Origin of the sequence: Tepidibacillus decaturensis, from assembly GCF_001561915.1 — a bacterium.
Lineage (GTDB): Bacteria > Bacillota > Bacilli > Tepidibacillales > Tepidibacillaceae > Tepidibacillus_B > Tepidibacillus_B infernus.
Genome location: NZ_LSKU01000001.1, coordinates 93,829 through 139,532 on the forward strand (window position 1 = coordinate 93,829; position 45,704 = coordinate 139,532).

Annotated in this window: 39 protein-coding genes, 4 pseudogenes and 1 riboswitch; of the genes and pseudogenes, 38 read left to right on the top strand and 5 right to left on the bottom strand. The window is 36.4% G+C overall.

All coding sequences use genetic code 11. The features are described from left to right. The first annotated feature begins 184 nt into the window (after window positions 1-184). The 22 genes and pseudogenes from U473_RS00425 (at window position 185) to U473_RS00520 (ending at window position 21,964) form a co-directional block, all read left to right on the top strand. Window positions 185-439 (top strand): late competence development ComFB family protein, encoded by a 255-nt coding sequence (locus tag U473_RS00425; RefSeq protein ID WP_201024112.1) that lies wholly within the window; start codon window positions 185-187, stop codon window positions 437-439. A 222-nt stretch (window positions 440-661) separates the two neighbouring features. Next, window positions 662-749, top strand: a riboswitch (cyclic di-GMP riboswitch). 368 nt (window positions 750-1,117) lie between these two features. Next, window positions 1,118-1,228 (top strand): annotated as a pseudogene (locus U473_RS15570) (chemotaxis protein CheW); the annotation flags it as partial. 18 nt (window positions 1,229-1,246) lie between these two features. Then, window positions 1,247-3,103 (top strand): HD domain-containing phosphohydrolase, encoded by a 1,857-nt coding sequence (locus U473_RS00435; RefSeq protein WP_068722377.1) that lies wholly within the window; start codon window positions 1,247-1,249, stop codon window positions 3,101-3,103. 200 nt (window positions 3,104-3,303) lie between these two features. After that, window positions 3,304-3,723 (top strand): response regulator, encoded by a 420-nt coding sequence (locus U473_RS14025; protein ID WP_082732283.1) that lies wholly within the window; start codon window positions 3,304-3,306, stop codon window positions 3,721-3,723. Beyond that, window positions 3,630-4,142 (top strand): GGDEF domain-containing protein, encoded by a 513-nt coding sequence (locus U473_RS14440; protein WP_201024113.1) that lies wholly within the window; start codon window positions 3,630-3,632, stop codon window positions 4,140-4,142. Before U473_RS14025 ends, U473_RS14440 begins: the two co-directional genes overlap by 94 nt. Further along, entirely contained in the window at window positions 4,069-4,230 is a 162-nt protein-coding gene (locus U473_RS15575; RefSeq protein ID WP_407701917.1) for a GGDEF domain-containing protein, read from the top strand. The genes U473_RS14440 and U473_RS15575 overlap by 74 nt, the downstream gene beginning before the upstream one ends. Window positions 4,231-4,329: 99 nt before the next feature. Beyond that, a complete protein-coding gene (locus tag U473_RS00445; protein ID WP_201024117.1) occupies window positions 4,330-4,521 on the top strand; it encodes a hypothetical protein in 192 nt (63 codons plus the stop codon). 243 nt (window positions 4,522-4,764) lie between these two features. Beyond that, window positions 4,765-5,355 (top strand): helix-turn-helix domain-containing protein, encoded by a 591-nt coding sequence (locus U473_RS00450; protein ID WP_068722379.1) that lies wholly within the window; start codon window positions 4,765-4,767, stop codon window positions 5,353-5,355. Window positions 5,356-5,370: 15 nt separating this feature from the next. Next, complete coding sequence (locus U473_RS00455) at window positions 5,371-6,927, top strand: class I SAM-dependent DNA methyltransferase (protein ID WP_068727311.1); 1,557 nt, start codon at window positions 5,371-5,373, stop codon at window positions 6,925-6,927. Next, complete coding sequence (locus U473_RS00460) at window positions 6,917-8,161, top strand: restriction endonuclease subunit S (RefSeq protein ID WP_068722381.1); 1,245 nt, start codon at window positions 6,917-6,919, stop codon at window positions 8,159-8,161. Before U473_RS00455 ends, U473_RS00460 begins: the two co-directional genes overlap by 11 nt. Continuing rightward, window positions 8,158-8,361 (top strand): hypothetical protein, encoded by a 204-nt coding sequence (locus U473_RS00465; RefSeq protein ID WP_068722383.1) that lies wholly within the window; start codon window positions 8,158-8,160, stop codon window positions 8,359-8,361. Before U473_RS00460 ends, U473_RS00465 begins: the two co-directional genes overlap by 4 nt. Before the next feature lie 25 nt (window positions 8,362-8,386). After that, complete coding sequence (locus U473_RS00470; RefSeq protein ID WP_068722385.1) at window positions 8,387-11,644, top strand: type I restriction endonuclease subunit R; 3,258 nt, start codon at window positions 8,387-8,389, stop codon at window positions 11,642-11,644. Between the two features lie 349 nt (window positions 11,645-11,993). Continuing rightward, entirely contained in the window at window positions 11,994-12,341 is a 348-nt protein-coding gene (locus U473_RS00475; RefSeq protein WP_068722387.1) for a cupin domain-containing protein, read from the top strand. Window positions 12,342-12,552: 211 nt separating this feature from the next. Then, window positions 12,553-13,359, top strand: coding sequence for a hypothetical protein (locus U473_RS00480; RefSeq protein WP_068722389.1), 807 nt, complete (start codon window positions 12,553-12,555; stop codon window positions 13,357-13,359). Window positions 13,360-13,477: 118 nt separating this feature from the next. Next, entirely contained in the window at window positions 13,478-14,020 is a 543-nt protein-coding gene (locus U473_RS00485; RefSeq protein ID WP_068722392.1) for a hypothetical protein, read from the top strand. Between the two features lie 167 nt (window positions 14,021-14,187). Then, window positions 14,188-15,036 (top strand): TIGR02391 family protein, encoded by an 849-nt coding sequence (locus tag U473_RS00490; protein WP_068722394.1) that lies wholly within the window; start codon window positions 14,188-14,190, stop codon window positions 15,034-15,036. 316 nt (window positions 15,037-15,352) lie between these two features. Then, window positions 15,353-15,598, top strand: a complete 246-nt coding sequence (locus U473_RS00495; RefSeq protein WP_068722396.1) for a type II toxin-antitoxin system prevent-host-death family antitoxin — start codon at window positions 15,353-15,355, stop codon at window positions 15,596-15,598. Between the two features lie 197 nt (window positions 15,599-15,795). Then, on the top strand, window positions 15,796-16,596 hold the full coding sequence (locus tag U473_RS00500; RefSeq protein WP_068722398.1) for a Fic family protein: 801 nt from the start codon (window positions 15,796-15,798) through the stop codon (window positions 16,594-16,596). Between the two features lie 12 nt (window positions 16,597-16,608). After that, the gene (locus U473_RS00505; protein WP_201024118.1) at window positions 16,609-16,851 is read left to right on the top strand and encodes a DUF6429 family protein; all 243 of its coding nucleotides are present in this window, start codon (window positions 16,609-16,611) and stop codon (window positions 16,849-16,851) included. Window positions 16,852-17,357: 506 nt separating this feature from the next. Further along, window positions 17,358-18,791, top strand: a complete 1,434-nt coding sequence (gene ascB / locus U473_RS00510) for a 6-phospho-beta-glucosidase (protein ID WP_068722401.1) — start codon at window positions 17,358-17,360, stop codon at window positions 18,789-18,791. Between the two features lie 222 nt (window positions 18,792-19,013). Next, window positions 19,014-19,850 carry a BglG family transcription antiterminator LicT gene (licT, locus tag U473_RS00515; RefSeq protein ID WP_068722402.1) on the top strand — a complete coding sequence of 279 codons (837 nt, stop codon included), beginning with the start codon at window positions 19,014-19,016 and terminating at the stop codon, window positions 19,848-19,850. Window positions 19,851-20,080: 230 nt separating this feature from the next. Beyond that, entirely contained in the window at window positions 20,081-21,964 is a 1,884-nt protein-coding gene (locus tag U473_RS00520; protein WP_068722404.1) for a PTS beta-glucoside transporter subunit IIBCA, read from the top strand. A gap of 58 nt (window positions 21,965-22,022) precedes the next feature. On the opposite strand, the gene U473_RS00525 is transcribed toward U473_RS00520, so the two are convergent. After that, window positions 22,023-22,352, bottom strand: coding sequence for a hypothetical protein (locus U473_RS00525; protein WP_153011964.1), 330 nt, complete (start codon window positions 22,350-22,352; stop codon window positions 22,023-22,025). Between the two features lie 157 nt (window positions 22,353-22,509). On the opposite strand from U473_RS00525, the gene U473_RS14855 reads away from it, so the two are divergent. The 9 genes from U473_RS14855 to U473_RS00570 all read left to right on the top strand — a co-directional run bounded on the left by U473_RS14855 (window position 22,510) and on the right by U473_RS00570 (window position 29,316). Continuing rightward, window positions 22,510-22,740 carry a hypothetical protein gene (locus tag U473_RS14855; RefSeq protein ID WP_068722408.1) on the top strand — a complete coding sequence of 77 codons (231 nt, stop codon included), beginning with the start codon at window positions 22,510-22,512 and terminating at the stop codon, window positions 22,738-22,740. 333 nt (window positions 22,741-23,073) lie between these two features. After that, a complete protein-coding gene (locus tag U473_RS00535; RefSeq protein ID WP_068722410.1) occupies window positions 23,074-23,634 on the top strand; it encodes a maltose acetyltransferase domain-containing protein in 561 nt (186 codons plus the stop codon). Window positions 23,635-23,712: 78 nt separating this feature from the next. After that, the gene (locus tag U473_RS00540; protein ID WP_068722412.1) at window positions 23,713-24,066 is read left to right on the top strand and encodes a class I SAM-dependent RNA methyltransferase; all 354 of its coding nucleotides are present in this window, start codon (window positions 23,713-23,715) and stop codon (window positions 24,064-24,066) included. Window positions 24,067-24,487: 421 nt separating this feature from the next. Then, on the top strand, window positions 24,488-24,559 hold the full coding sequence (locus U473_RS15580; RefSeq protein WP_407701938.1) for a putative holin-like toxin: 72 nt from the start codon (window positions 24,488-24,490) through the stop codon (window positions 24,557-24,559). Between the two features lie 370 nt (window positions 24,560-24,929). Continuing rightward, the gene (locus U473_RS00550) at window positions 24,930-25,607 is read left to right on the top strand and encodes a Fic family protein (RefSeq protein ID WP_235589045.1); all 678 of its coding nucleotides are present in this window, start codon (window positions 24,930-24,932) and stop codon (window positions 25,605-25,607) included. Window positions 25,608-26,000: 393 nt separating this feature from the next. Next, window positions 26,001-26,363 (top strand): hypothetical protein, encoded by a 363-nt coding sequence (locus U473_RS00555; protein ID WP_068722418.1) that lies wholly within the window; start codon window positions 26,001-26,003, stop codon window positions 26,361-26,363. Window positions 26,364-26,532: 169 nt separating this feature from the next. Further along, window positions 26,533-27,231, top strand: a complete 699-nt coding sequence (locus tag U473_RS00560) for a sensor histidine kinase (RefSeq protein WP_082732285.1) — start codon at window positions 26,533-26,535, stop codon at window positions 27,229-27,231. A 160-nt stretch (window positions 27,232-27,391) separates the two neighbouring features. Beyond that, entirely contained in the window at window positions 27,392-27,940 is a 549-nt protein-coding gene (locus U473_RS00565; protein ID WP_153011965.1) for a hypothetical protein, read from the top strand. 281 nt (window positions 27,941-28,221) lie between these two features. Further along, the gene (locus U473_RS00570) at window positions 28,222-29,316 is read left to right on the top strand and encodes a glycerol dehydrogenase (protein ID WP_068722422.1); all 1,095 of its coding nucleotides are present in this window, start codon (window positions 28,222-28,224) and stop codon (window positions 29,314-29,316) included. A 379-nt stretch (window positions 29,317-29,695) separates the two neighbouring features. Here U473_RS00570 and U473_RS00575 read toward each other — a convergent pair whose 3' ends face one another. Continuing rightward, window positions 29,696-30,760 carry a DmpA family aminopeptidase gene (locus U473_RS00575; RefSeq protein ID WP_235589046.1) on the bottom strand — a complete coding sequence of 355 codons (1,065 nt, stop codon included), beginning with the start codon at window positions 30,758-30,760 and terminating at the stop codon, window positions 29,696-29,698. Window positions 30,761-31,554: 794 nt separating this feature from the next. Between U473_RS00575 and U473_RS00580 the strand changes: the two genes are divergently transcribed. The 3 genes and pseudogenes from U473_RS00580 to U473_RS00590 all read left to right on the top strand — a co-directional run bounded on the left by U473_RS00580 (window position 31,555) and on the right by U473_RS00590 (window position 33,823). Further along, the gene (locus U473_RS00580) at window positions 31,555-33,003 is read left to right on the top strand and encodes an amino acid permease (protein ID WP_068722424.1); all 1,449 of its coding nucleotides are present in this window, start codon (window positions 31,555-31,557) and stop codon (window positions 33,001-33,003) included. A 25-nt stretch (window positions 33,004-33,028) separates the two neighbouring features. After that, window positions 33,029-33,439: pseudogene (locus tag U473_RS15070) on the top strand (hypothetical protein); the annotation flags it as partial. Beyond that, window positions 33,440-33,823: a hypothetical protein gene (locus U473_RS00590; protein ID WP_068722429.1), complete on the top strand. Its 384-nt coding sequence runs from the start codon at window positions 33,440-33,442 to the stop codon at window positions 33,821-33,823. It abuts the pseudogene before it with no gap. A 49-nt stretch (window positions 33,824-33,872) separates the two neighbouring features. Here the strand turns inward: U473_RS00590 and U473_RS00595 are convergent. The 3 genes and pseudogenes from U473_RS00595 to bglX all read right to left on the bottom strand — a co-directional run bounded on the left by U473_RS00595 (window position 33,873) and on the right by bglX (window position 40,495). Continuing rightward, window positions 33,873-34,837, bottom strand: a pseudogene (locus U473_RS00595) (LacI family DNA-binding transcriptional regulator). A 126-nt stretch (window positions 34,838-34,963) separates the two neighbouring features. After that, complete coding sequence (locus U473_RS00600) at window positions 34,964-38,311, bottom strand: GH36-type glycosyl hydrolase domain-containing protein (protein ID WP_068722431.1); 3,348 nt, start codon at window positions 38,309-38,311, stop codon at window positions 34,964-34,966. Window positions 38,312-38,329: 18 nt separating this feature from the next. Next, complete coding sequence (gene bglX, locus U473_RS00605; protein ID WP_068722433.1) at window positions 38,330-40,495, bottom strand: beta-glucosidase BglX; 2,166 nt, start codon at window positions 40,493-40,495, stop codon at window positions 38,330-38,332. A gap of 543 nt (window positions 40,496-41,038) precedes the next feature. Here bglX and U473_RS00610 point away from each other — a divergent pair. The 4 genes and pseudogenes from U473_RS00610 to U473_RS00625 all read left to right on the top strand — a co-directional run bounded on the left by U473_RS00610 (window position 41,039) and on the right by U473_RS00625 (window position 45,532). After that, window positions 41,039-42,295, top strand: a complete 1,257-nt coding sequence (locus tag U473_RS00610) for a sugar ABC transporter substrate-binding protein (RefSeq protein ID WP_181482185.1) — start codon at window positions 41,039-41,041, stop codon at window positions 42,293-42,295. A gap of 94 nt (window positions 42,296-42,389) precedes the next feature. Then, window positions 42,390-43,276, top strand: a pseudogene (locus U473_RS00615) (carbohydrate ABC transporter permease). Between the two features lie 23 nt (window positions 43,277-43,299). Beyond that, window positions 43,300-44,148 carry a carbohydrate ABC transporter permease gene (locus U473_RS00620; protein ID WP_068722435.1) on the top strand — a complete coding sequence of 283 codons (849 nt, stop codon included), beginning with the start codon at window positions 43,300-43,302 and terminating at the stop codon, window positions 44,146-44,148. 34 nt (window positions 44,149-44,182) lie between these two features. Further along, on the top strand, window positions 44,183-45,532 hold the full coding sequence (locus U473_RS00625; RefSeq protein ID WP_068722437.1) for a glucoamylase family protein: 1,350 nt from the start codon (window positions 44,183-44,185) through the stop codon (window positions 45,530-45,532). The last annotated feature ends 172 nt before the right edge of the window (window positions 45,533-45,704 follow it).

The following is a 45,704-nucleotide window of genomic DNA, read 5'->3' on the forward strand; positions in this document are numbered from 1 at the left end:
AAATAATAAAAGAATTGCCCTTTTTGGTATAATTAAGTTGCTAGACCAAACTTAAAATTTATCTTTTTCATGCGCTCAAGGCATGTGGAGAGTGTCTCACGACTAGTGTTAAAAAATGATTGAGCGTGTTTTTCAAATAATATTCTTATATGAAAGGGAGAGGGTTATGGAGGTATATAATTACATGGAAGAATTAGTTTATCGGTATATTGATGAAGTATTGAAAAAGTATAACAATGTGTGTAAATGTGAAAAATGCAGGCTAGATATGACTGCATACGCATTAAATAATTTACCACCGCAATATACTGTAACGGAAAAAGGTAAATTATTTACTAAAGTTAAGGAAATGGAATCTCAATATGGAGTAGACATTATTAGAGAAGTAACGAAAGCAATAGAAGTAGTGTCTGAAGAACCACGACATGAAACTCACTAGCGTTGCATGATTACATCATGAACTGGATAATGTGCAGAACCACAATTGGAATAAACAAATTATGCTCCTCTTTTTTCTTCTCTTAAAAAAATAATTTTGTTAACTAGAAATGAAAAATATCATGAAAAACAAAGAAATTTGTTGAAATTTGTTGACAAAAATATAGGTTAATATTAACATATAGTACAAATATAAGCATAATAATATCATGTTTATAAATAGATATATGAAGGGCAAACCTGCCGAAAGACGGGGACGCAAAGCCAAGGGCCTAAGGAGTAACATAATTTTATGGCAGCCAGTTGTATGAAAGCCTCTATGCAATTCGTGTACAGGGGCTTTTAGTGTATACAGATGATTTGAGTAAAGATTAAAGTGAAATTTAGCCTAGATGATGAAACATAGGATATTAACGGTGGATTCGGCGGAGCATAAGACCCAATGGAAGGATTGATTTGGCAATGAAAACGATTGAATACATAAATAGAACATATAGAACATTAGTTCCCTTGGTAATACCTGTATTAATTTCAAAAAAAAGGGAATTGAATCTTTATTATGCAAATGTAAAACATAAACTCAAATATAAGGAAGGCCTATTTTATCCAGCTGGAAAAATATGTAAATTTCAGCGGTGTAAAATAGGCCTTTTGATTTTTATTTAAAAAATCTGAACAATATATGCAAGGTATAATTAATCTGCGGGGAAACATCATCCCTGTAAACAACCTCAGAAATAGATTTAACCTAGTGATCGTAAATAAAAAGATTCGGACGCTAACCTTCTGAAAAGAAAGGGTGGACAGGATGAATGAAAAAATGATGCAGATAAAAACCTTGGAGGAACGGGAAAGAGTATTCAACGGCATTCAGAGTGCTATGTTCAACGAACATGATGCTATGATGCTTTTGATTGAGCCCCGAAGCGGTGAAATTGTTGATGCCAACCCTGCTGCCTGCGCTTTTTACGGCTATACCAGGGAAGAACTTTTAAACATGCATATCCAAGAGATCAACATGCTGCCGAAAGAAGAAGTGGAAAGACGGCGGCTTCAGGCGCTTCAGGGAAAACAGAGGTATTTTGTTTTTCCCCATCGTTTAAAGAGCGGGGAAATCAGGCTGGTTGACGTTTATTCCTGCCCCATAACCCATAGCGGTGAAACTTTGCTTTTTTCCATCATTTTTGATGTAACCGATCGGGAAAAGTACAAAGAAGAATTATACCGGGAAAAAGAATTGCATAAAACTATCCTTCTTTCCATCGGCGACGGGGTGGTCACCACCGACCAGACAGGTAGGATAACGGCCCTTAATCGGGTAGCGGAGAAAATAACTGGCTGGAGTGAGGAGGAAGTAAAAGGCAGTCGCTTTGCTGAGGTTTTTAAACTTATCAATGAAACCACCGGCGAAGAAGCAAAAGACCTGATAGAGAATGTATTGAAAACAGAGGAAATCATTGGCTGGGGCAACCATACTGCCCTGATCGCTAAAGATGGGCGTAGGATACCAATAGCAGACAGTGCTGCACCCATCAAAGACGAGAAAGGAGAAATCTTCGGAGTGGTCATGGTTTTTCGGGATGTCACGCAGGAGAAGGCTTGGCAGGAAAAAATCCTCAACTTAAGCTATCATGATTCACTGACCGGCCTCCATAACCGGAGGTTCATGGAAGAACAGATCAATGGGCTGGAAATGTCCCGAGAGATGCCTTTAGTGGTAATCATGGCTGATGTCAACGGGCTGAAACTGGTTAACGATGCCTTTGGTCACGAGGAAGGGGACAAGCTTTTAAAAAAGGCGGCAAAAATAATTAAAGAAAGCTGTCGGAAAGAAGACATCATCGCCCGCTGGGGCGGGGATGAATTTCTCATTCTTCTGCCAAATACTACAACTGAAATCGCAGAACAAATCATTGAGAGGATCAAAAATAGGGGTTTGCAAGTAAGTAGCGGAAAGACGCAACTAAGCATAGCCATGGGGTATGCAGTGAAGGCAAAAGCCTCGGAAAACCTTGAGCAAGTTATCAAAGAAGCCGAGGAATGGATGTACAGACGGAAATTAATGGAGGGTAAAAGCTACCGCAAGTCTTTGATCAACACCCTGCTTGCCACCCTATATGCCAAAAGCACGGAAACGGAGGAGCATTCCCAACGTCTGAAAAATGATTGCCTGATGATAGGAAGAAGAATGAACCTTTCCGCAAAAGAACTGGATGAACTGGCTCTTCTGACAGTGCTACATGACATTGGCAAAGTGGGTGTCAGGGGAAGTATCTTGCATAAGCCCGGGCCTTTGACAGCGGAAGAATGGGAAGAAATGAAAAAACATTCCGAAATCGGTTACCGCATCGCTCAAAATACCCCGGAACTGGCGACTATTGCCGAATACATTTTGTACCACCATGAACGCTGGGACGGCAAAGGCTATCCCCGGGGTTTAAAAAGGGAAGAGATACCTTTATTCTGCCGTATTTTGGCTGTGGCGGACGCTTATGACGCCATGACCAATGACAGGACATACCGAAAAGCGCTGAGCAAGGAGGAAGCAATTGCTGAAATAAGAAGGAATGCAGGGACGCAGTTTGATCCGCAAGTAGTAGAAATATTTTTGCGCATAATGGTACAAGAACATAATATGCAAAAGAGGCAAAGCAGAGAAAAATAAGGGATTTATTTTTATCTTTATTAAAAGAAGTGGTTGCCTCTGTTGCCGAAACCAGCGCGACCAGCCAAGTACTTTCTACTACTGTGGAAGAAGTTAGTGCCTAGGCGGAAATGGCAGAGAAGCTTAATTCACTGGTGGCGAAGTTTAAAGTATAATGTGCGCTTGATTTAAAGTAAAGGGATAATTTAAGGTGGTAAAAAATGAGTAACAATACACTCAAGAAAAAGAAAAAAATACTGCTGGTGGAAGACAGTCGCTTAACTGCCTTGGTCGTCGCTGAGTTTCTAAACAAAAACGGCTATGATGTGGAAATCGTCACGTCAGGGGAAAAAGCGGTGCAAAAGATAAGTGGCGGCTTTCTTCCAGACCTGGTTCTGATGGATATCGAATTGGCGGGGGAAATCTTCCGGATAAATACAGGGAGGCAATTGAAAAATCAGGTTCACCACTGCCCGGAACAAAATGCTATTTCTGTCGCGCAGACGAAGCCTTGGACAGAAACGAACCGCTTAACAGCGAAGTCGAATTGTCAGGTACAATCTGGGATACTTGGTGGATCCCGCTGGGAGAAGATATCTTTCTTCATTATGCTACTGATGTTACTAGGTACAAAAAAATAGAAGAGGAACTTCGCTTTTTATCTGTTACAGATACTCTGACGAATGTCTATAACCGCCGTTATTTTGTGCAAAAACTTGAAGAAGAAATAGAGCGTGCCAAACGGGCAGACAGTAAGTTTTCCCTGATCATGCTGGACATAGACCGCTTTAAGAGCATCAATGACCGTTTTGGCCATAACACAGGAGATTTAGTTCTTAAACGCATGGCAGAAACGATTAAGAATAGGATTCGCAGAATAGATACCTTGGCCCGCTGGGGCGGGGAGGAATTTGTGATACTGCTGCCGGAAACAACAGTAAATAAGGCGGCAGTTTTGGCGGAAGAACTGCGCAAGTTTAAGCCAAATGGATATTCCGGGCGTGGGCAGGGTAACGGCCAGTTTCGGAGTTGCCGGCTACTGTCCTGGAGATACGGTTGATACACTGGTAAAAAGGGCGGATGAACTGATGTATGAGGCAAAGGCTGCCGGCAGGAATTGTGTGCGGTATATGGATAAATGTTCATAGATGTTCCACTTCATTATACTGACATGACTGGTCAAAACGTCACGTCAGAATGATGAAGGACATCCGCAGAGAGGGCTATGCGGGAGGTTTAATCTTTGAATGGCTGGATTAGTACCTTTCAACAGAAAAAAAACAGATTTATTAAGCACCGGTTTTGCTGACTTCTACAACATGCTTGATGACTTTTTTACAGACGGTTGGCCTGTTAGAAGAAGTCTCGCAGGTGACACTTTTAAAGTTGACGTCCAAGAAGACGATAAAAACTATTTTGTAGTAGCAAGCAAAGCTTGAGGATGGCGTGCTTAACTTGATGATTCCGAAAAAAGAAAAACCAGATAACTCAGTAAAAATTGAAATCGAATAAAGAACTTATATGAAAACCACACCGTTGGCCCCTCCGGTGTGGTTTTTTTTACGCTCAAAATAAAGGAGACAAAAGTATTGGGAAAATATATTATTTACGCAGACAATAACTTACAGTATAATGTATTTATTGACTAAGACAATAAGATAGCATGAGTAGGTGTTTATAGATTGATAGGTTTAGAATACATACTTGGGCTTTACAACATGCAACATATAGAGCTAGCGGAGCACTTAGGGATTAAAAAACAGAATATACATTTATGGATCAAAGGAAAACAAAATATCCCGAAAAAGTATCTTCCCATACTTGAAGAGATCTTTCATGTTGATGCAGATTATTTTACAAAAGAGCTGGATGAAATAGAAAAGTTAGAGATTCAAAAAGAGAAATTAAAAAAAGATTTACAACCGATCATTCAAAAACATGAACATGTGCTAAGTAAAGGTGCTGAACAATTAGAAAAAGTACCTGTTTATGATAAAGAGGAAATCAACACGATTGAGAGAAGTATTGAAAAAGCTAGAATTATTCAGCGATTTAAAGAATCGTTAGAAGCAGCGGATCAACATCCATTTATGGATACCTATCGAATACTAATTGAACTCTTAGAACAAGCAGGAACAGAAATAATTTTACACAAAACCATACAAGGTCTCGCTCATTATCTAAATGTACTACCAGGAGATATTTCCACAGGGGAAGAACAAGAAGAATTTGAAGCAGCACTTTTTGAAGTGCTTGATGATCATAATTATTAAGGGGAGAGATGGATGATGGCAGAAACAACAGCAAATATTGGATTTGAGGAAACATTATGGAAAGCGGCCGATAAGCTGAGAGGCAGTATGGATGCGAGTGAATACAAACATGTCGTGCTAGGACTTATTTTCCTTAAATACATTTCAGATAAATTTGAAACGAAATATAATGAACTCGTTGCTGAAGGGGAAGGTTTTGAGGAAGAGTTAGACGAATACCTTTCAGAAAATATTTTCTGGGTACCGAAAGAAGCCAGATGGAATTACATCAGAGACAATGCAAAAAGTGAAAAAATCGGGCAGATGATCGATGATGCTATGATTCTCATTGAAAAAGAGAACAAGACATTAAAAAATGTACTTGAAAAGCGTTATGCCAGACCAGAAATAGATAAGAGAAGACTAGGTGAACTTATTGATTTAATTTCTACAATAAAGCTACATACAAAAGAAGAAAAGGACCTCTTAGGTAGAGTTTATGAATACTTCCTTGGTAAATTTGCAGACGCAGAAGGTAAAGGCGGTGGAGAATTCTATACACCTACTTCTGTTGTTAAAACTTTAGTTGAAATGATTGAACCATTTAAAGGTCGTATTTATGACCCTTGCTGTGGTTCTGGGGGTATGTTTGTTCAAAGCGAAAAATTTATTGAAGAACATCAAGGAAAGTTAACTGACCTAGCCATCTATGGACAAGAACTTAACGTTACTACATGGAAACTATGTAAAATGAACTTGGCCATTCGAGGATTAGAAGGCAATATTGGACCGGAACATGCAGATACGTTTCACAATGACCTTCATAAAAATGTGAAAGCCGATTATATTCTCGCCAATCCACCTTTTAATATCAGCGATTGGGGCGGAGAGAAATTAAAAGATGATGTCAGATGGGCTTATGGTATACCGCCAGCAGGGAATGCAAACTATGCATGGCTTCAACATATGATTTATCATTTATCACCCAATGGCATAGCAGGAATTGTTCTTGCAAATGGGGCATTAAGCTCCAATACTTCCAATGAAGGAGAAATCCGAAAAAATATACTGGAAGCGGATCTCGTAGATTGTATTGTGGCCATGCCGGATAAACTCTTCTATTCTACTGGAATTCCAGTATCTCTATGGATTCTCAATCGAAACAAAAAAGGCAATACAAAACATAGAAACAGAGAAAAAGAAATTCTCTTTATTGATGCAAGAAATCTTGGAGAAATGATCGATCGTAGACATAGAGAATTAAAAGAAGAAGATATTAGAAAAATTGCAGATACCTATCATCAATGGAGAAACTTGAATAATGGAGAATTGAGAATTGAGAATGGAGAGTCAAAAGAGTACGAAGATATAAAAGGCTTTTGTAAGTCGGTAAAGCTTGAAGAAGTTAGAGAACATGACTATGTTCTAACCCCAGGTAGATATGTAGGAATAGAAGAAGCAGAAGAGGATGGAGTTTCATTTGAAGAGAAGATGGAAAAACTGACTAGCGAACTCGGAGAGCTATTTGAAAAGTCACGCCACCTAGAAGAGGAGATTAGAAAGAATCTAGGGGGGATTGGGTATGAGTTCTAATGAGTGGAAAGAGTACAAATTATCAGAGATAATGAATATTTTTGGGGGAGGTACACCAAGAACTACTGTTTCAGAGTATTGGAACGGTGATATTCCTTGGCTTTCAGTTAAAGACTTTAACACTGATGATAGAACCGTATATAAAACTGAAAAAAATATTACACAACTCGGATTGGAAAATAGCTCTACAAGATTATTAGATAAAGGTGATTTAGTCATTTCAGCAAGAGGGACAGTTGGAGCAATTGCTCAGCTTGGAAAACCAATGGCTTTTAATCAATCATGTTATGGGTTAAGGGCTAATGAGCTAACTACCAATGATTATCTTTATTATTTGTTAAAATATAAAATTAAAAGTATTAGGCAAAATACTCATGGTTCAGTATTTGATACTATAACAAGAGACACATTTGAAATATTAAAGGTTAACTTGCCTAAGAATATCAAAGAACAAAAAGCCATTGCACACATACTCTCAACCCTAGACGAAAAAATCGAAGTCAACAACCAAATCAACAAAACCATTGAAGCTATGGCTCAGGCAATCTTTAAACATTGGTTTGTAGATTTTGAATTTCCGAATGAAAATGGAGAACCATACAAATCCAGCGGTGGTGAAATGGTTGAAAGTGAATTAGGGATGATTCCAAAGGGATGGGAGGTATCAAATCTTAGTAGAATTGCATATATCACAATGGGGCAATCACCTAAAGGAACTAGTTATAATGAAGATGGCTTTGGTGAAGTGTTTTATCAAGGACGAACTGATTTTGGCGATCGATTTCCAATAAGAAGATTATATACTACTGAACCCAAAAGAATGGCAAAATTAGGCGATGTTTTAATGAGTGTCAGAGCACCTGTTGGAGATATTAATATTGCTTATGAAGATTGTTGTATTGGTCGAGGACTGTGCTCAATAAGAAATAAAAGTGGCTACAGTTCTTACATGTACTATTTAGTGCTGAGTCTTAAAGACAAATTAAGTGTATATAATGGTGAAGGTACTGTGTTTGGATCAATTAATAAGGATGCATTGAACAATATAGTTATAGTTAAGCCGGATAATTCTATAGTTGATATATTCAATAAAATCGCATCTAGCTTAGATCAACAATATTTATGTCTTGTAAAAGAAAATAGAAATTTAGTAGTGATTAGAGACACCCTCCTACCAAAACTCATGTCAGGAGAAATCAGAGTACCACTTGATCAAGAAGGTGAAGTATCATGAAATTTGGAATGAGGAAACCGAGTTTAAAGAAAAGAATTGCGGCGAGGACGAGCATCAAAAGACAACTTGTTCATCGAGCAGGACTCAAAATGCCGAGAGGTTATGGCTGGTTAAGAAATCCAAAGAAATACGCATATAACAAGGTCTACAATAGAACCACTTTTGATATTTTTAAACTCATAAAGAAACTGTTTAAATAATGGGATTAAAAAGGGGGAACTACCTTTGAGTTTATCCGAAACTTTTACAGAAGAAATGCTTGAAGAGGCGGCAATCGAGATTTTAGGCGAATTAGGATATGAACATCGATTTGGTCCAGATATTGCCTTTGATGGCGAAGCACCTGAACGCAAAGATTATAAAGAAGTCATTTTAGAAAATCGAGTAAAAGATGCCCTTTTTCGAATCAACAAGGATATTCCGAGAGCCGCTCTTGAAGATGCATTTCGACAGGTTATCACGTTCAATAGTCCTTCTTTAGTTGAAAACAACCACCACTTTCATAAGCTTCTGACGGAAGGAATCGAAGTGTCCTTTAAGGAAAAAGATCTAATCCGAACCAAAAGAGCATATTTAGTAGATTTTGAACATATGGATCGAAATGATTTTCTAGTCGTCAATCAATTTACGATTTTGGGACTAGAAAATAGAAGACCAGACCTAATTCTCTTTATTAATGGACTCCCGCTTGTTGTCATTGAGCTAAAGTCTGCATCCGATGAGAATGTGGGAATTGAAAATGCGTATCATCAAATCCAAACCTATAAAAAAGATATTGAAAGTCTCTTCCATTACAATGCCTTCTGTATCATTTCTGATGGAATCAACGCTAAGGCAGGGACCATCACTTCCAATTTGGAGCGTTTTATGAATTGGAGAAGTGAGGATGGGGTGAATGTTGCCCCTCTTACCATCCCTCAATACGAAACCCTATTTAGAGGAATGTTAGCAAAGGAAAGAATTCTAGATATTATTTCGAATTTCATTCTTTTTCAAGAATCCAAGTCCAGTGATTATGATCAACAGGGTAAAAAAATAGGAGATAAGAAGTCTCTGATCAAAATCCTAGCTGCTTATCATCAGTATTTTGCTGTGAAAAAAGCAATAGAGAAGACAAAAATTGCAACAAGTGAAACTGGTGATCGGAGAATTGGGGTCATTTGGCATACGCAAGGTTCAGGAAAGAGCTTTTCCATGGTCTTTTATACCGCAGGACTTGTAAAGGAACTGAATAACCCGACAATTATCATCATTACAGATCGAAATGACTTAGATGATCAGCTATACACCACCTTTGCAAAATCAAAGGAGATTTTACGACAAGAACCAAAGCAGGCTCATATTCGGAGATTGACAGAGGAACAAAAGAAATCCCAAGCAAAAGATCATTCAAGGGAACTCAATGGACTTTATGATTTGCTCAATGAAAGAGAATCGGGTGGAATCATCTTCACAACCATTCAAAAGTTTAAACCAGAAGAAGGCGAAATGCCTGTTCTAACTGATCGCCGGAATGTCATTATTATTGCCGATGAAGCTCATCGAAGTCAGTATGGCTTAGATGCCAAAACTAATTTGAAAACAGGTGATGTGAAATTCGGTTATGCCAAATATATGAGAGACGCACTTCCTAATGCTTCTTTTATTGGGTTTACAGGAACCCCGATTGAGTTTGAAGACAAATCGACTCCAGCCGTATTTGGCGATTACATCGATATCTATGATATGACTAGAGCTGTGGAAGATAAAGCAACGGTTAAAATTTACTATGAAAATCGAATCATTAAGCTAGAAGCAGATGAGGATGTATTAAAAGAATTAGACACTGAGTTTGAAGAAATCACAGAAGGTCAAGAAGAAATAGAAAGAGAAAAGAACAAGGCCAAGTGGTCAAGAATTGAAGCCATCGTCGGTTCGCCAAACCGCATCAAAAAGTTAGCGGAAGACATCGTCAATCACTATGAAGCCAAAGCAGAAGTGATGGATGGAAAAGCGATGGTCGTATGTATGAGTCGGAGAATTGCCGTCGACTTGTATGATGCGATTACAGCCTTAAGACCGGAGTGGCATAGTGATGATGTAAACAAAGGGAAAATCAAAATTGTCATGACAGGTAGTGCTGCTGATGAAGAAAGGCTTCAAAAGCATGTTGGGGGGAAACAAAGACGGGACACATTAGCCAATCGGATGAAGGATAATAACGATGAGTTGAAAATTGTTATTGTTCGGGATATGTGGCTTACAGGTTTTGATGTACCTTCCATGCATACCATGTATATTGATAAGCCAATGAAGGGGCATAATCTGATGCAGGCGATTGCTCGAGTGAATCGAGTCTTTAAAGACAAAGAGGGTGGCGTCGTTGTTGATTATATCGGTATTTTGGAAAGCTTAAAAAGAGCCCTAAAAGAATATACAGACAGTGATAAGAAAAATATCGGTATTGATACTTCATCAGCGATTGCGATTATGCTTGGAAAACTAGAAGTATTAAGAGGAATGTTCCATGGCTTAGATTATTCCGATTATATGGGTCAGTCTCAAGTCAAACGCATTCGAGCCATTACAACGGGAATGGACTTTGTATTATCCATGAGTGAGAAAGAGCAAAAAGATTTTAAACAGTTTGTTACTGAACTTGGTAAGGCCCATGGACTCTGTGCCGCAACAGAAGAAGGAAAGGCCATCGCTTTAGAAGTCAGTTATTTTAAATCGGTAAAGGCAAGTTTAGTAAAGCTTGAAACAAAAGGCAAAAGTGCATTATCGAAAGCAGAGATTGAACAAAGAGTCAATCAAATGCTGGAAAGATCAATCATTTCAGAAGAAGTCATTGATGTGTTTGAAGCAATAGGGTTGAAACGTCCGGATGTATCCATTCTTGATGAGGAGTTTCTTGAAGAAGTGAAGGCATTAAAAACGAAAAATTTGGCATTAGAGATGTTGAAAAAACTTCTTCAGGGCGAAATCAAAGTCATGGAACGAAGCAATTTGGTTAAATCGGAACTCTTCTCTGAAAAGCTTAAGAAAGCACTTAACAAATACACAAACCAAGCAATAACGAATGCAGAAGTGATCGAAGAACTGATTAGAATGGCGAAAGAGATGAAAAAGATGCATGAAGAAGAAGAAAAGCTCGGACTCAACAAAGACGAAATCGCTTTTTACTATGCTCTTTCAAAAGACGAAGTGGCCAGAGAATTTTACGATGATGAGACGCTGAAAAAGATTGCACAAGAACTAACAGATTCTATTCGACGAAACGTGACGATCGATTTTAATGTAAGAACCCAAGCCCAGGCAACCATGAGAAAAATAATCAGAAGATTGCTAAAAAAATATGATTATCCACCAGAGCAAGCAATGGAAGCCTTAAATGTGGTGATGAAACAGGTGGATTTAATGTGCAGTAATGAAGCATTTACCTATGATCAAATGATTGATATACCATTAGCTGCTGAAGAAAAAAGACAATATGAGTTCTAAAACATCCAGAAGGGACAGATGAGAAAATCTGTCTCTTTATTAAAATATGTTTTTAATCGAGTGACTAAAGCTTGGAGAGCTTTTTATTCTGGAAAATATCACTTATACAAGAAAAGGAAATTTGTGTGTTTGTGTAGAATGGTAAGGTATATATTTTTTGCAAATTCTTTTCGAACAATTCATGACAGGAAAAAGTACTTTACCGACAAAATAGTCGCAAATCCCATCAATTAAGATTAAATTACGACTATTTTGTCGGTAAGGAAACGTTTGCAGAAATACCTGAATGCTGAATAAAAATCAAATTACATCAATGTAATAAGAAAGGAAGCACATAAATTGAAAAAAAATCAGTAAAGAAACAGGAGAACATTATATATGGGGATCGAATTGTGATGGATGGCATCTCCTAAAACAAGAGGATTTAAGTATCATTCATGAGAGAATGCCTCCAGGTACTGAAGAGGCACGACATTATCATAATAAATCAAGACAATTCTTTTTTATTCTTTATGGTAAAGCAATAATTGAAATTAATGGAGAAATACATGAATTAAATCAGTTGGAAGGCATTGAAATCCATCCACAAACACCTCATCAAATATTAAATAGAACGTCCAACGATATTGAATTTTTAGTTATCTCGCAACCAACAACAATAGGCGATAGAATATTAGTTCATGAAGAGAAACTCTAGTTATTCAGAGATGTCAGGTACTTCGGCTAACACCGTATTCACGCATCGCAGCCTGACGGCTGCTCGGTTCGCCCGGGGCATTTTGAGAAAGAAGATTCAGGCGGACAACCCTGCGACTTCGTCGCCTTAAGCCTCTCGGGTTCGTGAATACAGAGAACGTTATGCGCAATTACATTATGTGCTTTTCTAATTAGCTAGTAAGGAGAACATGATGGAGATGGATAAAATTAATAAAGCTCTGAAGTTAATAGAAGCTAGTGCGAGTATTACAGGTAGCGCAGTGGGTGTAGCAGCTGGAGGACTGTTGGCAGGACCGCCTGGAGCGTTTGCGGGTGCTTTAGCGGGGGCGTCAATTACTGAGATCTTAAAATATATAGGAAGTGAGATGTACGATAGGAAACTATCAATGGGCGAACGTGAAATGGCTAGAATTGGGGCTGCTCTAGTCTATTCAATAGAAAAGATTCATTCAAACGTCATGCTTGGCTTAAGGGTAAGAGAAGATGATTTCTTTTCTAAGACAGACAAGTCAAAGTTATCAAAAGCTGAAGAGCTTTTGGAAGGTACATTGTCTAAAGCAAAGAGCTGTTATGAAGAGAAAAAGGTTAAGTACATTGGTAATATATACGGTAATCTTCCCTTTTTTGCATTTATTGATAGTTATATGGCTTATCAACTAATTAACTTTGCAGAGAGACTCACTTATAGACAGCTATGTATAATGGCAATGATTAAGAAAATAGAGGAGTACAATCTCTCACAGGAAGATTACAGAGGAAGCAAACAAATTAACGTGCAGCTTGCCTTTTTACTTAGAGAAATTGTTGAGTTAATGGATTTAAATCTAGGACATGTAATCCAAAAAAACAATACGGATTCTGAAGTGATTTTTGGACTTACAGATATATCACCAGGAAGATTGAGATTAAACCCACTCGGAAACTCGTTGTATTTGGTAATGAGTTTAGATGAAATTGAAGATGAAGATATTAATCGTGTGGTTAGTTTGTTTAGGTAACTGCGCATAACACAGGATTCCCTCAACTTCGCCAACATGAAAGCGGGATGACGCTGCGGGAATCCTTAAACGTTAGGTGAAATACGGCTGTTTGGTGAACGTAAGGAGTTGTGAATAGATGGACTATGATGAAAAGGTTCTTTCCAGGCAATATCCCGTAGTTAAAGATTTTGTCTACCATTATATTGCTTATCGAGAGTTAAATAATGCTTATAAAGAATTTACTAAGTCAACGGACTTTTGGATTTTTACAATGAATGCGCATCTATTGCAGGCGGCAATTTGTTGGTGTATGGTCTTTGGTTCTGATAGATCGAACCCTATACATTGGAAAAATCTAAATATCAATGAAAAGGATAATCTGTCGAACTGGTTTCGTAGCGAGCTTACGGAGTATTTAAATATAGATGAGGAAGAATGGGAAAGTTATTGGAAAAGTATGGTTACCTTTAGAAATAGGTTTGTTGCTCATCGAGAGTTAACTTTTCAAGACCCTGTCCCATATTTTGAAACTGCATATAAGGTTGCACTATTTTATGATCAGTGGGTTAGGAAAATAGTGTATCCTGATTTATTTGACTTAATTGATCTTGAAGAAGTAGCGAATAAATTTAGAGTCCAGACAAGTGAATTAGTTGAAAGGGTTAGGGCGGGCATCTAGGGAGCCCTACTTCACCTAACAGCGAATTCCCGACATTTAGAGGATAATTCGAGCGGGTTGGGACGCGTCGGGAATTCACGGGACGTTATCGGAAAGATGAGGCAAGGCCGCCGCATCCTGCGACGGATTATCAAGAGAGAGCATTATGAATTGAAAAGGTGATGTTCATGAGAATACAAAAGATACTTAATGAACAGCAACTCAAGGCGGTATGTGATGTTATAGCAGATACAAACCGAGGACTTACAAAAACAGAGTTGTCAAGGTTACTGGAACAGTGTCAAATTCAACTTGTTGACGATGGGAAGTCTAGTAATGGTTATACATATACAATAGGATTAAACAAGAGGGACTGGCTTTATAATTGTTTCGTAAATGAAATCAATAAACGGCATACATTTGAAAGAATATATTTATTTATCGAGAAAGTACTAAATCCAGTCGCGTATACGAGTGAATCCAGTAGAGAAAAGTATAATTTTCTTTTTGAAGGAACAAATAAAGCGCTATTGATGGCAGGATTATCCGTGTCCAAAGAGGGAGTACTTAATGAGGTTGTGGAAGCTAAAACTCTTGATGAGGTTGATAGGCGAGTAAATAATCTAAGAAGACATCTTTATAATAGAGCCATTCACCACGAGGTCGAGAAATATTGCATCAAGGATTACTTACAAAAGGATTATTATGATGCTGTATTTGAAGCGGCTAAGGGTTTAGCAGAACGGGTTCGTCAAATTACTGGTTTAACTTCGGATGGTTCTGCATTGTTCCAAAAAGCTTTTGCAAAGAATGACCCCTATATCTTTTTCAATTCACTGAAGACTGAAAGTGAAATTAATGAGTATACAGGATTAAAAGAACTATTAGAATCGATATTTCATTTGGTTAGAAATCCTGCAGCACATACCCCAAAAGTAAACTGGAAAATGGATGAAACAAAGGCTTTAGATATTTTAACGTTGATATCTTTTTCGCATAAATATTTAGATGAATGCCATAAAGTGCCTAGGAGTTAGTTGGAATAATTGCTAAAGGGTGCGACGTCCTGTCGCACTCTGGCTTCGGGGGCCTCATCCTTCCGATAACAAGGTGTTCCCGTAACTTCGTTAATATGAATATAGTATGACGATGCGGAAACACCTAGAACGTTATCTGAAAGATCAGAAGAAACAGGGTGATAATATGAGATTGTTTAAAGCAAGTTGTGATTATCTAGAAGCGGAAAGTGAATGATTGTTGGGCATTTGTTTGGAGAATTGAAGCAAAAAGAAAGGGATGTAGTATTTTACGAATGATTAGAATATAATAATAGAAAAAGGGGAGTTGTTATTCATGCCAAATATCAAACCCATCTCCGATTTAAGGAATTACAATGAAGTTCTACGTGATATTGCCATAGGTAAACCAGTATCTTTAACTAAAAATGGTAGAGGAAAATTTGCCATTGTCGATATTAATGAATATGAAAAATTAAAGGCTTCGCTGAAGCTGATGTCACAGCTTGTCCAGGGAGAGTTCGCTGGAAAAGAAAAAGGATGGATGACTATCGAGGAAGTGGAAGCAGAATTGGGTATCTGAGCATCCTGGCATACCCCAAAGTATAGTTGCTGTACATATCTTATTTTACTATAGTAGATCCCTTTTGGAAATTAATCTCTTCTCTTTATCTGATAGTGAACTGTTTTGCTAGAATAGTCTATACCCTAGAAAACCCCGTCTGAGTTCACTAAAATTGTGGTATAATAAAACAAATAATGTAAAAAAGAGGGATGTACTTGGAACGATATAGACAGATTATTCAGCTATGGCAGTCTTACAAAATTACATCTGCTGCTGATTTAGATAAATATCTTGATAGCTTTCGAATCCTATTTGCGTTTCATTCTGGGAAAATAGAAAACGAAGAAGTTACCTATCATGATACAAGGGAAATTTTTGAAAATGGTAGAGTGGTTAACTATACAGGAAGCCCTCGTGCCTTATTTGAACAACAAAATCAAAAGTTATGTTACGAGGTATTGAAAGAAAAAATTGTACAGAAGGAGCCCCTTAGCATAGAGTTAGTCAAGGAGATTCATAAGGTTCTTACAAGTGGAACATATGATGAGCGTAGGTATATTGCAAATCTAGAGCGACCTGGCGAGTTTAAAAAGCATGATTATGTAACTGGATTCTATGAGGTTGGTTCCGCTGTGGAAAATGTGGAAAGAGAAATGGAAGAGTTGATTGCAGAAGTAAACGATTATGAGGGAAAGGATGCCTTAAAGGCTGCAACTTATCTTCACGCAAGGTTTGAGTTTATCCATCCCTTTGCTGACGGTAATGGACGTGTCGGCAGAACGCTTATGAACTATTATCTCATGATACATAATCACCCGCCCCTTATCGTCTATGACGAAGATAAGCGGATATATTATGAGTGCCTGCAAAAATATGATGAAACTGAGGATCTAAACCCTTTGTATGAGTTTTTCAAATATGAAGTGGAAAAAACATGGGAAAAGACGTTGGCACTTGCCAATGGCATAAATCAGGAGCGCAAAGGCTTGTCAGAATTAGAGGATAAACTTTTTTAGGGGTGAAGCGTGTTGGAGAAGAAAATAAAGGAACTTACCCTTTTGCTTATGTATCTTACTTCATGGAACGAAGATATAGGACTCGGTGAAGTTAGAAGCACATGGAAAGGATATCCCTTTGATACAATTAACGAATTAACAGATGAAGGCTTGATTTACGGAAGTCATCGTTCAAAGTCAGTGTCTTTTACTGATGAAGGAATCAAGGCAGCAGAAGAATTAGTAAGGAAATATTTATCCAAACCAGTTTGTTAAATTTGAAATTCTAAGTTCAAATATTAGCGATGGAAAAGAATACGTTGAAGAAATTGCAGTGATCGGACCTGTTTCAGATCAAAAAGCTACAAGACATTGTTGATGATATTGGTATTAGAGTTACCATTGAAGATGAAATTGTCACTTCATATGGAATAGGTGGCAAAGAGCATTCTTTTGTAAAAATTGTGGATTCTATTAAAATTGGGGAATTTCAAATAAATAATGTTTATCTAGATTTTTCGTCATTAGAGATCACGATATTAATGGTTTGTTAGGTTTAGATATATTGATAAAAGGTGGATATATTGTTGACACCACAAAGATTAACTGTTAGATTTATAAGTAAATTATATGTTTATTTTTAGGAATGTTACCGATAGGGCATAACCTGATTTATTTTGATTACACTAGACGTGTGTTCAAAACAAATCAGGTTTTTTTGCTAAATGTGAAATTTTAACTTTTCTTAGTCTATCCATCATTTAAGAAAGGACGTGTTATTCATGTCAAATTACACATTTCCAAAGGATTTTTTATGGGGAGGAGCTATAGCTGCTAATCAATCTGAAGGAGCTTATTTAGAAGATGGTAAAGGATTAACTAATGTCGATCTATTACCAACTGGGGATAAAAGAAGAGATATAATGAAAGGTTATGTTCCATCTTTAAAGCCTCTAAAAGATGAATTTTATCCATCACATGAAGCGATAGACTTCTATCACCGCTATAAAGAGGATATTGCTTTATTTGCTGAGATGGGCTTTAAAGTACTCCGTGTTTCTATTGCCTGGTCACGTATTTTTCCAACAGGCGAAGATGAAACACCAAATGAAGCGGGCTTGAAGTTTTATGATGATCTATTTGATGAATTGCTCAAAAACAGCATTCAACCAGTCGTAACTTTAGCACACTTTGATGTACCAGTGAACTTAATTGAAAAATACGGAAGCTGGAGAAGCAGAGAGCTTGTCTATCTTTTTGAAAGATACGCAAAAACTGTTTTTAGCCGTTATAAAGATAAAGTAAAATATTGGATGACCTTTAACGAGATTAATATGCTTTTACATTTACCATTCTTAGCAGCAGGCCTTATTTTTAAAGAAGAAGGGAATAAAAAACAAATTCAATACCAAGCAGCACATCATCAGCTCGTAGCGAGTGCATTAGCTGTAAAAACATGTCACGAAATAATTCCAGATGCAAAAATTGGCTGCATGCTAGCTGCTGGTACCTTCTATCCTTATACATGTAATCCAGAAGATGTATTTCATGCCCTCGAAAAAGACCGTGAATCCTACTTCTTTATCGATGTTCAGTCACGTGGGAAGTACCCTGGGTATGCTAAACGTTTCTTCAAAGATCATCATTTGAATATCGAAATGAAACCGGAAGACGAAGAAATTTTAAAGAATCATACTGTAGATTTTATAGGATTTAGTTATTATTCAAGTCGTACAACGAGTACCGATCCGGAAGTTATTAAAAATATGACAAGTGGTAACGTATTTGGCTCAGTTTCAAACCCTTATCTCGAAAAGTCTGAATGGGGATGGACAATTGATCCAAAAGGCTTCCGCATCACGGCAAACCAACTGTATGACCGTTATCAAAAGCCTTTATTTGTTGTGGAAAATGGACTAGGCGCGGTTGATGAAGTAACGGAGGATGGAAAGATCAACGACGATTATAGAATCGACTACTTAAAGCAACACATCGCAGAAATGGCTGAAGCAATTCAAGATGGTGTTGAGATTATAGGCTATACAAGTTGGGGGCCGATTGACATCGTTAGTGCTTCTACTGGTGAAATGAAAAAACGATATGGTTATATTTACGTTGATCGTGACAATAAAGGAAAAGGAACGTTAAAAAGAATCAAAAAGAAAAGCTTCTATTGGTATAAAAGCGTGATTGAGTCAAATGGGGAAAATTTATGAAAGCGTTGACACTGTCTAAAAGTGAAGGTATACTGAAATCAAATTAATAAATATTATTTAGGGTTGTTACTGGTACGCAGGCAAAACCTAAGTCACTAAATTTTTTAAGATCAAAACTGATCTTATTTATTTAGTTATGACTTAGGTTATTTTTATTCAAAAAGATTTTTTTCATAAATCTATTAAATCGTTTGCAATCAGTAAAGAGAGGAGGGAAATCCTATGAAAATAGCAAAAGTTATTAACAATAATGTTGTAAGCGTTATTCAAAATGGTGAAGAATTAGTTATTATGGGAAGAGGAATTGCTTTTCAGAAAAAACCTGGTGAAGAAGTGGAAAAAGAGAAGATTCAAAAAATCTTTGCTTTGAAGAATAAACAAACATCGGATAACTTTAAAATGCTACTTCGTGAAGTTCCTATTGAGCTAATGGTTGTAGTCGAAGAAGTTATTCAATATGCTAAAAATATATTAGGGAAAAATTTAAACGAGAACATTTATGTTTCTTTAACTGACCATATTAATTTCGCAATGGAACGGCATCAAAAAGGAGCACAGATAAAAAATTCATTATTATGGGAAATTAAGCATCTCTATAAAGAAGAATTTTTAATAGGATTAAAAGCATTAGAACAAATAAATGAAAAGTTTAATATTTCTTTACCTGAAGATGAAGCAGGTTTCATCGCTATTCATATCATTACTGCAGAAATGAATGAAGATGTTACAAATACGATGAATATTACTAAATTTATTCAACAAATCATTAATATCGTCAAGTATCATTTTAAAGTGGAATTCGATGAAGATTCTTTAAACTATTATCGGTTTATTACCCATTTAAAGTTTTTCGCCCAAAGGGTTTTTAAAGGAACCCATTATGAAAACGATGATGATTATTTATATATTATGATTAAACAAAAGCATAAAGAAGCAGCAAGATGTACTGAAAAGATTAAGGATTATATTAAAAAAGAATATAACCATGATCTAACGAATGAAGAAATGCTATATTTAACGATTCATATTGAACGGGTAGTTAATAGAAAAGAATCTTAAAATTAGTTTACAAAAATAGCTAAGTAGAATTTCAAAATGATAGCGTTGACAAAATGGATTCATTAAGATATAATGAAAATATAGTAAAAAAATGAATAAATTAACATTTAGGATTGTAACTGTTTATTCAGGCAAAACCTAAGTCACGAAAATAGGTTAGGCAAAATTGTCTACTATTTTTGATGGCTTAGGTTTTTTTTACCAAAATAAAAAACCTTGGGGGTGTAATTATGAGCTACGAAAAATTAGCCAAAGAAATTTTAGAGCTAGTAGGTGGTGAGAAGAACGTTATATCAGTCGTTCATTGTGCAACTCGCTTACGTTTTGTTTTAAAAGACAAATCAAAAGCAAACAAAGAAAAATTGGAAAATACTGAAGGGGTCATCACTGTTAAAGAAAGTGGTGGACAATTCCAAGTCGTTATTGGAAATACTGTTCCAGAGGTCTACAATGCATTAGGAAAAATATCTAATCTATTAAGCGATTCTAAAAGAACAGATGGTTCAAAAGAAGGGAAAAAGGGAAATATATTTGGACGTATTGTAGACGTAATCTCTAGTATTTTTGCTCCATTGCTCGGAGTAATGGCAGGAGCCGGGATTTTAAAAGGTTTATTATTAATTACAAGTAATCTAGGTTGGTTAAATAACACTGACACAACTTATACCATATTATATGCCGCAGCTGATAGTTTGTTTTATTTCTTACCATTATTGTTAGCGGTAACAACCGCTAGAAAATTTGAAGGAAATGTATTTACTGCATTAACCATCGCAGGTGCATTGCTATATCCTTCCATTGTGAATCTCAAGGCGGAAGGTGTTGCCACAACGTTTTTTGGTATTCCTGTAACGATGATGAGTTACTCATCTACTGTTATACCGATTATTTTATCTGTCATTGTAATGAGTAAACTTGAAAAAGTATGTAATCGGTATATCCATGAAAGTGTAAAAAATTTTGTTACACCGTTAATTTCTCTAGTTGTTATGGTTCCTCTAACTTTAATTGTCTTTGGGCCAATTGGTGTTAATATCGGGAATGCGATCGCAGCTGGTCTAGTCGCAGCATTTGGATTTAATCCGATGTTGGCTGGTGCTTTATTAGGTGCTAGTTGGCAGTTACTTGTTATATTTGGAGTTCACTGGGGTTTGATTCCAGTATTTATCAATAACATTGCCGTTTACGGAAGAGATGGGGTTAAGCCAGCAGCTACAGCATCAGTTTTTGCACAGGCAGGTGCAGCGTTTGGTGTTTTTCTTAAAACGAAGAATAAAAAGTTAAAAGCATTGGCAGGATCTACTACAATTACTGCGCTATTTGGAATTACAGAACCTGCCGTATATGGTGTAACCTTACGATTAAAACGTCCATTTATTGCAGGGATTATTGGTGGGACTGTTGGTGGAGCGATTATTGGCCAAGCTGGAACTCAAGCATTTGCCTCCGGTGCACCTGGACTCTTAAAACTGCCAATATTCTACGGCCCTGGCGGACAAGGATTTATGGGTCTAATCATTGGCATCGTAGTAGCATTCGTAGTTTCAGCAACATTAACATACATTTTAGGGTTTGAAGATCCAGTTGAATTAGATGAACCTATAAAAGCGCCAAAAGAAACAAAAGAAAAATCCGATGAGAAAGTATTTAGTCCGCTAGATGGCAAAGTGATTGCATTATCTAAAGTTCCAGATTCAGCATTTTCATCAGAAGCAATGGGCAAAGGAATTGCGATTGAACCAAAATCTGGGAGAGTTGTTTCGCCGGTCAATGGTACCGTTTCAGTTGCTTTCAAAACAAAACATGCGATTGGTCTTGTTTCAGATCATGGAGCAGAAATCTTAATCCATGTTGGAATTGATACAGTTCAACTAGAAGGTAAGTATTTTACTTTTCACGTAAAACAAGGTGATCAAGTAAAAGTAGGCGATCTACTAGTAGAATTTGATATTGATAAAATTAAAGAAGCAGGGTATGAAGTTGTAACACCAATCATTGTAACGAATTCAGCGAATTATAAAGAGGTTACAACAACTTCAAAAAAGGCTGTAAATGAACAAGAAATGCTACTCGGTCTTAACCTATATGGCAGTGAGAAAGGAAATATCGCTTAAATTTCCAAGTTTAAAAAATAGGGTGTCCTAAATTATTTAGGTACACCCTATTCTCTTTTTAAATAGTAGATTTATCAGCTTTAAAAATGATTCTGGCATCTTTCCTTGCAGCATCTAATACTTTCATGACGGAATAGCTATAATCTAATAAATCATAGCAATGCTTGAAATCTTTTTTCTTATAGATTTCGTTAAACACCGACAGTTCATAATATAATTTATTCGTATTTGTTTGTTCATTCAGCTCGATTTCATTGTCTTCTGTTGAGATTAGGATCTTTCGGCAATACAGGATTAAATACATTTGGTGTCTCACCATTAAGAAGTTGGTTATCTCTACTAGAATACTGGCTGTAATTACACTGGATAAACCTAATTTGCCCGACAACCTTCATCGAATTCTTCTCCTTAAATATTACATTTTTAATATTGTACGCTAGAAACAATAATATCAATAATTCCCAACATAGTATAACTAATTAGACATGATGTCGCAATATTACGAATCACGTTTCATGAAATCCAATTAAAGTCGGAGGGATTATATGTCAAAGGAAGTAATACTAGGTGTTCAAAAATTAGGTTTTCAATGGGAGACGGAAGATCCATTTTTAATGACGATGTATCATAAAGACAACTATCCAGAGGGAAATGATGAACAAGGCTCTAATACTTCATTGGATGGAAGGAATCTTGGGAATGATTTTACTTTGCGTGATGGCTTTAGAATGTATCATGGTACTACCGTTCCAGGATTTCCTGTACATCCTCATTAAGGTTTTGAAACAGAAACGATTGTTCTTAAAGGGCTTGTGGATCATTTTGATTCAAAAGGTTCATCAGGTCGCTATGGAGAAGGGGATGTACAGTGACTTACAACAGGAAGTAGTTGCCAGCATTCAGAGATGTTTCCTCTCGTCCATAAAGATAAACCGAATCCACTTGAACTCTTTTAAATTTGGATCAATCTTCCAGTAAAAAGTAAAATGGCTGAACCAGAATATAGGATGCTTTGGGCAAAGGACATTCCTGAGGTACAATCCATTGATTCAAATGGTAGTATTAAGAAAAGATGAATTCATTATAATAAAAGGAGAGCTTTATATAAAATGAAAACTGAAAAAGAAAAAATGTTAAATGGTGAACTTTACAATCCAGCTGACCCAGAATTACTAAAAGAAAGATTAAACGCTCGAAGATTAACAAGATTATTCAATCAAACACTAGAAACGGATGAAAACAAGAGAACTGAACTATTAAAAGAACTGTTCGGTTCAACTGGAAAAAGTTTATTCATAGAACCAACGTTTCGATGTGATTATGGCTACAACATACATGTTGGTGAGAATTTCTTTGCTAACTTTGATTGTGTTTTTTTGGATGTTTGTGAAATTCGAATAGGTGATAACTGTTTTATTGCACCAGGAGTACATATATACACAGCGACTCATCCATTAAATGCGAATGAAAGAATTTCGGGTGTAGAATACGGAAAACCGGTAAATATCGGCCACAATGTCTGGATTGGTGGGAAAGCTATTATAAACCCTGGGGTTAATATAGGTAATAATGTCGTTATTGCTTCAGGTGCGGTCGTAACAAAAGATGTACCAGATAATGTTGTGGTAGGTGGAAACCCAGCGAAAATAATTAAACAAATTAACTCATGAGAAGAATATCAAAAAAATGATTAAATGGAGTGAAGGAATTGGCTACCTTAACCGTGTGGTGGATGCTCATTACAGCATTTGGCGTATAAAGGTCAATTAGAGGCAAAACGAGAATTGGTTAAGGAAGCAATTGAAAAATATACGAATCTTCAAGATATAGAGATTCGGCTGACGATTGGAAAAGCGGAAGAATTATTACCAAAGTGGGTGAAAAATGGATTTCAAATTGAGTTATTAATTGTTGATCCACCAAGAACAGGTCTAGACCCAAAATTGCTTAAGATGATTATTCAAGTAAAACCTAAACGTTTTATCTATGTTTCTTATAATCCTTCTACCCTAGGAAAAGATTTATCTATTCTGTTAAAGGAAGGGTATAAAGTGAAATATATTCAACCAGTCGATATTCCCGCAGACGACACATGTGGATAATTCGCAAAGAAAACAGCTTAAAAACCACTATAGCAGTTACGCTTGATATAAAACGCAATATATACGATTTTGAAACTGAAAAAACAGAGCTGTTTTTTACCCTAAAATGATGATAAACCACTAATAAAAAACTAAGATTTTTTTAAAAAATGCTCAGTTAAAGTTGATGTTTTATAATATTGTTAGTGAGCATTCGTTTGAGTATGCGAATTAAAATTGAGGTGGTTAATTCTGTTTTTAATTCTTATTCATCGCCATTTGATAGGTTAAGTCAGAGGGATTTCCAAAACTTTGCTAATATAGGGGAGCAACTGTTTCTTCTTTATGATGAGGGCTACATAACTGTCGGCGAAATAATAGATTGTTACATAGAATCGGCTATCAAGGGCGGTTGGCTCATCTCCAGAGAGGAGGTGATGCTATGGAAGTAAAGGACGCTTTAATTCTGATGTTCATGTTCGGCATGTTCATCTTAGCTTACTTTCCTACTTGAAAAACAAGTAGACCTCCCTTGAGCTCGGAAAGCTTGGAGGTCTACCATCCACTTTCTATAGGTCGAACGCCTTTGAGGCAATCTATTGTAAGACCGTAGATCCTGCAACATCTGCGGTCTTTATAAGTTTATGTCAAAAAACTGATATATAAACTATCTCTAGAATCATTTTATCATAAAAAAATTTAATTGGAAATGATTGAATTTACATTAGAAAATGTATTTTTGATCTGTATTAAGATATAATATCAGTATATAGAAAATTAGATATCGGAAATGAGAAGAGGGATCAAAAATAGTTACTTTTAATAAAATTGAAGAACTGTTACACCAGTTAAATTCATATAGACCTCTAAATGAGGGTGAGTTATTGAGATTAAGAGAAGAATTTTTAATAAACTTCACTTATAACTCCAATGCCATTGAAGGTAATTCTCTTACACTACAGGAAACAGCCCTAATAATAAAAGAGGGTATTACAATCGATAAAAAGCCTTTGAAAGATCATTTGGAGGCAGTGGGTCATAAAGAGGCTTATTTATATGTTGAGGAATTAGTACAGAAAAAAGTTCCAATATCCGAGAAGGTAATTAAGGAAATTCACAGCCTTGTTTTGATGGATAGACGGGCAGATAGAGGAATATACAGGCGTGTACCAGTAACCATTATGGGGGCTATTCATACACCTCCTGAGCCATATCTTGTGCCGGTACAAATGGAACAGCTTATAATGCATTATGAGCAATTGTCATCTCTCCACGTTGTTGAACGGACGGCAATATTTCATTTGGAATTTGAAACCATTCATCCATTTATTGATGGTAATGGTAGGACTGGACGTTTGCTTTTAAATCTTGAGCTGATGAAAGAGGGTTATCCTCCCATCAATATTAAATATGGCGACCGTAAACGTTATTATAATTGTTTTACAAGCTATCACACGAACGGAAAGGACCCTTCAGAGATGGTTTCCCTTATTAGCCAATACCTTGAGGAGGAACTTTCAAGATATGTTGAGATTGTAAGAATCGCCAATGAAATTCGTTAAAACCGGTAGTATTTACTATCGGTTTTGTTGTTATTCTTCTCAAATAGTATGCAATGTCAATTATAAGAAGTAATAATTTGCCAACGGTTACCTCCTATTCCTGTGTGGTACCGTTGGTATTTTTTATATCTTCTTCTGTCTTTATGATTTTTTCTTGTAACATTTATTAATATTATCAAAAAATATTTTCAAAATTTAGCAAAAGTAAGGTAATATTCCTTCAGTATAATTGGCTTCGAAAGGAGGGAAGGTTTAAAATCTTTGGGAGAGGTGATAGCAGTGTAGCAAACCAAAAAGGGATTTAACGTGAAAATTTCAGACGAAGGGAAAAACAGATTTGAGGCCCTGAAGGGCAAGAGTGTTTCCTAAATAAAAGTTAAGGAGGATAAATTTATGTTTGTGTTAAAAAATGAATTAGTAAAGATTACCATGGGTTTTATGGTTGCATCTATTCCGACCTTCATGACCATCATGCCTGTCAGCGCTGCAGATTTTCACCCCAATTCTGACCTAAAGGAGCATGCTGCAGCACAGATCACTGTCATGGAGGATGGGAAAACAAGACAAATATTAGTTGAACCAAGATCCACCGCACCAATAGATGAAGGACAAGCGGTAGATGAAGAAAGCACCGCTCCCGCCGGCCAAGAGAGTGTGCAAAATAGATTCTACAGCGGGCTCCTTAACTCATACGACAGATTACTGAGCATCTACGAACGGTTATTAGATTTTTTTGGAATGACCGCCACTAACTAATTTACTTTAATAACACAATATTACCAGTTCATGACGTCCGGCACAGGGAGTAGATTCCCGTCGCCGGGCGTTTAATGCTTCACCTTAATACGACATTAGCCAATCAGCAGATGCACAGCTCAATAAATTGACGGTAAGACTACAGAAGATACAAGGCGAAAGCTACAGAATGGAAGAAGAAAGAGCCCGGCTGTTTGCGGAAATATCGCATGAGTTGCGTACCCCTCTTACTTCTGTTCAGGGCTTTGTTGAGGCTATCCGCGATGGTATGGTGCAAGACGAAGCGCTACAGGAGAAGTATTTGGAGACGATTTATACTCAAACGGTGCATATTACCAGGTTGGTAGATGATATATTGTCATTAAGCCGCCTGGAAAGCGGGAATATAACCGTAGAAAAACTGCCGGTGGACTTGATCGCTCTGGCTCAAGGGGTGGTCATGTCCATGGAGGGTTTGGCCAATAGCAAAAATATCTCGATGGTGTTAGAGAAAAAAACAGAGAATGCTATCATGGTAGGGGACGTTGACCGGATGGAACAGATTATTAGGAATCTGCTGAAGAATGCTGTCAGAGCCACGGAGAATGGTACCATCAGGGTTAGCGTGGAATCCCGGCAAGATGAAGTGATACTAACCATTGAGGCTAATGGTATTGGCATACCGCCTGATGACCTGCCGCACATTTGGGACAGGTTTTATCGAGTAAAAAACCAGCGCAATAGTAACATGCAGGAAAAAGGGACTGGTCTGGGACTGGTGATTGTGAAAAAGCTAGTTCAATTACAAGGCGGGAAGATAGATGTTGCAAGCCAATTAGGAAAGGGAACGACTTTTACCATCAGTTTTCCTTCTTTTACATCGAAATAGGTAATTTCCCTTGTTAATAAAAGAAATACCAACGGTTACCTGCTATTGCTGTACGGAAAACCGTTGGTATTTCTTTTATTTGTAACAATTATTAACATTATCGCAAAGTATTTTCAATGTTTGGTAAAATCCAGTCAATATTTCTCCGGTATAATTGCCTGTGAAAAAGGGAAGGTATCTCCAAGGAGGTTTATACCTTTGTAGGAGGGTTGAGGGTGACAAAGGATACATAGTTAGGGAAAAGGCTTATGAAAGGGGAAATAATATGGTTTTAAATAAGGGATTTATGGTCATAATGGCAATTTTTGTATTAGGAGCTGTTTTATTGACTGACTGTATAGGTGGCACCGGGGGAGAAACTGAGCTAGAGAGGGAAGCCGGGGTAACCGATTTCAGCGCTAGCGCCAACGAAGAGAAAGCAGTGGCTGGAGAAGAAGATGCTCCCGTTGACGAAGAGGAAGTGGGTGAGTCCCAGGCTATTGCTACTACCAGTGGTACGTTAAAGGCGATCAATGCTGTTGACGGTACAGTTACGATAGCTACCGAAAGTGATAATGAACTGGTACTTAAGATTACTAGCGGGAGCAAGATTTTTGTAAGCGAATCTCTTCCGCCTCTTACTCAATTAGATACTGTAATTGGTTCCAAAGTTAGCGCGGAATACCATGCTGAGACAAAAACCGTGATGGTTATATATATCCAGGACTAGAGCAACATATCTCTTAAAAAAAATTAAGAATAACACAAAAAGTACGCAGCATTAGCAAAGTGAAGGATACGTTTCCAACTCTAATTTTTTTTAAGGATTCCCTTTTATTCTTTTCCCCTGTTGGAGTACCACCTGGAATACTGGAAAAACTTTCAACTTCTTTAAGCTTTACTCCTACATATTTGTTATGCTGGATGGGAATATTAAGCAGTACCCATAATTATTAAGGGCGAACATATTGGTACTATTATGTTGTACAAAAAAGATAGGAGTGAGGTATATTGTCTACAAAAATTATAATTAGTCCAGGAAAATATATTCAAGGAAATGGAGAATTAGCCCATATTGAGAACTACACAAAAAATTATGGCAGAAAACCTTTTATCATTGCCGATGAATTTGTTACAGGTTTAACAAAAGACATTGTAGATAAAAGTTATAAAGCAAACAATGCAGAGTATGTGATGGAATTATTTAAGGGTGAATGTTCAAAAGTAGAAATTAATCGTTTAAAAGCCCTAGCAGAAGAAAAGGGTTGTGATATGGTTGTTGGTATTGGTGGGGGGAAAACTCTTGATACAGCTAAAGCCATTGCGTTTTATATTGGTTGTCCGGTGATAGTTGTTCCTACAATTGCATCTACGGATGCACCATGTAGCGCCCTTGCAGTGCTTTATACAGAAGAAGGAACTTTTGATGAATATTTATTACTACCTACTAATCCTTCTGTAGTACTTATTGATACTCAAATCATTGCGGCAGCACCAGTGCGTTTATTGGTTGCAGGTATGGGAGACGCATTGGCAACCTATTTTGAAGCTAGAGCTTGTAAGCGTTCTAACGCAGTAACTATGGCAGGTGGTAATGTGACAGAAGGTGCCTTCGCTTTAGCAGAGTTATGTTACAAAACTTTAATTTCTGACGGCTTAAAAGCAAAATTAGTAGCGGAAAGTAAAATATCCAATAGTTCAGTTGAAAAAATTATTGAAGCGAATATATATTTGAGTGGTATCGGTTTTGAAAGTGGTGGTCTAGCAGCTGCACATGCTATTCATAACGGTTTAACTGTTCTTGAAGAGTGTCATCATTTATATCACGGTGAAAAAGTAGCTTTTGGTACATTAACACAATTAGTATTAGAAAATGCACCAATGGAAGAAATCAAAGAAGTGATAGAATTCTGTAAGAGTGTTGGTCTTCCAACTACTTTAGAGGATATGGGCGCACAAAACGTAACGGAAGAACAATTAAGAAAAGTAGCAGAAGCATCTGTAGCAGAGGGTGAAACAATTCATAATATGCCTTTTAACGTAACAGCTGATGATGTTTATGCAGCAATTTTAACAGCTGATAAATTAGGAAAGTATTTTAAATAATAGCAGGACGAAATGCTATCCTTCTATCCGTATATAGGTTTCATCACAACAGAACGAGTGAGATAGTTTATAAGGGTAGTGGTCAATAAGCTGTATTCCTGGAACCACAGCGTGGGCAAATTCGCCTCGGCATTGACCTCACCTCATCAAAAAAAGTTAGAGATTCAAAAAGAGAAATTAAAAAATATGAGAGATAAACAAGGTGTTCCAGAAAACTTAAATACTATATTGTTAATAGAATCGCATGTTCATCCTTACCTTACTTTCCTACCTAAAAAATAAGTAGACCTCCCTTGAGCCTGACAGCTACGGAGGTCTAACTTCTGTTACTGTTATGCCGATCGCCCTTGATGGCAATCTATTGTATGGACCGTAGATGCTACCAAATGTCTATATGAATATGATTAATATACTCCTTCAGCGAATGTTTTGTATGTCCATCTTTTCCAACGGTTTTTTCCGCGCAGATGAGTGAGTTTAATATAGACTCTTCTACGGTCTCGGCAACTGCCTTAAAAACGGGATCTATTTTATTATCGTTTAAGACTTTGATTTCGTATATATCCTTTTCTGCATAATGGTTTACCTTATTTGAAGTTGTAAAGGCAATAACAATATCTCCACTTCCATTACCTATGAAAGAACCTGTTCTTGAAAGACCCACCACTGCACGTTTGCATACCCTTTTAAGCTGTCTTTCGCTAAGCGGTATATCTGTGGCAATTATCATAACAATAGATCCCCTGTCTTGTTCTTCATCACTTCTGGAAAGCAATGATTTTATATTCTCACCTGCTTTAATTCCATTAATCAAAAGTTCTTCTCCTACTCCAAAATTTGATAAAACAAGGCTTCCAAGGATATAGTCTTTTCCATTAAGCTTTATAATCCTTGAAGAGGTACCCACGCCACCCTTAAGGCCAAGGCAGGACATGCCGGTTCCAGCACCTACAGAACCCTCTTCAAATTCAACTTCTGCATTCATTATGGCATCTATCACATGGGATTTTTCTACCTTTCGTTTTCTTATATCGTTTAAATACCCATCGTTACACTCGCATACCACTGGGTTTATAGTACCGGTTGTATTGCCTATGTCATCATTGTTACTAAGCATATATTCTACAACCCCATTAAAGGCAGTGCCAACGCTTAAGGTGTTGGTTAAAATGATAGGAGTTTCAATGGTTCCCATTTCATCTATCTGAATTAATCCAATAGACTTTCCAAAACCGTTGATAACAAAGCTCGCAGCCATAACCTTTTCTCTAAAAAGGTTTCCACCATGGGGAAGAATGGCAGTTACCCCTGTCTTAATTTCGCCATCATTAAGTGTAACATTGCCAACTCTTATACCTTCAATATCAGTAATGGAATTTAGTTTGCCAGGTTGCATTCGGCCAATGGTTATACCATAATCTCTAATTCGCTTTTGTGACTTCACTATAATCCCACCTAATATGTATGTAATAAACGGATTCGCTTTATAAGGTCATCTACTATTTCTAGAAAAATTATCACATAAACTTGTCTTAAAAGATAGATTTATTTTATCTGCGATACACGAGTAGATATCCATATTTTTCATGTCTGAGTGATTTTAATGGAAGAACTCAATTATCAACTCAATGAAATAGCTAGATCTTTATTTACGATTAAATGAATTCATTGATTTCAACGGGAAGAAAATTCCAGCAAGTACTGATCTCTTTTCCTTATTTGCTAATTTGCCAGCAGATCAACTACTCAAGATAAGCCAGTAAATGTGGATACGCTCAGCCAAACTCTGAATCAGGTTACGATTAGTTGGCAAATGACTTTGGTAGCTCTTGGGATCAATCTTATCTCGATGGTCATTATAATGATGATTGCAAAGCGTTCTCAGAAGTATTTTAAACAGCAGCAAGTCCAGTTGCATACTTGTCTTAATACGCTGTGAATCGTAGGTCCCCTAGGCCACTAAACATCTCCAATGATCTTCTTTAGTGTATTTAGCTGTTTTTTCTTTTAAAATTTTGTATGCATCACTGTTCCCCCAACGTTGTTTTATTTTTTCTTCGTACTGTTTTTGTTCTCCTTCTAAATGGTACAATGTTTCTTTGGGAGCTTTGTTGTAATTACTACGAAATCGTACAAAATGAGGAAGGTTTATACTGTAGAATGGATTTCTAAATTTAAGGGATAATAAATATGGAAACTACTTTTATTTTGTGATGCTTAAGCGTTAAGGAGAAGATTATGGAGAAAAAACATAAAGGACTGTCCGCATGGCAGCTTACAATGATGGCATTAGGGACTGTAATAGGAGGTTCATTTTTTCTAGGTTCGTCGGTAGCGATTCATGCTGCTGGACCTGCTATTTTAATATCCTATATCTTGGGAGGAGTACTCGTTTATTTTATACTCTTTGCCTTGTCTGAGATGACTGTAGCAAATCCTGATACAGGTTCTTTTCGTACCTTTGCAACACAAGCATTTGGTCCGGGAGCTGGATTTGTCGTTGGATGGGTATACTGGACAGGAATGGTTCTAGCCATGTCAAGTGAAGCCACTGCTGTATCCATTTTGGTACGTGAATGGATTCCAAATATATCCATTTCTTTGCTAGGAAGCTTAATAATAATTGGTGTTACGTTGCTTAATCTTTTAGGAGCTGATAAGCTAAGCAAGCTGGAAAGCGGTCTTGCTGCAGTAAAGTTATTAGCAATAGCTTCTTTTATCATAATCGCATTATTATTAATTATAGGAATATTTCCAGGGATTTCAACAATCGGTGCCGGAGAATTAGTTAGGGAACCTTTAATGCCTAGGGGAATAAAGGGGATTGCGGGAAGTATGCTTGTCGTAATTTTTTCCTATGCTGGCTTTGAAATCATTGGATTAGCTGCTTCAGAAACAGATAATCCTAAAAAAACGGTTCCTAAAGCAATTACTTATACCGTTTTGTCACTTGTAGGATTTTATATCCTTTCTATTGCTGTACTTCTTCCACTCATTCCTACAACCACGCTTAGTGAAGATGTAAGTCCAATGGTAGCAGCTTTGAATAGGTGGGGAATTGGGTGGGCAGGTACGGTTATTAATCTGGTACTGATAACAGCTATTCTTTCTACAATGTTGGCAGCCATGTTTGGACTTGGAAGAATGATGAGGTCTCTTGTTGATGATGGCCTAGCTCCTAAGTGGCTAAAAGATAAAAAGGATGTTCCTTATCGCGGAATATTATTTTCAGGTCTAGCTATGTTTTTAGGATTAAGTATTGGTTTTTTGCTTCCAAAAATTTATCTATTTTTAATAAGTTCAGGTGGTTTCGCATTACTTTTTACATATGTCATTATAATTGCTACTCATATACGCTTTCGTAAAAAGAATGGATGTCCTCCAGAAGGTAAGTGTCAGATGCCCGGATACCCATTAACCTCTTGGATTGTTTTATTAAGTATGGTTATGATTATTTTGAGTATGCCATTTATTTCAGGGCAGACATCAGGGCTTATAGCAGGAATTATAATGACCGCATTATATTCTTTCATTTATATTTCAATAAGATTGATGAAAAGTTCTCAAAAGAACAAAGAAGTTTATTTAAGCTTGAACAATAAGAAATATCAAACAAGATTATCAGCAGAATTCTCTAAGGAACTGACCGAAGAGATAAAGGAGAAGGAAAGAGATAAAAATAAATAATCAAAAAAATAGTGGATTTTTTCATGTTACGGAAGAGGAGCTAGAAAAATTAAAATCTCAAGATATGCTTAACTCTAAACTCAATGATTTTACTAAAAATTTCTTAAGTTAAGATTCCTTTAATTGATGAGCGGGATCAATATTTAACCCAAAAAATTAAAGAGGCTCCAGGGCAAAAGGTAGTTGCTATGATTTAGAAGTATTAATTAAGGTTCCAACTACTTTACATCCCTTGATTGCGGCTGGATGGTTTGCTGGTCTTACTCAAGAGTATATTCGCCAAAGAGTTAAAGACTTTGAAAATCTTGCTGAAGATATTTTTAGCCTTAAGGGTTTTAGGAATAATAAGGTAACCAGAAAAGAAAAGACCATACTGATACGATTATTGTCTTTGAATCAAACAATGCCCTCGATTGGGCATTTAAGGGTGAGTTAGATGTTTAAATACGCTCAACAAAGCTTTTTAGATAAAAATCAGAAGATATTGCTCTTAGCTTGGGCCGGCTCAGGAGAAATTGCTTACCCCACAGATCAGGAATCATGGGTACATTGTTTAACGATTCCTAGAGAGTTGGTTTTAAAAGAAGGTAAGCTCTACCAGAAGCCTGCCGAACAACTAAAATTATTACGAACCGACTCAATCTCTGAGCAAGGGATTCTTCAAGATGAAACGATGGAGATTGAAAATGAAAGTGATGTGTATGAGCTAGAAATCAATTTTAAAGAAATTGAAGCAAGCCGATTTGGAATTGAACTATATAGCTCAGAAAAAGAAGGGCTAGTTTTACAGTTTGATCGAGAAAAGCAAGTTATTATTTAAGATAAGAAACCCCTACAATAAGCAGGAGTTTGATTATTTAAAAAGAGTATTATATTTTACCAACAGATTCTCCTTCAACCAACGTTACGTAAATACGATCATTTTCTACAGGTTCATTCGCAATTAATTTTAATAATTTTTCCGAAGCTAAAGCACCCCATTTTCGCTTAGAATAATCAATTGTTGTTAAGCGCGGTTGAGTATAATGTGAGACTTCAATGTTATCGAACCCAATAATATGAATATGTTCTCCGACACGATAATCTGTTTTCAATAAATAATTGTACATACCAATTGCCATCTCATCATTTAAACAAAAGACAGCTGTTGGTTGTGTATATTGTTGAATGATTAATTGCGCTGCTTGCTCTCCGGCAGGTTTATTAAAATCGCCTTCAATTTCCGTATAGTTAATATTTTGATAATGTTCTACAGCTTGTCTAACGGCTTGTAGACGCTGATTTGAGTCATAAGACCCCTTAGGGCCGGTAACAACATACAGTTTTCGATGACCTTTCTCAATTAAGTAATCGATTGCCAATGTAGCTCCTGCTTTGTTATCCAGTAACACTTGGATGACATTCGGATGATCTAATTCTCGGTCTAGAACAACTATTTTATGTCCTTGATCGGCATATTTAAGCAATTCTTCGTTTTTAAATGTCTCATCTAAAATGATAGCACCATCAATCATTCGTTCTGGCAGAAAACGATGTGAACGCATACCACTAATAACAATTAATTCATAACCTTTACTATATAAAGTTTCTCGCATTCCTTGTAATAATTGTCCATAAAAAGCACCACTATAATCTGTTAGGAAGACACCGATGATTTTTGTCTCTCTTTTTTTAGTGTCCGAGCTGCCGCATTTGGGACATAATTCAATTCTTTTGCAATCGCTAATATTTTAGCAGCCGTTTCTTCGGTTACCTTAGAACTACCATTTAGCGCGTAGGAAACAGTCGAAATCGAAACGCCCGCTTTTTTAGCAATATCTTTAATACTGACCACGGATTTCTCTCCTATCTTTTTAAATAAGCGTTTACATTATTTATTATACAGTGTTTTATACATTTAACATACAAATATAATAAGCTTAAGAAGAAAGAGGCGGTTAAATTGAAACCGCCTGTTCAGCTATTCCTTAAATATTTCAAATATATTTTTATCATTCTTTAAGCGATGTTTTAGTTCTTGTTGATTTATCCTGACCCCACTGTTTCGGTAACGGTTTGATAAAGCGTTTGTTGTCGCCTCTAAACCATTAACTAATACTCGTTTTACTTTATTTCCTTTTAAATGGTAGATAAACGTAGCTGGGTAGTCCATAATTGAGAAATTAAATTGTATTCCATCCAAACTATTTGGCAATACCGGATCAATGATTAAGTCCCCAGCATTTAATCGAATTCCTAAGACGTTTGAGATCAATTGGTTCATATATATTCCTGGACCACTTGAATAAATTCTCCATCCACCCTTTACAGGTATTTCCCCTTCACGTAATTCATGAAAGCGTTCTTGAGCTTCATAACGAGTATTAAACTTACCATCTGAACTGCTGAAATACGTGTTACTTTGTCTACGTTCAGCGTTTGGTACGACTTGTTGGATTCCGATTGGGTTAATCATTGCTAGGCCATTCCATACTTCTTCAGCTTTTCCAAGCTTCGCCATCGCTTCAACGAAACGGATATGTGCATGTACATATTGAAGACCAATTTCTCGACCAAAATTAGCCGCTTGCTCTGCACGCTTAAAATGGATGCTTACACCACCATTGTATTTGGCTGGTCGATCCATTAGTCGAACACCATCTGGAAAATATAACTTTTCTTTAATGACTTGATAATGTTTTTCTGCTTGTTCAGGTGTTAGAAGTTCGCTGATTATACTTCGAGTCATAGGAAGAAGCCGATAATGGATTCCCGTTTTTGAATCACTTGGATGAAGCAGCAATTCAGCCTTCTCAGGTTGCTCCATATAGATAAAGCCTGGAATTACACCAGATTGTAATATATAGCGATTGAAGTCTGATTCGATTCCTGAGACTAAAGTTTGCAGTTCTTTCGACTCTAACTTACTCACTTCTTTTAAAACATCGGAAAACTGTTTTAGCGTTTGGTAAGTCAAAGCAACTGTCCAACTGCTGACCATGTATTGCTTCAACTGTGCGTTAGCTGGCTGAAGTGTATCGTCCCAATCACCATCACCATATGAAGATAAATACGTATCATGTAAGAAATGTTGTTTCATGTAAGCAATTTGTTTTTTAACGTGTTCAAAAATGGTTGCGGGTTTTTCTGTGTATGTGAAACTACCACGAATGGTATATGGCACTTTTTCCTCAAGAATGTCAAAATCTTTTGTTACGGTTAAATAATCACTTAACACTTTCAATGGCCAAACGATTATGTCTCCATGACTTACTTCTAGTTGGATAGTATAGTATTTATCAAACATAAACCATTGGGGCCAGTTTCCATCATCTTCATACTGATGAGAATATACGGTTCTTATAATATCACGTACCGTGTCATGTTTTTGAGTAGCGAGAAAATATTCTGTTGGCCCTTGACATACGTCTCGTGTACCCCAAGCTGCTCCGCCGTATTGTTCAAGACCATGCGGAACTGAAAAATGAACGAGCATATTGTGGGTATACCACCAAGCAATTGCATTTATTTTATCTAGTTCTTCTGTGATTGTACCGTTTCGTGATAGATGGAATTCATTCATCACAGTTCGATAAAATGCACGATAATGTTCAATTTCTAATTTTGCTTCTCGTTTAACAAAAGGTATTTCCTCATTATAGAGGAGGCCTTGAATGGTAATCGCCCATTCACTTGTTGCACTTAATTCAAGTACAACGAGTGAAGCAGATCGAGGCAAAATGTTTGAAGCAAGCATTTGTTCATCTTCTACAGTCATAGTAGATCCTGTTACATGTAGTCGATAGCATAAGTCTGGATATGTTTTAGCACTATCTGACTTAGTATCTGCATAAAAAGAGATTGTTTGACTGTCTTTTTTTATACGAAATGGGGCTTCATACTCATTGTTATTCATCGAAATTTGGTGAGTTACTAGAAAACGATATGATTTACCACTTATGGAACGAACATGTAATTGCACCTCAGGTGTGTCTACTGTTGTAAAGTTAGTAATAATCAGTAAATCATCATTAGTTTTATAATACCAACGAGAATAGTTAAATCCTAATTCATACATGGATGGCATCGTTAATAAATGATACACACCATCGAATTCTACATATATACGTTGGCCAGACGTTTTCAAAATATTTAAGGCATTACGAGTATTTGTCAGCATTTTATTGAAGGCAGTGTTGCCAACGACAAGCTGTGAGTTAAATACACCATACATATAAGATGTTGATGTGATAATATTCTCAGACTTTTTAGCCTTTTGACCAGTCATAATAATATGACCATGAGGCCGTTCTACGATTAATTCTTTTTCTTTTAAAACGACATGCTCGTGTTTATTTGTAAAGAATGAAAGCAGTTTATCCTCATCCCATTCTTCATGATGACGGTAAGGAAAGTATATATCAATTTCTTCCTTCGTCATGGATAAGGTTTTTAAGGGTAACCCGATAATAGGGGATACATTCACTTTGTCTAAAAAATGAACAGATGTTAAGTTTTGATTATTTACTTGTTTCCAAGCATCTAATATTTCTGTTTCAAATTCTAAAGAACGAATGGCTGTAGGATGATCTTCTTTAAAAAGGCCATAAAAGACAAATCTAGCATTTCCTTGTAATTTTATCCTTTTAGATTGTAATGCAGTATATGCAAATTCATACTGATAGATTTCATTTGCAAGCAATTCTTTTGTTAATACTTCTGGTTCATTTGTTTCTTTATAGGACAAACCGAAGAATTGAAATCCGTCAGTTGAATAGCCGATTGATTTTGTTAAAGATCCTTGTTGGATATATGGGAAAGTACCCAGTTGTGGTTGGTTTTGTCGTGAACAAATCACATATCCCTTGTGATCGTCTTCAAAAACCTTATGATCAATATATTGAGATACGTAGGCTTCATTTGTTCGAACTGCACCCTTATCAGCAAGACCTAAATCTTGACCGTAAATGATATCGATTTCCTCATTATAGCCGTTAACTTTGATATCCCAAAACCAAATTCCTTTTTCTGTAAGGGTAAAAACAACTTGGTATTGAATTTGTTCTATATTTCCTTTCCAAAATACTTGTGATTTCGAAAAACCTAGTTTACTAGCAGATCGAACACCAAGTAAAGGAATAACTTTTAATTCTGATTTCCGATGCAATCGTAAATATAGATTGTTTAATGAACCATCAATTGGGTTAGCTATCCATTGATTAAGCATTATCCCCTTATGCATTACTTCATAAATATCCCCGCTATTTAAAAAGGTAAATTGAAGATCCTCTGCTTCGATCACAAACTTTGAATCAGTCATTATTGTCATGCTTCTTCCCTCAATTCTTTATTTCACTAATTTGAACATAAGAGCCAATCCTTCTTTACTATTCGGACCGATATAAGCAATAAATTCCCCTGCATCACTTTTAAATTGTAAGTCTGAATGATAATAGCGCAGTTGTTCTTCTGTTAAAGTAAATGTTACTGTTTTTGTTTCTCCTGGATGTAACATAATCTTATGAAAAGCTTTCAGTTCTTTAATTGGGCGGACAACTTCACCTACGACATCACGTATATAAAGTTGTATAACTTCTTCTCCAGCAATTTCCCCGGAATTCGTTACCTGTACAGATACTTGGATTGGCTGTTCAGGTGTCAGATAATCTGATGAAAGAGTTGCTTCACTATAAGAAAATGTGGTATAGCTTAACCCAAATCCGAATGGGAAAAGGGGTTCATTTGGAATATCTAAATATTGTGATACGTAACGCTCTTGTGCATCAGGCGCATCTTTTGGACGCCCTGTATTAAAATAGTTATAATACACTGGTACTTGTCCTACAGAATAAGGGAAAGACATGGTTAAACGACCAGAAGGATTTGCATCACCATAAAGTAAATCGGCAATTGCACCTCCCCCTTCTGTACCAGGGTACCAAGCTTCTAACACTGCATCTACTTGATCAATAACTCCATGTAAATCAAGAGGGCGACCGTTAAATAGCACAGCTATCATCGGTTTTCGCAATTCTTTTAATCTCGAAATTAATTGCAGCTGAACTTCAGGTAAACGGATATCTGCACGACTTCCTGCTTCTCCACTCATTTCTGAACTCTCGCCTAACGCAAGAATAATGACATCTGCTTGATGGGCAATTGTTAATGCTTCATCCAACTGTTCCTCTGTTCCAGTTTCAATTTCGCACCCTTTTGCAACGAAAATATCGGATGATTTTACTTTCAATTTTATACCGTCATATAATTGAATGGTGTCTTCTTTTGATCCAAGCCAAGACCATGGTCCCAATATGTCACCGTTTTGAGCGAATGGACCAATCAACGCAACTCTTTGCTTTGGTTGTAATGGTAGAATTGCTTCATTTTTCAATAAAACACATGATTTTGTAGCTAGTTTATGGGCAATTTGGCGGTGCTCATTGCAAAGTACAATCTCTTTCTCTAATTTTTCGTCTGCACCACGGTACGGATTATCAAACAACCCTAATTTATCCTTTAAGCTCAATATACGGAAAACAGCTCCATCAATTAATGTCTCATCAATTGAACCATTCTCTACAAGTTGTTTCAAGTTCTTCACATAGCAGGATGACATCATCTCAATATCAACACCTGCTTGAATTGCTTTATAAGCAGCCTCTGATTCATTTTCTGCAACACCGTGTGGAATTAACTCTTTGACAGCGCCCCAATCTGAAATAAGGACACCGTCAAATTCCCACTCACCTCGAAGCAAATTGCGTATCAATCGTTTATTACCAGTAGCCGGAATACCATCTACTGTATTAAATGAGGTCATTACCATTTCACAACCTTCATCTAAAGCTGCTTTATAAGCTGATAAATAGGACTCACGCAACTGTCGTTCGGACATATTAACAGTATTATAATCACGTCCACCTTCTGGTGCTCCATAAGCAGCAAAATGTTTTACGCATGCAGCAACCCGATTAAGATCGTTCTTCAAATTAGTTCCTTGAAAGCCACGAACGAAAGCTCGTGCGAATTGACTATTTAAATAAGGATCTTCTCCTGTAGATTCCATAACTCTTCCCCAACGAGGATCGCGAACTAAGTCAACCATTGGTGCAAATGTAACATGAATTCCAGAAATAGCTGCCTCTTTAGCTGCAATTTCAGCACTTTTTTCGGCTAATTCCAAATCCCATGAGCAACCAATGGCTAATGGAATAGGAAAAATCGTTTTATAACCATGAATAACATCAGCCATGAATAACAAAGGTATTCCTAAGCGATTTTTGTTTAAATGAGCTTGTTGAATACGGATAACCTCTTTTGCTCCAGAAGTACCTAAAACGGAGCCGCTATTACGTATATCTTCTTCCTTAATCCCTAGCGTTGCCATTGGCCCAGTAATCTGACCTTCATGATCTGATCCTTCAAAAAACGGAGAAGCTAATTGCGTTAATTGTGCGATTTTTTCTTCTAAAGTCATTTGTTCAATGATCGATATCAATTGATGCTTGTTCATTTTAATCCCTCACGATCGGAATAAGCCTGAATTTTTAGAAACGTTTCGAATACGTATATAAATGGATTATAAACGCTTTCATGATTTGAGTCAAATTTTTATAAAAACGTTTCGAATAAAAATCTAGTAATCATTAGGTTTTAAATATAAAAAACCTTGTTTCTAGCATTTCTTATCATAGAAATTTATTATTATTTAGAGAAAACATCTTATCCCAAAAATGAAGTTGGAATGCCCGTTTTAAAATATAAAAATTTTTACAAAAAAAGCTATTGAAAACGGTTACGAATTTAATTTATAATTGCTATATCGAAACGTTTCAATAAAAATTAACTTGGTATATGATTATATTTTTGAGTTTTCAATAAAAACGTTTCGATAATAAATGTATTTATGCATTTTAAGTTGAATGGAAAACGTTTTACTTCGAGGGGGTATGAAGTAAATAGAGACTATTACTATTAACTGAATAATTTTAATGAAAAGATTTCAAGATACCAAGCGAGAATAATTATATTGGAGGGATAAAAATTGAGTGGGAAAATGTTTGCAAAGAAAAACAAAAAGATGATACTTATCGTTTTATCAACATTATTAATTCTATCAGGGGTACTTGCCGGATGTTCTTCGAGCTCAGTTCCAACGGATAATAATGAAAAAGTAACAATTAACGTTTGGGGAATGGGAGAAGAAGCCAAATCTCTTCCTAAAATTGCAGAAGAGTTTAAAAATCAAAATCCAAATATCGATGTTAAAGTTCAAGCTATTCCTTGGGATCAAGCACATGACAAATTGTTAACCGCTGTAGCATCAAAAAGTGGCCCAGACGTAGTACAGATGGGTACAACTTGGATTCCAGAATTTGCTTTTGCAAATGCGTTAATGGATCTAAAACCATATATGAACCAATATCCTGAGTTTAATGAAAACAACTTCTATCCTGGTTCAGTTGAAACTGCTAAATACGAAGATAAAGTAGTTGGTGTACCATGGTATATTGATACTCGTGTTCTATACTATCGTACAGATTTATTAAAACAAGTAGGCTATAATGAAGCACCAAAAACATGGGACGAATTAAAAGATGCTGCAAAAAAATTATCTCAACGTGGTAACAATAAATATGGAATTAGCATTGACACCAAAGAACAATCGTTAGCTTTTATGTTTGCTCGTCAAAATGGATCAAAACTATTTGATGAAAATAACAAACCACTTTTTAATCAAAAAGAGTTTGTTGGTGCAGTTGAGTATTTAAATGGTTTTTTCAAAGATGGTTCAGCTCCTATAGATTTAGGAATAGATATTGTTCAAGCGTTCCGTGGTGATGGTATTCTTCCAATGTTTATTAGTGGTCCATGGATGGTTAAGATTATTAATGATCAGGCTCCGGAATTAAAAGGTAAGTGGTCAACTGCAGTTCTACCGGCAAAAGAAAATAATATGTCAGTTTTAGGTGGTTCAAATTTATCTGTCTTCCAATATACCAAAAATAAAGATGCTGCATTGAAATTTGTAGCTTTTATGAGCAAGCCTGAAACTCAATTGAAATGGATGGAAATGACAAACTCACTTCCAGCAGCAAAAGAAGCATGGAATGATAAAGCATTACAAGATGATCCATTATATAAAACTTTTGGTCAGCAAATGGAAAATGCTAGATCAATGCCTGTTATTAAACAATTTGAAGAAATTGCCCAAACTTTCTTAAGTAGTTTTGAAAAAATTTACCGTGGTGGAGCAGATGTCCAAAAAGAAATGGACGAATTTAATAAAAAGGCTGAAGGAATTTTAAAGTAATTATAATTGGTATAACTGAGTTAACTAGCAGGAATTCCTGCTAGTTAACCTATATTTTCAACAAATATGGGCATATTGAAGGAAGTGACAAACTATGAAAGGTACTACTAATCAAAAAACACCATATTTCTTCATTGCACCAGCCATCATCTTATTAACATTATTTTCTATACTACCAATATTTGTGGCGCTTATTATTAGTTTTACAGATATTGATCTAGCAGGATTAGCTGATTGGTCTGTAATTCGCTTTGTTGGTTTGCAAAACTATAAAGACGTCTTCAGTGATCCAATTTTTATCAAGTCCATTCTAAATACCTTGTTTTATGTTGTATTCGGTGTTCCATTAGTTATAATTTTTTCTTTAGGTATTGCGTTATTAATTAATTTTGGGAAGGCACCAATTTTTAAAGCTTTTCGTGTAATTTTTTATATGCCTTCGATTACAAATGTTGTGGCAGTAGCGGTAGTTTGGAGTTATTTGTATAATCCGCAATTTGGTTTGTTTAATTATCTACTTAATTCCATACATTTACCCGCAGTTCCTTGGTTACAAGATCCGATATGGGCAAAATTTTCGTTAATTGCATTAGCTTTGTGGCGCGCGATTGGAGTTAATATGATTATCTTTTTAGCAGCACTTCAAGGCATCCCAAAGTCGTATTATGAAGCGGCGCAACTTGACGGGGCCAATAGCTGGAAGCAGTTAACAAAGATTACTATTCCATTATTACGCTATGCTATTTTTTTGTGTCAATTACGACAATGATTGGTTGGTTACAATTCTTTGAAGAACCATTTGTTATGACAAAAGGTGGACCGCTTGATAGTACGACTTCAGTTGCATTATTTATCTATCGCAATGGCTTCCAATTCAGCAAATTCGGTTATGCTGCTGCCGGCTCATTTATTTTATTTATTGCTATCATTATTGTGACTCTAGTTCAGTTTAGATTTCAAAATAAAGAAGTTGACTATTAAGTGATAAGTGAGGTGGATAAGCCATGAAAGCAAAGAAATTACAAAGACAGTCGTTCCAAAAGGATTGCTTACAACAATGGATTGCTGGAATTATACTGACTTTAGGTGGTTTGATAATTTCACTTCCTTTTATTTGGATGATTTTGTCTGCCTTTAAGATAGAAAATGAAGTCTTGCAAATCCCTCCAACACTTATTCCAGAGAAATTTACATTTGATAATTTCCATTATTTATTTGAGAATATGAATTTTATGCTATATTTTAAAAACACAATTTTAGTCGTGCTTGCTTCCTTTGTTGGATTATTCTTAAATGCAATGGCTGGTTATGGATTTGCAAAATATAAATTTAAGGGAAAAGATAAGTTGTTTTATCTTGTATTAGCGACTATGATGATTCCTGGGCAAGTAACTATGATTCCCGTGTATTTAATTTTGAACGAATTACATTTAACTAATACAATGATTGGTATCGTTTTACCAGGTCTTGTCGGAGCATTTAGTATCTTTTTATTTCGTCAGTTCATGTCAACGATTCCAGATGAACTACTAGAAGCAGCTCGACTCGACGGAGCTAGCGAATTTCGCGTTTTCTTACAGATCGTTTTGCCGATTTCAAAGCCAATTCTTGCAGTACAAGGTATTTTAACATTTATAGCAGGATGGAATAGCTTCCTTTGGCCGTTGATTATTGCAAATGATGAGAGACTTTATACATTATCAGTTGGACTATCTTTATTAAAAGGGCAATATGGCGGTAATTTTGCTTTACAAATGGCTGGCTCTACTTTTATGGTTGTCCCAATCATTGTTGTTTTTATGATTTTCCAAAAACATATTATTAAAGGTTACACGATCTCAGGTATGAAGTAATAAAAAAGTTAATCTTTTTGAAAGGAGATTCAAAATGATCAGAAGTAGATTTGTGATAATGCTAGGAATTTTGGTCTTACTTACTAGTTTTATAGTTTCACGAATAGCTTTTGCAAATGAAAATGTACATGATATCGCTTTACAAAACCAATTAGAAGCGGTTGCAAAGAAAACATATCGTTATTTTGAGGATTTTACCGACCCATCAACAGGTTTAACATACGATGCCGTTCGTTTTCAGGATGGAGAAGTGAAAGAGGCAAAATATACTTCTCCAACTAATATTGGAATGTACTTATTAAGTACGATTTCAGCAGAACAGCTTGGGATCATATCACGGGAAGAAGCTGTTTCAAGAATTCAAAAGACTTTAAACACATTAGAAAAATTAGAAAAATGGAATGGGTTATTTTATAACTGGTATAATACAGATGGTACTTTAAAAACCGATTGGGGACAATTTATATCCCAGGTGGATAACGGGTGGCTATCTGCTGGTTTAATTGTTACGGGCCAAGCATACGAAGAATTATTTAAACAAACAAGCAAGCTTGTTGATGCAATGAATTATGAGCCATTATATGATCCAAAGGTAGGCCAGTTCCGAGGCGGTTACTTTGTTGATCGAGGGGAACTCACTGGACACCATTACGGTATGTTTTATACTGAGCCTCGTTTGGCAAGTTATATTGCCATAGGGAAAGGTGATGTTCCAGCAGAACATTGGTGGAAAATGTATCGAACTCTTCCTCCAGAGTGGGATTGGCAAGCTCAAATTCCAACGGGCGCCTTTGTTGAATATGATGGGGTTTCTGTATTTGAGGGTCATTATGAATATAATGGTGTAATTTATGTACCGAGCTGGGGCGGCAGTATGTTTGAAGGTCTTATGCCCAGCCTGGTTTTAAAAGAAAAAGAGCTTGGAACTAATGCACTTGGTTTAAACAACAAACGTCATGTTGAACTCCAAATTGCTTTCGCTAAGGAAAAAGGTTATCCTGCATGGGGTTTTTCACCGGCAGCCACTCCAGATGGATACAGTGAATTCGCAGCTACACCACTAGGAACATCTGGTTACAAGGATAATGGGACTGTTACAGCTTATGCAACTTTCTTGGCACTTGAGTATGCTCCTGAGGAAGCTTATAAAAATATAAAAGCATTAAAGGATTTAAATTCATACGACAAATACGGCTTCTATGACTCCGTCAATGTTTTGACTGGTGAGGTCACCCAAGCCTATTTATCTCTCGATCAAGGAATGATCATGGCTTCAATTGCAAACTATTTGTATGATGGCGTCCTTCGAAATTATTTTCATAGTGATGAAATTGGCCGAAATCCTGAAGATTTATTACGAAAAGAAGTATTTTCAATTCAATAAAACGAGTAGCGTCGGTAAACATTGATAACCGGCGCTTGTCTATTTTATTTAAGTGGAGATCGTTGCTATTAGGGATATTTACTTTAAACTTTTATTCAAATTTTTCCATGATTATCGTAGAAGTTTGTATTTTTGGTTTCTTTCTTTATTTAAGAGAGAAATAAGAAGCATT

Excerpts from the sequence above, each read along its gene's own strand:
- U473_RS00425 (WP_201024112.1), top strand. The coding sequence starts at position 185 with ATGGAAGAATTAGTTTATCGGTATATTGATGAAGTATTGAAAAAGTAT.
- U473_RS00435 (WP_068722377.1), top strand. The coding sequence starts at position 1,247 with ATGAATGAAAAAATGATGCAGATAAAAACCTTGGAGGAACGGGAAAGA.
- U473_RS14025 (WP_082732283.1), top strand. The coding sequence starts at position 3,304 with ATGAGTAACAATACACTCAAGAAAAAGAAAAAAATACTGCTGGTGGAA.
- U473_RS15575 (WP_407701917.1), top strand. The coding sequence starts at position 4,069 with ATGGATATTCCGGGCGTGGGCAGGGTAACGGCCAGTTTCGGAGTTGCC.
- U473_RS00445 (WP_201024117.1), top strand. The coding sequence starts at position 4,330 with ATGGCTGGATTAGTACCTTTCAACAGAAAAAAAACAGATTTATTAAGC.
- U473_RS00455 (WP_068727311.1), top strand. The coding sequence starts at position 5,371 with ATGGCAGAAACAACAGCAAATATTGGATTTGAGGAAACATTATGGAAA.
- U473_RS00460 (WP_068722381.1), top strand. The coding sequence starts at position 6,917 with ATGAGTTCTAATGAGTGGAAAGAGTACAAATTATCAGAGATAATGAAT.
- U473_RS00465 (WP_068722383.1), top strand. The coding sequence starts at position 8,158 with ATGAAATTTGGAATGAGGAAACCGAGTTTAAAGAAAAGAATTGCGGCG.
- U473_RS00480 (WP_068722389.1), top strand. The coding sequence starts at position 12,553 with ATGGAGATGGATAAAATTAATAAAGCTCTGAAGTTAATAGAAGCTAGT.
- U473_RS00485 (WP_068722392.1), top strand. The coding sequence starts at position 13,478 with ATGGACTATGATGAAAAGGTTCTTTCCAGGCAATATCCCGTAGTTAAA.
- U473_RS00490 (WP_068722394.1), top strand. The coding sequence starts at position 14,188 with ATGAGAATACAAAAGATACTTAATGAACAGCAACTCAAGGCGGTATGT.
- U473_RS00495 (WP_068722396.1), top strand. The coding sequence starts at position 15,353 with ATGCCAAATATCAAACCCATCTCCGATTTAAGGAATTACAATGAAGTT.
- ascB (WP_068722401.1), top strand. The coding sequence starts at position 17,358 with ATGTCAAATTACACATTTCCAAAGGATTTTTTATGGGGAGGAGCTATA.
- licT (WP_068722402.1), top strand. The coding sequence starts at position 19,014 with ATGAAAATAGCAAAAGTTATTAACAATAATGTTGTAAGCGTTATTCAA.
- U473_RS00520 (WP_068722404.1), top strand. The coding sequence starts at position 20,081 with ATGAGCTACGAAAAATTAGCCAAAGAAATTTTAGAGCTAGTAGGTGGT.
- U473_RS14855 (WP_068722408.1), top strand. The coding sequence starts at position 22,510 with ATGTCAAAGGAAGTAATACTAGGTGTTCAAAAATTAGGTTTTCAATGG.
- U473_RS00535 (WP_068722410.1), top strand. The coding sequence starts at position 23,074 with ATGAAAACTGAAAAAGAAAAAATGTTAAATGGTGAACTTTACAATCCA.
- U473_RS00555 (WP_068722418.1), top strand. The coding sequence starts at position 26,001 with ATGTTTGTGTTAAAAAATGAATTAGTAAAGATTACCATGGGTTTTATG.
- U473_RS00560 (WP_082732285.1), top strand. The coding sequence starts at position 26,533 with ATGGAAGAAGAAAGAGCCCGGCTGTTTGCGGAAATATCGCATGAGTTG.
- U473_RS00580 (WP_068722424.1), top strand. The coding sequence starts at position 31,555 with ATGGAGAAAAAACATAAAGGACTGTCCGCATGGCAGCTTACAATGATG.
- U473_RS00590 (WP_068722429.1), top strand. The coding sequence starts at position 33,440 with ATGTTTAAATACGCTCAACAAAGCTTTTTAGATAAAAATCAGAAGATA.
- U473_RS00600 (WP_068722431.1), bottom strand. The coding sequence starts at position 38,311 with ATGACAATAATGACTGATTCAAAGTTTGTGATCGAAGCAGAGGATCTT.
- bglX (WP_068722433.1), bottom strand. The coding sequence starts at position 40,495 with ATGAACAAGCATCAATTGATATCGATCATTGAACAAATGACTTTAGAA.
- U473_RS00610 (WP_181482185.1), top strand. The coding sequence starts at position 41,039 with ATGTTTGCAAAGAAAAACAAAAAGATGATACTTATCGTTTTATCAACA.
- U473_RS00620 (WP_068722435.1), top strand. The coding sequence starts at position 43,300 with ATGAAAGCAAAGAAATTACAAAGACAGTCGTTCCAAAAGGATTGCTTA.
- U473_RS00625 (WP_068722437.1), top strand. The coding sequence starts at position 44,183 with ATGATCAGAAGTAGATTTGTGATAATGCTAGGAATTTTGGTCTTACTT.